Below are 57,671 nucleotides of genomic sequence, written 5' to 3' on the forward strand. Positions count from 1 at the left end.
ATCGTCTACGGGCAGCGAATGATGACGCGGGCAGCTTTGGAAAGACGCCTCGCTTTCAACATTCAGACGGTCCTAGCCATTGTAAGCCCTGATCGGAGCGCGCTGTAACCAACCCGGTGACGCAGTCGCTAACCGGCACCGCGTGTGCAGCCGGCAAACCGGCGGGCTGCGAGGCAAAATCGAGCCAGATCATTTCCGCGTGTCGTTGAATCGCCGAAATGCTCCAGGTCTTTGTTTTACGCATTTGCAAACGAAACCGCTTCACACTTTTCCTGGAAATGCTCTTGAGATGGAACAGGAACCTCCTCGTGGCGTTTGCCTGCCATCATCAAAGGAGGTTCAGGATGGCTTTTATCGAAGCGAAAGATGGTACAAAATTGCACGTAAAAGACATGGGGAAAGGCCGCCCGGTGGTGCTTATCCATGGATGGCCCTTGACCGGCGATATGTTCGAATATCAGACACTTGCTCTTCTGGAGGCGGGCTTTCGCGTCATCACTTACGACCGACGTGGATTTGGTCAGTCGGGACATCCAGCCGATGGCTACAATTACGACACGTTTGCCGATGACCTCGCCAGCGTGATCGATAGCCTGGATGTTCGGGATGTGTCGCTCGTCGGCTTTTCCATGGGTGGCGGCGAGATCGCCCGCTACCTGTCACGACACGGGGCTTCAAAGGTCTCCAAGGCGGTACTGGTGGCCTCCGTGGTGCCATATCTTCTCAAGGATGAAAGCAATCCTGAGGGTGTCGACGCCAGCGTATTTGAGGGTATGAAGAAGGATATTCGCGAAGACCGGTTTGCGTTTCTTCAGAGCTTTGCCAAGACCTTTTACGGCGTCGGCCTGGTCACCAGTCCGGTGAGCCAGGGCGTATTGGATTGGTCATTCATTCTCGGTATCATGGCCAGCCCCAAAGCGACAATTGATTGCGTCGATGCATTTGGTAAGACCGATTTCAGGCCAGATCTTGCCGCGTTCACCATTCCCACACTGGTCATCCATGGCACGGCAGACAAGACCGTGCCTATTGACCCTGCAGGTCGAGCAGCGGCCAATGGGATCGCAGGTGCCAAACTTATCGAATACGAAGGCGAGCCCCACGGCCTGTTTGCCGCAGCTCCAGACCGGCTCAATCGAGATCTGATCGAGTTCCTTGGATAATTCGTTTTCGGTGCGCCTTGTGAAACCATGAGGCGCACCAAACCGTCCTCCCCGCAGAGCCGTCTGTGCCGCTTATTCTGTTGTCAGCGTCTCGCCAATCTTCCGGCTTTCCCATTCTTGAGGCGTCAGCGTTTTGATATCGAACTGGTCACGGGTGCGGGCATAGGTGTGTCCTCCCATACGGCCGACGGCATCCATAAGCTGCTGGTCGATATGCAGGTTGGAAGGATTGACGGCATCGCTGCGGACGAACACGCCGATGACTTCGCCGAGAATGATCTCGCGGGCCGGGCCGACCTGAAGCGTTGTGTGGCGGCGGCATTCCAGAGCTGCAGGAGCGGCCAGAATACGGGGGCTGCGCACCATCTGACCGGGAACGGTCGCAAGACCCGCCTCTTCCATCTCGTCGACCTCGGGGCCGAACTTGATGGCGCAAACTTCCATCTGGTCAACCAGCGCATTATCGCAGATATGGACTGTGAATTCACCGGTCTCACGGATATTGCGGGCGGTGTCCTTGAAGCGCATGTCCGAATAGTTCTCGACACCTATTGCGACGATTGCCGGATCGTGGGTTAGTACGTTGAAGAAGCTGAACGGACCAGCATTCGGCTGGCCATCTTTGCTCACAGTCGTCACCAGCGCAATCGGGCGCGGGATCACGGTTCCGATCAGGAGTTTGTAACGCTCTCGCTCGTTGAGCTTGGCGAAATCGAAATGGGTATGGTCGGTCATATCAGGCCTCGGCAGCAATGCGGTGCGTTTCAAGCGGAGTGTGGCGGGAGAGGTTCTCGAACCCATCCTTGGTGACAACATACATGTCACCGATGTTACAGCCAGCAGACATTGGCTCAAGCCATTGCGTGTGCAGCACGAATACCATGCCCTCTTCCATCCGGTCATGATTGTGCGAGGATATGTTGAAGCTGTTCTGCCCGCCGGCCATGCCAACGGAATGACCGAGATTAGGGTTATGCGGGCCATGGGTTGCCGGGTAGACATGCATCAAGGTGCGGCCTTGCGCCTCCCAGTCGATATTCTTCACGTATTGGCGCGGGATCAGCCGCGCACTGCCATCCTCCATCGGCGCCCAGTTGTAAGGCATGGTGCGCGCTTCAGGCGAAGACAGCATGCCGCGCTCGATCATCGGCTCGAAGGCTGCATTGTTGACATCGCGCATCAGCGCGCCCGGGCGGATCAGCTTTTCCGCCCGCTTCACACCGTCTGTGCAGGCGGCCAGCACCTCTTCCTGCCGCTTGGTGATGTCGCCAACGGCAATCATACGGGCGGTTTGGGCCGTGTAGCCGCGATAGGTGATGTTGGAAACATAGAGATTGATGAGATCACCCTTTCGCACGACATGGCCATAGGGCTTGCCGCAATGGGTGCCGAACTCGTTGATGCCGATCTGGTAGCCGTCACCGCTCTCTCCGCCGAAGGAAAGCTGTGCTTGCGAGAAGGCGGCATAGATCTCATGGTCTGTCACGCCGGGTTTAGCCAAATGATAGGCCGCCTGCGTGGCGATGCTGACAAGCTGGGCAGCAGCTCGGAACATCTCGATTTCGCGCGGCGAGCGCACTTTCTGCATCCGGTCGAGAATGGCATTGTCAGCGACGAACTTGGCTTTGGGCATCAACTCGTCCAGAGCGGCCCAGAAGGTCAGCGAAGTGCGATCACCAATGCGGCCCACCTGCCCTCTCGCCAAGCCCATGCCTGCCAACAGTTCGGCGCATTTCTCAGCCGTCTTGATCACCGAATCTCCTGGACGATCGGCATATTCGCGGCCGATCGGACCAATCTGCCAGATATCTTCCACCAGCACCGGTTCGCCACCCGGCGGTAGAAGCACGGATTGGGTGAAGAAGGATAAAAGCACCATAGGCCTATCGACATCCGTAGGGATAATCAGCACGCCCTCACGCATCCAGTCGCAGATATAGCGAAGATAGTGATTGGAGGTATGGAACCAGCCAACGCCACCGGTATGGACGACAAGCGCATCATGGCCAGCTTCGACAGCCTGGCGGCGAATGCGCCGCAGACGATCCTCGAACTCTTCGACGGGCAAAGGCAAAGGGGCCGCAAAATCGAAATCCGGCTGGAAATCGGCAAGCAGTGATCCGATGCGATAGGTGCCTGACGTGTTAGCATGTATGGTCATTGGGTATTCCTTCCAGATATATTTTCGGTCAGGCTTGACGGGATGGCGCCAGCACCCGCCTTGCAACCAGCATCACCACGAGCGTCAGCCCGATCAGGATTCCTGACATTGCGGCCACCCGGACATCGAGCGACTCCTCGATCAATGCAAACATGCGAAGCGGCAGCACGGTCGTTTGCGCGTCGGCAAGGAAAAGCGAGACGGAGACGTTGTCGAGGGACTGGATGAAGACGAGGAAGGCGCCAGCCAGAATGCCTGGTGTCAGCAGCGGCAGGATCACGCGCCGGAGCGTCGTGTACCAGGTTGCACCCATCACGGTTGAGGCCTCGGCCAGCGACGGATTGATCCCTTGCGCGACAACGGAAGCGGCGCGGTACATCAGTGGCCCGAAGACGACGACATGGCCGACGACGGTGAGCCAGAGCGAAGGCTGGAAGCCGACGAAATTCGCCACGATCAGCGCCGCCAGACCATACACCAGGCTTGGCAGGACGAGCGGGGCCAACAGAAACGGCTCCAGCGCATTGACCGTGCTACGGCGCATCCGTGCCATGCCAATGGTGGCAGGCACGGCAAACAGCAGCGATCCGAGCACCGCGAGGCCTGCAATCTTCAGTGAATTGCCAGCTGCGATGTGTTCTGTTCCTGAGCGAACGGGATCAATCAGCGCCTCATACCAGCGCAGAGAAAAACCCTCCGGCGGATATTTGAGCGTCTGGCCCGAGGTGAACGACATGGTGATCGCAATGACAATGGGCGCCACCAGATAGATCAGGCTGAGACTGCCGAAGCCGAAAACAAATGCCTTGTAGAGAAGGGTCGGGATCGGGTTTTCGCGATGATTATGCATGGCCGACAAGCCTCCTGTGACGTGAAATCATGGTCATGGTGACAAGAAGGATGCCGGTCGACAGAAGGAGGACAACGGCGATGGCAGAGGCCATCGGCCAATCAAACAGCGTGCCCACTTCTCGATAGATCAACTGCGGCACATAGACGTTTCGCGCACCACCGATGACAGCCTGGGTGACGAAGGACGCACTGGTACTGGCAAACACAAGGATCCAACCCGCCAGCAGGCCGGGTAGCATCATTGGCAGGAGAACCGTCACGAAGATACGCCATGGACCCGCGCCTGACACCTGCGCCGCCTCGGTGAACTGCAACGGCGTGCGCGAGAGAATGGCAATCAAAGGCAAGATGATCAAAGGCAGGTCGATCTGACACATGGCCATGACGAGACCGAGTTCGGTGGACAGCAGCGTGAACGGGCGGTCCGCGAGCCCAAGCGCCATAAATGCCTCGCTAATCGGTCCCTGTCGCCCAAGAATGACGATCCAGGCAAAGGTCCGAACCACATTGCTGGTCAGCATCGGAATAAGTGTCAGAAAGATGATAACCTGTCGCGCGGTCTTGCCACTGTGCCAATAGAAAAGCGCGATCGGAACACCGAGCAGGGTCGTGCTGGCAATGGTCTGGAGACCGAGCGTGGCGGTGTTGACCAGAACACGGTAGTTAAATGCATCGCCAAAAAACCGTGCGTAATTGTGGAGAGAGAGGCCGTCGGGGCCGATGAAGCTGAATCCGACGAGAACGGCGAGCGGCGTCGCAAAGAACGCCACCGACAGCAGAAGCATCGGGACAATGTATGGGAAACCGCTCGCTTTCATTGTGAACCCTCAACCGGCGACGAGAGCATCGAACTGGCGGATCCATTCCGCACGGTTCTTGTTGATCGCCGCCCAGTCCGGATAGACCAGCGTTGCCAACTGTTCGCGCTTCACATAGGCCTCGATGCCCGGTGTAAGAGCGACCTCCTTATTGGTCGGGAACATCTCGGTCGGTGGCAGTTTCAGCTTGTCCTGAGCGGCCTTTGAGATGGCGGCGTCCATATAGGCATAGGCTGCATCAATGTTTTTCGCGCCCTTGGTCAGATGGATGTTGACGGGAGCCGCCGGAGAGCCGGTTTCCGGTTGCACGAACTCGGCTTTGAGGCCCATGGACTTGAGGCGCGCAACATTGCCGGTCGAGCACATGAAGACGGCGATTTCGCCCTGCTGGAACAATGTCATCTGGTGGTTTGTGCTGGCGACGACGCCCTTGATCTGCTCGGGATTGTCCTTGAACAGTTTGAACACGGCGTCCATGTCAGTCGGACCTTTGCCAAAAATCCTGGCGATTTCGGTATAGGCCATCACGCCGGTGTTGGAGGCGAAACCGGTCCAGGATACCAGGCCCTTATAAGCCGGGTTTTCGAACAGGTCGCGATAGCCTTTCGGAGCTGGCACCAGATCCGGGTTATAAGCGATACCATTGACTTCGACCGTCACGGTCGGACCGTACTCGCCCTGGAATGCCGGATCGAGCATGCTCCAGTTCTTGAGCCTTGACGGATCGATCTTCTGAATGAGGTCGTTGTCGATGGCGACGGCCATTTGGCCGGGCGACATCAGCAGGGTGTCGTAAGGCGGGTTGCCGGGGCTTGCCATCACCTTGGCAAGCTGGTCCTGCGCCAAGGCGGGAGCGACCGTCAGGTCGAAACCGGCGTCCTTGACGAGCGGCGTCAGCACGGAGCGGTAGCCGTCCTCCCAGTTTCCGGGGAAGGTCGCGGCGACAGCTGTGCCACCAGCAGCGCGGGCAGCAAAGGGCAGCGTGGCGGCCACAGCCGCACCGGCGGCGAGCAGTCCGAAATGGCGTCTTGTGATATTGAAGTTTTGCATCTGTTCACCTCTGTTGTTGTTCATTGACTGGATGCTTCCGGTTCGCTCGGAAAGGCGTGACACCTGGCGGTGTCGATCTCGGCAAAGAGGCGGGCTCCCGGCTCTGGAATGAAGGTGGAAGGGCTGCGGACCTGCGACGCGCGAAGGCCTGTCCCATCGTCAAGAAGAAGATCGTGAACCAGCGTCGGCCCAAGTGGCACGGATACGGTCACCCTGGCCGGCAAGGCAAAGTCACTCGGGCTGGCAGACAGGCGGACATCCTCGGGGCGGAAGGTCATTGTCACCTTGGAACCGATCGTAAAATTCAGCCGACGCGGCAGAACAATGGCCTTGCCGTTCACCAGAGCGATGCTGGTTGCCTCTGCATCCAGCCGCTCCACCGTCCCATGCAGCATATTGGCTTGGCCAATGAAGGTGTTGACGAACAATGTCTTCGGGCGGTCATAAACGGCCATTGGCGTGTCGATCTGCTCGACATTGCCCTTGTTCATCAGCACGAGCCGACCGGCGAGGCTCTGGGCTTCTTCCTGGTCATGCGTAACGATCAGCGTCGTGATCCCGAGCGTCTTTTGCAAATGCAGAAGCTCGACCTGCAGATCGAAACGAAGCGCCCGGTCGAGCGCCCCGAACGGTTCATCGAGCAGCAGAAGCGAGGGCCGTCCGGCAATGGCGCGGGCAACCGCGACACGCTGTTGCTGTCCGCCGGAAAGTTCGCGTGGCAGCCGGTTGCCATAGCTCTTCAACTGCACGAGTGAGAGCATTTCCTCCACCCTTTCCCTGCGCTTTGCGCGCGGAACCTGCTGGCAGGCCAGTGGGTAGGCGATGTTCTCGGCCACAGTCAGATGCGGAAACAGGGCGTAATTCTGGAACACCATGCCGATGCCGCGGGAGCGGGCCGAAACATTGGCAAGGTCATGGCCGCCTAGCTTGATAACCCCGCTCTTCGGCTGGATCAGCCCCGCGATGGCACGCAGGACGGTCGATTTGCCACAGCCGCTTGGCCCGAGAAGAGCGACGATCTCGCCAGCCTCTATCTCAAACGAGATGTCGCTGATCACGTTCTGCCCGCCATAGCTGTGGGTCAGACCGCGAATGCTGAGATGCTTGCCCTCTGCGGCCTTCGAGGTCTCTGCCATGAATGTCCCCTTCAGTTGCGCCGTGTCGTCAAAGCGCTCAAGGCTTTGAGGCACAAGGCAGAGATTTGGTCGGTCGACGATGTTGCCTACGGTGTCGGTCATGGCAACGACAGCAGCAATCCGCATGCCAATTGACGATCCTCAATCAACAAAACTTACTAAGCTACAGATTTTTAAAAGATATTTTTGCATTTTATAGATTCGTATATTTTCAATAATTTTCAGCCGAAAATATTTTCGGATTTAAAAAATGTGCAATTTTTGCCGACTTCGCTTATGCATTGAGCAAAATCTAGGCGTAGCTCTAGGAGCTTACTAAAGGATTTCTGGGTCAGTTCGCCATAGATCACCCTCCATTCATTCTGGATAACCGACAAAATACCCCGTTTAAACAGCAGTTTAGATGATCAGTCGCCAATCCACGCATCGATATCGACGTATGAGATGATTTTTTAGCCGATACGTTTACGAATCTTTGTGCGAATATTTTTTCGGAAAAATTTCAAATCGTGACGCGAGAAATAAGATTTTAAAAACAATGTCTTGAAAAGACATCGATCAAGCTGGCACGCTGATTGCTTGGAGGTTTGCGTCAATTCACGCCGATAAAAAGTTAAACGGGGATCACATGCGCAGCTTCACGAAAAGTCTCAAAGACAGCCTGGCCGGCATCGCATTCGCTTTGCTCGCAACCTCGACACTTGCTGCAGAAGGGACCGCCATTAAGATGGTGCCCGATGCGGAAGTCGCGAAACTGCCTGGTATCGCGTTCGACCAGACCCTGGCAGACCGCCTGCCGCCTGCCATCAAGGACAAGAAAGCCATCAAGGTGGCAACCGACCTGACGCCCCCGATCAGCTTCCAGGCGGAGGATGGAAAACTCATCGGGATCGATGCTGATATTGCCGCAGCCCTCGGCGTTATTCTCGGGATCGATGTTCAAATGACCAATGTCGGCGCTGGCGCCGCAATCGTACCGGCTGTCCTGTCCAAGCGTTTCGACATGACGATTTCCGGCATCAACGACGATGTAGAACTGGAAAAACAGGTCGATGTCATCGACTACATGTTTGATGCCACGACGATCATGACCATCAAGGGCAATCCACTCGGCATCAAGAGCATGGAAGATCTGTGCGGCAAAAAGGTTGCCGTCCCTGTCGGTACGTTCCAGGCGCGTCTGGTTGAGGTCGCATCGGCAAAATGCTCGACACCTATCAATATCATGTCGATTCCGAAAATGCCTGACGTCCTGCAAGCTGTTCGCACCGGCCGCGCCGACGCGACCGTTAACGGTTATGCGACAAGCGTTTATACGACGAAAAACCAGACCGGTAAGGGTGTTGGCCTTCAGGCGCTTCCGGATGTCCGCCTCGCAGTCGGTTATCTCGGCATGCTGACATCGAAGGACAATCCAGACCTGCGTGACGCGGTCATCGCCTCATTGCAACACATGGTCGACAGCGGTGCCTACAAGGCGATCATGGAGAAATGGGGCCTTGGCCCGCTCGCCGTGACGACCGTCAAATTCAATGACGCCGCCAGCATGCCGGTGAACTGAGCCATGTCGCTTTTGGCTCAACCTGTCAGCATGGCTATCGCACCTCCGATCGGCAAGCCGATACGGTGGGGGCAGATTACATCAGGCACCAGCGCGATTCTTGCGCTGGCGCTCCTCATCACCATTGTCGCGCGAAACCAGAGCGTTCAATGGGGCGAAATACCCCATTACATGGTCGATCCAGTCATCCTCAGCGGCGTTGTTCTGACCTTGCAACTGACAGCCGGCGCAATGGTGTTCGGTATCGCGTTCGGCTGCATCGTTGCCGTCATGGCAACAAGCCAGAATATCGTTTTGAAAGCCCTGGCCATCGCCTTCGTCTGGTGGTTCCGTGGCGTTCCGCTCATTGTTCAGATCTTCTTCTGGTTCAACATTGCGTTGTTCATTCCGGAAGTGGGCATCGGCAGCTACTCCATATCGATCAACGCGCTCGTCACTCCGGCACTTGCCGGGTTCCTGGCGCTGGGCCTGCATGAAGCCGCCAATATGAGCGAGATCATTCGCGGCGGATTGACCGCCGTCGACCGGGGCCAGCGGGAGGCAGCCTCATCACTCGGCTTGCGACCACTTCAGACCCTTCGCGCCGTGGTTCTGCCCCAGGCGATCCGTCTGATCGTACCGCCGACCGGCAACCAGGCGATTGGCATGTTGAAGGCCAGCGCCATTGTCTCCGTCATCGGCATGCAGGATTTGCTGACCCAGGCGCAGGCCATCTACGCGCGCAACTTCCTTGTCATCGAGCTCCTGTGTGTTGCGTCGCTCTGGTACCTCCTCATCACAACCATCGCTTCGATCGGCCAGTATTTTCTGGAAAAGCACCTCGCACCGAAAGGCCGGAACGCCGGTGCACAGAAAGATCAGCCGCGACGCGGCTGACCCACCGGTCGCTCAACCACCAATCAAACGGAAACGCCTTTGCAGCGCATCCGATCAGGAAACATCACGGAGAAGAGCATGAGATTAGGAATTGACGGACAAAAACTGCCCGAAGCCAAGAAGCGTGGGCCGCTCAAAAGCCTTGATCACGTCAGGGAGCTCGGTCTTGGCGGCATCTTCTTCAGCACGGTCCTTGATATGAGTGAGACGCTGGACCAGGGCGAACTGCGCGACATCAGGGCCAAAGCCGATGAGCTTGGCCTTTACCTCGAAGCCGGTATTGGCAAGATTAACCCCTATTGCAGTGCGGAAGCCCCGGAATTCCGGGCAATCGGCGATGGCGACGTCATCCTCGGCTTTATCAGGATGATCGAAGCGAGCGCAGCAATTGGCTGTCGCGAACTCTGGGTGTCGCCGGGAAATTTCAAATCAGAATATCGCGGGCGGTTGGCCAATGACCGCTTCCGGACCGATGTCACCTGGGACGAGCAATTGACCGCCATTGAAAAAGTGCTGCAGAAGCTGGCGCCCGTGGCGCGCGCCAATGGTGTTCACCTCAACATGGAAACCCATGACGAGATCACCTCCTTCGAAATCCTCCGGCTGATCGAAGAGGTCGGTGAAGATTGCATGGGTGTCGTCTTCGACACGGCGAACGGTTTGCAACGGGCAGAACATCCGGTCTTCGCCGCAAAACGTGTGGCTCCCTATGTTCGCCAGACCCACATCAAAGATGCTTATGTCGGCCATGCCACAGGGGGCCTCGATTTCCAGACCCGTCCGGTCGGCCGGGGCATTGTCGATTTCGCCACGATCATCCCCATCCTTGCCAAGGCCAATCCCGAACTGAACCTTTCCCTTGAAGTCGCCGCCTCCGTCGAGGACAAGCCGCGCAAGGCCAATCCTCGCCAGTGCATCGAGATCAACGACCCGATCTGGCGCGCTGGCCATCCGGACCTGACAGCCGAAGAACTGGAGGCCTATCTGGCACTAGTGGATGCGTTCGAGAAACGTGTCGCCGCCGGAGAGATCCCGGACTGGGAGACCTATGAGGCCAACCAATATGGCTATCCGAGCTATCAGCATCAGTCCTACGGCTTCCATGAGGCGATCACGTTTATCAAAACCTCGGCGCGCCATATCGAAGAGGTCTGCATGCAAAACAGCATTCCGCTTTCAACGCCATCGACAAAGCAGCACGCGGCTTGACATCGAATACCAAGGGTCATTGAAAATGGCGCTTGGCATAAGAGGCTGAGCGCCGGTCGCTTCTGATGCCGGCGCATCTTAAAATGCTGGGAAGATCTAGATTTTGGTATTACAGCGCCGTGCGTTTTATAAAACGCACAAAGGACGCTGTAATACTTTAAATCTAATGCATAATTTTCTCCTTAAATCGATTCCGATTTAAGGAATTATGCAGTAAGCGCATATACGCAGGAATATTATCATGGACATAATTACGTCGCTTGATTGGAGCTGGAGAGGGAAATGAAGAAGGTGACGCGCCGCCAAAGCGCCAAGGTCGCACCGAAAGCTGGTGGTGCGGCGGATACGGGCGAAAACGCCAATGATGACGTGACTGAGCGCATTCGGATCACGCTTGCCACGGCGATTGGTGAAGGTGCGCTCAAGCCAGGCGTCAAGATCCTTGAGGATGCGATTGCCGACCATTTCGGGGTCAGCCGGACAGTCGTGCGTGGCGCGCTCGGCGTCCTGGAGAGCGACCATCTCCTGGAGCGCAAGAAAAACCGTGGCACATTCGTCGCTGAGCCTGGCATCGAAGAAGCAAAGGCCTTGTTCGAGGCAAGACGCAAGCTAGAACATGTCATTCTCGAGCTCGTCATGGACCGCGCGACCGTTGACCAGTTGGATGCTCTTGAAAAGCTGACGGATGAGGAGGAGCATATCCATCACCATGGTGACGAGAAGTCGAAGACCGTGCTATCGGGCAAGTTCCATGTCGTTCTGGCTGAACTTGGCGGCAACGCAGTCATGACGGAGATGCTGTCGAAGATTGTTGCGCGCTTATCTCTTGTTATGTCTCTCTATGAGGAAGAGCGGAAGGACGATTGCGGCGCCGATCACCACCGCCTGATCGTCAGCGCCATAAAAGCGAAGGACCTGGCAAAGGCGCAGCAGCTAATGGATCACCACCTCGCAGATATCGAAGGCCGCGTTCGGCTCACGGAGGGACAGGGCGATCGGCATACGTTCCTGGCCGTACTGGAGAACTTTTCCTGATGAACCGGCTTGAAGGCAACAGAAGCTGAGGCATGCTAATCTCCACAGCGTTATGAGTGGTCCGTTAAAGTGAATGACTTGCCAGCTTTTCATGGCCACCTGCAGGTCGAAAACGGAATGAAAGGTCCAGCCGATGCCTTGCCAGGCGCGAACCTTCGGCTGCTTATGAGGCGCGTAGCTGTCGCGAATGACGTGAACAGCCCATCGAGAATATTGAGAGCGGCACACAAGGTTGCCGCGACGTGGCGTTTGTCGTCATGCCTCATTGTGCTGCCACGTGGTAGACTCGGCTGCGTCCGGTCAAAGGTAAGCGGCAAGTTGACCGCATCTGGCGTTGGTAGTGCGGGCTTACGTATTGCGGACAGACGAGTCACAAACTGTGCGCTTCTATGTCTACGTTAATGGACCTCGACGTCATCGCCGACATGAGCAGACTGAACGGGGATTACACTGGGCATTAAGAGCGCACTCTTTGCGAGGCACGATGCGGGAGCGGAGAACTGGACGACCATCGCCTCGGGACTTCTGGGCCTGAAAAACCTAATGTGACAACACCGGCTCGGCCATGTCCCCATTCGATGCTTATGCCGGGATAATTTTCAGCTCACCATAGGTGACAGAGCGTTCTGCCATCACATGATCGGCAAAATGGCGCACCTCTTCGGTTTTGCCGCGCAAAACGCTGATCTCAAGACAGCGGTGCTGATCCAGATGCACATGCATGCTGGCCACAGAGAGATCATGGTGATCATGAAAGGTCGTGGTCAGGCGGCTGGCCAAATCTCTGGCTTCATGGTCATACACATAGCTCAAAACACCAGCACATTGGGCAATATGCCCCTCCTCGATTGAGGCCTGTTTCAACCCGGCCCGCGCCAGATCGCGCAAGGCTTCAGAGCGATTCTGATAGCCTTTTGCCTGAATCATCCGGTCCAGCTCAGTCATGAGGTCGTCGTCAATGGTGATGGTAATGCGCTGCATGATTGTTCCCGACGTTGATGCTGATGTATGGTGTATCACCTTTTTTATCCGCTTCCAGCCTTTGTCCCGATAGACGGTTGACCTGACAAAGACAGTATGATGTATCAGAAAAAACATCTTACTTCGTGATTGCTCAGCAGGACCTTCCATGATCAAAACTTGCTTTCGCCATGCGGCACTGGCGCTGACGCTCGCCTTTTGCAGCCCTCTTACCAATGCGCAGGCGGGCGAGACGTTGAATTTTTCATGGCCCATGAATGTCGGCCCGCTCAATCCCCATCTCTATTCACCCAATCAGATGTTTGCGCAAAACATGGTGTATGAGCCACTGGTGCGTTATCAGGCCGATGGCACCGTTAAGCCATGGCTGGCGCAATCGTGGGAGATTTCGAACGAGGGGCGGACCTATACGTTTCAATTGCGCGACGGTGTGCGCTTTTCAAACGGTGAAGCCTTTGATGCAGCAGCGGTAAAAGCCAATATTGATGCGGTGCTGGCCAACCGCTCCCGTCATGCATGGCTGGAATTGGCCAATGAAATCGAAAGCGCTGATATTGTTGATCCGCTGCATGTGCGCATCACGCTGAAACACGCCTATTATCCTTTGCTTCAGGAATTGTCCCTGCCCCGGCCCTTTCGGTTTATTGCCCCTTCGCAGTTCAAGCAGGGCGGCACAAAGGATGGCATTGCCCAGCCAATTGGCACTGGCCCATGGGTTTTGCAAGAAACCCGCTTGGGCGAGAAAGACGTGTTTGTCCGCAATGACCGCTATTGGGGTGGCAAGCCTGCCTTCGACAGTGTGACCGTCAAGGTGATCCCAGACCCCAACAGCCGCGCCATTGCGTTTGAGACCGGCGATATTGATCTGATCTATGGGGCCGATGGGCCGATCTCTCCCGATACGTTTGAGCGTTTCCGCAAAATGGGAACCTATACAACACAGCTGTCGCAGCCTCTGGAAACCTTGGTGCTGGCCATCAACACCAATCTTGGTGCCACAAAAGATGTTGCAGTGCGCAAGGCCATCAACCATGCGGTGGACAAGGACAAGATGATTGCCACGGTGCTCTATGGCACCCAGCAACGCGCTGACACTCTTTTTGCCCCCAATGTGCCTTACGCCAATATTGGCCTCAAACCCTACCAGTTTGATCGATCCGTTGCGGAAAAGCTGCTGGAGGATGCTGGCTGGAAGCGCCTTGAGCCGAAAGGTGTTCGGCAGAAGGATGGCAAGCCGCTGTCCATCGAATTATGCTTTATCGGCACAGACGCCATCAGCAAATCCATGGCAGAGATTGTGCAGGCTGATCTTGGTAAGGTGGGAATTCAGGTTATCCTGACCGGAGAGGAAGAAAGCAGCATTTTGTCGCGTCAGCGCGATGGCCGCTTTGGCATGATTTTCAACCGCACCTGGGGGCCTCCTTACGATCCCCACGCCTTTGTCAGTTCCATGCGCATTCCCTCCCATGCCGATTATCAGGCGCAGCTTGGCCTGCCGGACAAGGCGAAGATTGATCAGGACATCGGCGACGTGCTGATCTCCACGGATGAACACATCCGGCAGGATCTGTATCGGGATATTCTGACCCGATTGCATGATGAAGCCGTCTATCTGCCGCTCACCTATGTCACCGCCATTGCCGTTGCCAAAAAAGAGCTTGGCCCCATTCCGTTTGGGGCGATGTCGAGCGAGATTCCGTTCGATCAGATCAAGCCAAAAGCGAACTGATCCATGGGCGCTTTTATTCTGCGGCGCATTTTGCTGCTGATCCCGATGCTGCTTGGCGCATCACTGGTGATATTTCTCATGCTGCGGCTTGGGCCAAGCGATCCGGCCATGGATTACTTACGCCTGTCCAAAGTGCCGCCAACGCCTTTGGCGCTGGCAGATGCCCGGCAGATGCTTGGCCTCGACCGCCCCATTGCCACTCAATATTTCGATTGGTTGGGCCATGCCTTCCGGTTGGATTTTGGCGTATCCTATGCCACGCAAAGGCCGGTTTTGCCGGACTTGCTCTACTACCTTCCGGCAACGCTGCAACTGGCTGGGCTGGCGCTGATCCTGACCTTTGCCATTTCCATCCCCATGGGTGTCTGGGCATCGCGCCACCGTAACAAGCTGCCCGATCATATCGTGCGGCTTGTGTCATTCCTTGGCGTGTCCATGCCCAATTTTTGGCTGGGTTTTCTGCTGGTGCTGGTGTTTTCCGTGCAGCTCGGCTGGCTTCCCGCCATGGGTCGCGGCGGCTTTGCCCATATGATCATGCCGGCCATTGCCATTGCCTTCATGTCCCTGTCCATCAATGCCCGGCTGTTGCGCGCCAGCATGCTGGAGGCTGCGGGACAGCGCCATGTGCTCTATGCCCGGCTGCGTGGTCTTTCCAGACAGCGGGTTGAACGGGGCCATATCCTCAGAAACGCGCTTTTGCCGATCATCACCGCCACGGGCATGCATATCGGTGAACTGCTTGGCGGCACGCTGGTGATTGAAAGCATTTTTGGCTGGCCCGGCGTTGGCCGCTATGCCGTTTCTGCCATCCTCAACCGGGATTATCCCGTCATTCAGTGTTTTACCTTGTTGATGGTGGGCATTTTTGTGACCTGTAATCTCCTTGTCGATATTGCCTATGCATGGGCAGACCCCCGGATCAGGCTGTCAGCGGGGCAAGTCGAATGACGAAAGCCTCAGCATTGCCCTCAGCCACGCGCCCGGCAGGCTTTTGGCGCTCCTCATCGCTGGGCGTCAAAGCCTGTGGTGTCATCGTTGTGCTACTGGTGTTGGCCACGATTGCTGGGCCATGGATTTCGCCGCATGATCCGAATTTTGTCGAATTATCGGAGCGGCTTCAGCCGCCAGACCTGAACCATTGGCTTGGAACTGATCACTTGGGCCGCGATATTTTCTCGCGTCTGGTTGCGGGTGCCCGCGTCTCGCTGGGGTCTGTCGCCATTGCGCTTGGCCTGATCATGATCACCGGCATTGTGCTTGGGGGGACCGCAGGTGTTATCGGCGGGCGCACCGATCAGCTGATCATGCGCATTGCCGATGTGTTTTTGACCTTTCCAACACTGGTGCTGGCGCTGTTTATGGTTGGAATGCTGGGCACGGGGCTTACCAATGTCATCCTCGCCATCGCTCTTTCCCACTGGGCCTGGTATGCCCGGATTGTGCGCGGAATTGTGCTGTCCCTGCGCCATCGGGAGTTTCTGCTGGCGGCGCGCATGAGCGGTGCGGGACCGATCAGAACCTTCATAGATCACCTGCTTCCCGCAACCCTGTCTCAGCTGGTGGTGCTGGCGACCTTGGACATCGGCCATATCATGCTGCATGTCTCTGGCCTGTCTTTTCTGGGATTGGGCGTGACCGCACCCACGGCGGAATGGGGCGTGATGATCAACGATGCCCGCCAATATGTCTGGACAGCGCCGTCGCTGATCCTGTGGCCGGGCTTAACGCTGTTTATCAGCGTCATGGCCTTCAACATTCTGGGCGATGCCCTGCGCGACAGGCTCGATCCCCATTTGCGTATGGAGCATGGGCACGAATGATCCAGACCCTTTCCATCCAGAAGCTGACGGTTTACCCATCACATTCCAATAGCCATCCCGCCCTTGTCGATCATCTCTCACTTGAGCTCAAACGTGGCCGCATTCTTGCGCTGGTTGGTGCCAGTGGTTCGGGAAAATCCCTGACCTGTTCGGCAAGCCTTGGCGTGGCACCTGCGGGTGTCACGGTTACCAGTGGCACTCTGGCGCTGGATGGGCAGCCCGCCTTGCCCACCGAGCTGCGTGGCAAGACGGTGGCCACCATTTTGCAAAACCCGCGCAGCGCTTTTAATCCGGTGCGAACCATGCGCCATCATGTGATTGAGACACTGAAAGCCACGGGTCGGTTGCCACCAGACAATGATCTGCAACAGGCTTTGGCCTTTATGCACGACGTCGGGCTTGAAGAGCCGCAGCGCATTCTGGAGATGCATGCTTTTGAGATGAGCGGCGGCATGCTGCAACGGATGATGATTGCCCTTGCCCTCATGTCCGGCGCACCCTTTCTGTTTGCCGATGAGCCAACCACGGACCTTGACCTGATTGTGCAGATGCAGGTGCTGGATTTGATTGAGCGCGTGGCCAGACAACAGGGCTTGGGCGTTTTGCTCGTCACCCATGATATGGGCGTGGTGGCGCGTTTGGCGGATGATGTGGCGGTGATTGATCATGGCAAGCTGGTTGAAACGGGCAGCGTCATGGACATTTTCCATGCGCCCAACCATCCGGTGACACGCATGTTGGTGCAGGCGCACCTCTCCCTCTACGGTCTGGAGCTGGCGCAATGACTCTGCTGCAAGCAAAACATCTGATCAAACATTATCAGCACTACTCGCTGCTTGGCGCAAGCCGCGCCCGAACGGTTGTGGATGATGTCTCGCTTTCCATTGCGAACGGCGAAACCGTCGCCCTTCTCGGTCGCAGCGGCTGCGGCAAAAGCACGCTGGCCAGATTACTGGCGGGTCTGGAACAGCCAGACAAGGGGGAGATCTGTTTTAACGGCACAGCCCTTGGCAAGCTCGCAAAAGCAGAGAAAGCCGCATTTCGACGCAGTGTTCAAATGGTGTTTCAAGATTCCCCCAGCGCCGTTAACCCCCGTTTTGACATTCGCGCCATTATTGATGAGCCGCTGCGCCACCTCACCAACCTCAATGACGCAGACCGCGAGCACCGCCTGCGCGAGGTGCTTGATATGGTGGAGCTTCCCCTTGCCATTGCCTCGAAATTACCGGGACAGGTCAGTGGCGGCCAGCTGCAACGCGTCTGCATTGCCCGCGCCCTCGCCTGCTTACCCAAACTGATCATTCTGGACGAGGCCGTGTCCAACCTCGATCTTCATCTCCAGACCTCGGCCTTGTCTCTGTTAAAAGACTTGCAGGACAAAACCGGGATTGCCTATCTGTTTGTCACCCATGATCTGCGCTTGGTCGAGCGGTTTGCATCACGGGTGCTGATCATGGATGCAGGCCGCATTGTCGAGGAAACCGCAACCGGGGCGCTGGCCCATGTCTGCCACCCGGCCTCCCTGCTGCTGAAGTCGGCCATTCTGCCAGCCTATCCGCGCCAACTGCATAATTGACAAGGACATCCGCTTGTCAAAACGTTCCGAACTGCGCAGACAAACCGGGTACGCTTTTTCCATCAAAAAATAACAACAGAACAACCTATAGAAATCCTGACGCGGCACAAAATGCCGCATTGCGAACGTTTGGAAGAACGCCTAATCGTAATCTGAAGGGGATCAATCTGTATGGCGGCAACCGTGTCAGACATGGCGAAAATGGTGCGCATCATTTGCGCCATTGCCCTGTTGTGCGTCGGATTTGCCCATAAGATACCCGTCATCGAATCGGCAATTCCGCTTTCAGAAGTTGCATCATATACCCTGCCCGACGGGACCCTCCCGGTTCTTTGCCTACCAAGCCAGCATGACGACGGAAAACATCCTAGCCATGATCTCGGCACAGGTTGCGAAGCCTGCCGGATAACGGCGTCCATTGTCTTGCCGACCCCTACCGATTCAATTGGCCAAGCAATCGTCGTTGCAACAGAAATTCATATTCCGATCCGTCGTGAAGCCTTTTACCGTCAGCTGTTTCCTCCCAACGCAAGCCCACGTGGCCCCCCGACCGGCACCATTGCCTGAAACCACTGCTGCATTTCACAGCAGCCCTTCAGTCAGCGCCGGTTGAACGTTCCAAACTCTGGGATGTGACGACCGGCGTAGCGCCGGACACACGTCATGTTCAACAGGACAGCACTGGGTGAAGTATCGCCCGTATTCCCAATCGATTTTCTGATATCCGCCGAAATCGGCAGCAAATCACGGATCTGCAAGCTCGTTGCGCCGCGCACCAGAATTTTCCTGCGTGATTTCCCAAGGCCGAGCCAATTTCTGCTCCAGGACGGGTGCATCGCACTCTATCAATCGCTGCGCGACGATCGCAGGCAAATACTTGATATCCTTGGGCCAGGCCCTTTTCTCGGACGATCGATTGGCAGCTCTGTCGACTGCTGTGGTGCTAACCGTGATCGCACTCGACCATCTCATCATCAGGCGCGTCAAGCCGCTTGAGCGCGCGCTGAGCCGCCAGCCTTTCAACATTGTGGTTGGCGCAGGATCGCCCGCCCTTCAAGATTTAACGCAAGGAAACACCATGAAAAAACTAGTCTTCTCCGCCTTTGTCGGCCTGATGGCCATGACAGCCAGTGCCTTTGCCGACATCACCGTTACCGATGTCAAGGGACGCACCGTCACGGTACCCAAGGTGCCGGAGCGTGTTGTCCTCAGCTTCTATTATGAGGATTATCTTGCCATCGCCGGACCCGGCGCGCTCGACAAAGTCGTGGCCCTCTCCCTCTCTCCCTGGAAGGATTGGCGGCCAAACCAGTTCGCGGCCTATGAAAAGGCGCTGCCAAGGCTCGCCTCCATTCCCGACATCGGTAGTACCGAGGACAATACATTTTCGATTGAGAAGGTGATTGCGGCCAAACCCGACCTGCTCATTCTGGCGGCCTGGTCCTATGACGCGCTCGGGGAAGGCACCAAGCAGTTAGAGGCGGCTGGCATTCCGATCGTGACGCTCGACTACAATGCTCAGACGGTCGAGAAACATGTCGCATCCACCTTGGCACTCGGCAAGCTGATGGGGACGCAAGACCGCGCCGAAAAGCTCGCCAAAAACTACAAGGATGCGATGGCAGACGTTCAGGCTCGCATCCAGAAAGCCGGCCCGACGGAGAAAAAGGTCTATGTCGAACTGGCTCAGAAAGGGCCGGACGAAGTCGGGAACTCCTACGGCGATACGATGTGGGGCGCGCTGGTCGACAGGCTTGGTGGCCATAACATTGCCAAGGGACAGATCGGCAATTGGGGACCGCTAAGCCCGGAATATGTCCTGGCACAAAAGCCCGACCTGATTTTTCTGGGCGGCTCTGAATGGCTGAACAAGCCGCAATCGGTGCAGGTCGGTTTTGGGGCTGATCCGGCCGTTACCCGCCAACGCATGAAGGCCTATCTCGGACGTCCGGGGTGGTCGGATCTGCCAGCCGTAAAAGACGGCGGCGTGCATGCGATCTACCATGGCGGCGCGCGCACGCTGTCCGACTATGTGTATGCGCAATATATTGCAAAGCAGCTCTATCCGGATGCCTTCAAGAACGTCGATCCGGCAAAGAACATTGCTGACTATTATAATAGCTGGCTGCCGATCAAGGCTGATGGCGTGTTTGTTCTCCCTTATGAAGTTGGCGGACAATGACCTCCTTCTCCACTGAGATTGAAGGGATGCGCGACGGCTATCGCCGCGCATCCGCTCGTCGGACCTTCGTGCTGATCGCGGCCCTCCTATGTCTCGTCCTGCTGATGGTCCTTGATCTCACCACCGGTCCATCCGGCATGCCGCTTGCCGAAGTATGGCACGGGCTTCTCGCCGGGCCTGCCGGCGACGACCGCATGGTTGCAACCATCCTGTGGCAATTGCGCATGCCGCAAACGGTCATGGGCGTCCTGGTCGGCACCTGCCTCGGCCTTGCCGGCCTGCAAATGCAGACGATCCTTGGCAATCCGCTTGCCAGCCCCTTCACACTCGGCTTTTCGGCGGCGGCAGGCTTTGGCGCGGCATTAGCGATCATGTTCGGCTCACTCATCCCACTGCCCGGTTTCATCGTCATCCCCGCCTGCGCCTTTGTGATGACGCTGGTGGCCTGTGCTCTGGTCTATCTGATCGCGCGGCTTCGTGGCGCGACACCCGAAATCCTCGTGCTTGGAGGCATTGCGGTGTTGTTCTTCTTCCAATCGCTCCAGTCCCTGCTTCAGTTTCTGGCATCACCGGAAGTCTTGCAGCAGATCGTCTTCTGGTTGTTCGGCAGCCTCTTGAAGTCAAGCTGGACGAGCGTCACAGTGAGTGCTGCGATTGCATGCGCCTGCCTTCCCTTCATTGCCCGCAGCACCTGGGCTTTGACCACGCTGCGTCTCGGAGATGCCAATGCCCGAAGCCTTGGGCTATCGGTTGAAAAAATCCGTCGGAATACCTTCCTGATCGTGGCGCTGTTGACAGCCGGAGCCGTCTCCTTCGTCGGAACCATCGGCTTTGTTGGGCTCATCGCACCGCATGTTGCCCGCGCACTCGTCGGAGAGGACCATCGTTTCTCCCTGCCGCTGGCAGCCCTAACGGGAGCCATCATTCTGATCGGCGCGTGCGTATTCGGAAAATTCATCTCTCCGGCAGCCGTCATTCCGGTCGGCATCATCACGGCCATCGCAGGTGTACCGATGCTGTTTGTTGTCATCGCCAAACGCGGTCAGCGAGGCCTGACATGACGGCGCGGCTGGTATTGAGAGACGTAAGCGTCCAACAGGGCCGCACCACGATTGTCTCAGGTGTATCGACCTCTATTGCTGCTGGGCAGATCGTTGGCCTGATCGGCCCGAATGGTGCCGGCAAGTCCACCCTGCTGAACGCGATCGCCGGGCAGGTGCCTGCGAAAGGCAAGGTTCTGTGGAACGGCAAGCCGGTCGGCGCCCGCGATATCGGTTTCATGCCGCAGCAATGCCAGGTGAGGGCTGACTTGTCCGTGCTCGAAGTCATCCTGCTCGGCCGTCATGAGCAGCTTGGCTGGCAGATTGCCAGTGACATGCTTGCGGCGGCTTCTCGGATATTGGCCTTCTTCGGGATCAGCGATCTCGCAACCCGCAGCATGCTGACCCTTTCCGGCGGTCAGCAACAACTGGTGCTGCTTGCACAACGCCTGCTGCGCGAACCGCAACTGTTGCTGCTCGATGAGGCGACCAGCGCTCTGGACGTCCGGCACCAGATGCATGTTCTCAAACGACTGAGGGAATACGTCGAGCGGACTGGCGCGCTGGTCTTGATCGCCGTTCATGATCTCAACCTGGCGGCCCGCCATAGCGACACGGTCATGCTTCTGAACGGCGGTAGGCTCATAGGACACGGGGCTTTCGACACGGTGATTACGCCGGACATCCTGCGATCCATCTATGGGATCGAAGCTGAGTTTATCCCGAGCCAGTCAGGAATCCCGGTCATTCTACCCCTTTCACCCACTTCAATTGAAACATGTCCTATGGAGGAAACACCATGAAATCCCGAATCAGCAGATTTGCGACCATTGTGATTGCGACGCTCGCATTTGTCTCACCTGCCCTGGCCCACGAATTCAAGGTCGGCGACATCGACATTGGTCATCCCTACGCCCGCGCCATGCTGCCGGGTGCCAAGGTCGGCGGCGGATATCTGAAGCTGACCAATGAAGGCGGCACAGACGACAGGCTGGTGAGCGCAACCTCGGACCGGGCCGGATCGATCCAGCTCCACGAGATGAAAATCGATGCTGGCGTCATGATCATGCGCGAGCTTCAGGGCGGCATTGTCATTCCCAAAGGCCAAACCATAGAGCTGAAGCCCGGCGGCTACCACGTGATGTTCATGAACGTGCAACAGGCGTTCAAGGAGGGTGAAACCGTCAAGGCAACTCTCACTTTCGAAAAGGCGGGATCGGTCGAGGTCGAATTCTCCGTTGGTTCACCGGCTGGTGGTGCGCCTGAAATGAAGCACGACGGCCATGCAAAGCACGGCGACCACGCCGCAATGCAGATGCCGCCGCAATCTGCCGATCCTCAAGAAGCCATTCCGGCCAAGTTGAAAGCCGCGTTCGCGACGGCCGACAAGCCTCTCTCCGTCGCCCCTGTCGTTGTGCAGGAGGACTGGGCCATCGCCGGCTGGACCCAAGAGGGTCGTGGTGGCCGTGCGCTGCTGAAGAAGAAGGGCGATGTGTGGAGCATTCATCTGTGCAGCGGCGATGGCTTGAAGCAAGCCACTGCCCTTAAGGAAATGGGCCTCTCAGACAATGACGCAAGCGCCCTCTCCGCCAAGCTCGCGGAGGCTGAAGCCCATGTCGACGCAAAGACACTGGCGCTGTTTGCAAGCTTTGAAGGTACCGTCATGGTCGAGGGCGCCGAGGATCACGGCGGGCACGACGTGCACAAGGATCATGGAAAATGACGCGCAGCCCACTGATAATTCTGGCACTCGCCGTAGCCGGGCTGTTCGTGACATCCTTGATCGGCGTCATGATCTGGGTTGCTTATGACAGCCCACGGCCGGGTCCGTTTCGCACACAGTTCGAGCTCACCGACGACCGGGGAAATCCGGTCGGCCCGTCAATTTTTCATGGTTCGCCAGCACTGGTTTATTTTGGCTATACCCATTGCCCGGAAGTCTGCCCGACAACGCTCTATGAAGTGGCCGATTGGCTGAAGACGCTGGGACCTGAGGGCAAAGACCTGAAGGCCTATTTCTTCTCGATCGACCCGGAGCGCGACACGCCGGAGGTCATGCACGGCTATGTCACGGCCTTTACGGACCGCATTACTGGTATCACCGGGAAACCGGAGGAAATGAAGAAGGTCGTCGATGGCTGGATGATCCATGCGAGCAAGCTGCCGAGTGAAGATGGCGATTACCACATGAGCCACACGGTGTCCTTGCTTCTCGTCGGCGCAGACGGTCGGCTGAAGGACATGATTCCCTACGGTCTCGACAAGCAACAGGCCATCACGAAAATCCGGGAGCTACTTTCGAGCGGTCCTGGCGCAAAGACCGCCGGACAGCAGCTGAGCGACAGCCTCATTCTCCCTTCACCAGGACAACGATCATGAACCGTCGGGACTTCAATGTGCTTTTCACAGCAGCAGGCGCAGGCCTGCTGCTGAACAACGGCATTGCATCGGCTCAAACGCCACCCCTCTCGCCGGATGGACCGGTTTTTGCCATGCTTGTCCACCCTAAGATGATCCTGCTGGATCTGCTCGGTCCGATGACCGTTTTCAACATCACCAGGGGAAAGATTCACCTGGTCTGGAAAGACCAGACGCCGGTATCGACGGATGTCGGTATTCCCGTCACAGCAACGACCACGTTCAAGGAGTGCCCTCGAAACGTCGATGTCTTCTTCATTCCTGGTGGACTTGTCGGCTCGACTGAACTGATGGAAGACGCGGAGACGCTTGCCTTTGTCAGGGAGATGGCAGCTGGCGCAAAATATGTGACCGCCGTCTGCACGGGATCACTGGTCCTCGGCGCGGCAGGTTTACTCAAGGGCAAGAGAGCAACAACGCTCTGGAACGTCCGCGACCTCCTGCCAACATTCGGTGCAATTCCCGTCAATGAGCGCGTGGTAGAGGACGGCAATCTCATCACAGGCGGCGGGACCACCGCAGGGATCGATTTTGGCCTCTCCGTGGTTGCCAGATTGCGCGGGGAAGACCTTGCAAAGCGCATCCAGCTCATCATTGAATATGATCCCAAACCGCCTTTTGACTCTGGCAGTCCCGACAAGGCCGGTCCTGACATCACCAATGCTTTCCTGAAAATTCGCAAGCCCACCATGGATGACGCAAAGGCTACAGCGCAGCGGGCTGCTCAAAAGCTGTCGTTGTGATCGAGCGCCTCCTCCTGTCGGCCCCTGCATACACTGTAAATCAGCACCGGAGATTTACCCCAATGACCCGTCCCGTAGGTCTCTGATGTATTGAGATGAAATGAAGATCGGATGGGCCCATGATCGGCGCCGATGATGCCCCCGCTCTCGCTGCCGGGTGAAGGGCGCGCCTTGAATTTATCCCACGTTTCAAATCACGACTGAACGTAGACCGGATCGGGACCGAATTGAAATACGACTCATTTCAGAGTGAAAATCAACAGCGCCAGCTTTCTTAGGGCCAGGCGTATCCTCTTTCCTTTCAGGAGAGGCATTCGATATAGCGGACATGCATCAGCCACCGGTGGCGGACATATGCCGGCTGATCGTTATCGGGGCGTTGGTTCGGTCGATCGCAAAGTCGTGCCCACGCGATTTGTCCAGGATCGCCTGGTTGATTGCGGCAAACAGATCCTGATCATATGGCGACCGGCGCATCACCGCTTTGAGATCAACGGCGTCTTCCTGCCCCAGGCAAGTGTGAAGCACACCGGCAGCGGTTACGCGAACACGGTTGCAGCCTTCGCAGAAATTATGTGTCAGCGGCGTGATGAAGCCGATTGTTCCGCCGGTTTCGGCAATGCGGGCATAGCGCGCCGGACCACCCGTCCGCAGGGGAATATCTGTCAGTGACCAGCGGGTTTCAATCGTCTTGCGCAATTCGTTGAGTGGAAGATACTGATCGACGCGGTCGACACCGATATCTCCAAGCGGCATCGTCTCGATCAGAGAAAGCATCATGCCGCGGCCATGGGCAAACGCGATAAGATCATGAATTTCCTGTTCGGTGCTGTCCCGGAGTGCTACCGAATTGATCTTGACCGCAAGCCCCGCTGCACGGGCCGCGTCGATGCCCTCAAGCACCGTGTTAAGCGAGCCACCCCGCGTCAAAGTGCGAAACCGCTCTGGCGCGAGTGTATCAAGCGAAACATTGAGGCGTCGAATACCCGCCTGCACCAAGTCTTCAGCATAACGGGCAAGTTGAGTGCCGTTCGTCGTCAATGTCAGTTCTTGTAGCGGACCGCCTTGCAAATTGCGTCCCAGCGAGCGGATTAAGTCGATGATACCCTTGCGAACGAGAGGTTCACCACCTGTGAGGCGGATCCGCGTGACGCCGGATCGGATGAAGGCAACCGCAAGACGTTCCAGCTCATCAATCGACAGCACATCACGCTTCGGCATGAATGTCATGTTTTCCGGCATGCAATACATGCAGCGTAGATCGCAACGATCGGTCACTGAAAGACGTAGATAAGTTACGCGGCGACCGAACCGGTCGATCAGACCACACGAAGGCAAGGCAGTCCCGCGGGTCAGCATGCTGTGCGCCTCTTCGTGACGACAGCAATCATCTGGTCGACAGACAAAAATTTTTCTCGGGGCTTTCCAGCAAGGCGGCCTTGCTCCAATTCCGCAGCATCGATAGCCTGCCACGACGCGAAATCGATGTGGACACCATGCTTGCTGGCCAGCCCGGCGATTAAGGCATCGGCATCCGCGAGCACGCGATGACCATTGCTGGAAAGATCGGCAAGAATATGCTGCACGGTTTCGACTGCGCATGCCCTGTTGGTACCAATCGTGCCTTGTGGGCCGCGCTTGCTCCACCCACAAACATAGGTCGCTTGATGAGGGCCTCGTCCTGCTACATTGGCATGAACGCCCCTCGCCTCGTCATAGGCAACGCCCGGAACGGGCGCAGACCGTCTGCCGATGCTGGAAAATACCAGACCGCAGTCGATGGAAACCGGCATAGACCTATCGCCGGATAGGCTGGAGCCTCGGCTGAATACCATCCGCTCAACCCGATCTCTTCCCTCGATAGCGTGCGGCTGCAGATGGAACCGGAACACGCAACGCCGCTTCCGATCCGAGATCTGCGTCGAAAACGATGCCAGCATGCTGACAGCCGCCCTTTTCTCGGCGTCAGTGCCATCAGGCAAAGCGGCGACACCCGGCACCGGATCGCCCGGATCAAGGGCGGGGTCGCAGTCCGAGAGCGTGCTGAACTCCTGCAATTCCTTGGCCGAAAAGCGCGTTTCGAGCAGGCCACGACGCCCGACGACCTGCACCTCGCGGATCTTGCTTTCGCCCAAGGCCTCCAGCGCATGGGCCGCGATGTCGCTATGACGTAACTCGTCGGTCGTCTTCAGCAGGATGCGGGCAATATCGAGAGCGACATTTCCATGTCCGACAATCACCGCACGCTCACCGGAGAGGTCGAAGCAGCAATCGCGATAGTCAGGGTGGCCGTTATACCAGCCGACGAAATCGCTAGCCTGGTGGCTTCCCGGCAGGCTCTCGCCAGGAATACCCATCTTTCTACCTAACGCAGCGCCCGTCGCAAGAATGACGGCATGATAGCAGTCACACAGCGTGTCTATCGTCACGTCGATCCCCACGTCGATCCCGCCAACAAAGCGGAAGCCGGGCATGCTGGCAATACGATCGAATACGGCGGTCACCTGTTTCAACTTCGGATGATCCGGCGCCACGCCGAACCGCACCAGGCCATAGGGCACCGGCAGCCGCTCGAACATGTCGACTTGAATGTTGATCGGCGCTCTTAACAGAGCTTCGGCGGCATAGAAGCCGCTCGGGCCTGCACCGACAATGGCGATGCGGAAAGGCGAAGCAGCCTTCGCTTCGGCGGCAATTGTGATGGTCATGATGTCAGAGCCTGCCGTCGCTCCTCAGCCCCTGGCAAGGGCGGCAGCCGACTGGCGACCACCGGCGTTTCTGCAGCGCGGCGACGATTGATTTCAATCCACTCCTGCTTGTCGGCTGGCAGGAGATAGGACGCATGAATGGCGCCGACGGGGCAAACAGGCGCACAACCACCGCAATCGATGCAGTTATCGGGATCGATATAGGTCATTTCCTCATCGATATGAAAACACTCGACGGGACATACGGTCACGCATTCCGTATAGCGGCATCCGGAGCATTGGTCGGTTACAACATAGGTCATGGTAAGCTTTCATCATATGCGGCAGACGATTTGGTGAACACGCCATCATCCGCCCGTAGAATCTTGAAGGAGTCAGGCCATTGCAACCTGGACCAGCGCATCGGAAAATGTCGGCGCCCGTCCGAGATCGGCATAGGCGGGCGGCGTCACGGCATGCACGGTCGCACCCTTGCGGTTGGAGCGCTGCCAGTAGCCGGACGGAGCAACCACCACGCCACGCATCACATCGGGCGACAATGTCGCGAATGCCTCGAACATTCCGCGATCATTGAACACGCGGATCGGCGCTCCGGCGATGATACCGCGTTCGCTGGCGTCGTCAGGGTGCAGCAGCACCGCCTGCTCCTCGCCGGCCTGCGCAATCTGCGCCGGCAGATTCCCGTAATTCGAGTTGAGAAAGGCGTGGCTTTTCGGAGAAATCAGGCTGAGCGGATACTGCTGCGCCAGAACCGGATGGGTTGCGGGGCTCTCGTTGGGACGGATGTAATGCGGGAGCGGATCGACCGCTTCGCCCGATTGGTCGCCACCGTAACCCTGCCTGAACAGCGGCGCGACGAAATTGCCGCCTTCGGCCAGGGTTGATTTGAATTCGCATTTGCCCGTGGGTGTCGGAAAATTTCCGTCACGATGCGGCGCCCATCGGTCGGCAGCCGGCATGTTCAATCGCATATATCCCGACTGTTTCAATTGATCGAGCGTGATCCCTTCAAGAACCGGGCTTGCCCAATCCATCGATGCTTCGATCATCTCGTCGTCCGAGCGGAAGAAAAAGGGATCGTCGATGCCCAGTGCGGCGGCAAGGCGACGGAACAATTCCGTGTTTGAAACCGCCTCGCCGAGCGGTTCGATCGCTGGATTGTTGTAGGACAGATAGAGATGGCCCCAGGAGAACATGATGTCCTTCTGTTCCAGCTGCGTGGTCGCTGGCAAAAGGATATCAGCATATCTGGCGGTATCGGTGATGAAATGCTCGCTGACGACGGTGAATAGATCTTCCCGCCCCAGCCCCTGTTCCAGCTTTTCCTGCTCGGTAACCATGGCCATGGGATTGGCATTGTATACGAACAAGGCACGGATCGGAGGGTCCAGTTCAAGAGCGCCAGTCAGCGCCTGGCCAAGGCGCCAGGAATTGATCACCCGCATCTTCTCAGGCTGGAGATCGGGACGCATCAGCCCGCCCCAGTTTACCGGGAAGGCCCAGATCGGCAATTGCAAAAGCCCTCCGCCGACATGTTTCCATGCGCCGATCAATGCTGGCAGGCAGGCAATGGCACGAACCGTCTGGCCACCGCCGGCATGACGTTCCACCGCCACCCCGATCCGTACGACCGCCGCAGGTGTGGTCGCGTATTCGCGAGCCAGTTTCAGGATGTCATCAACGGGAATGCCGGTTTCCAAAGAGGCGAATTCCGGTGTGTATTCCGCCACCCGCTCAACCAGTTCGTCATATCCCAGCGTGTGCTTGTCGACATAGTCCCGATCCACCAGATTTTCCGTGATGATGACGTGCATCATGGCCATGGCCAGTGCCCCATCCGTGCCGGGCCGGATCGGAATGTGCCAGTCGGCAAGCCGCGCAGTGCGGGTACGCACCGGATCGATCACCACGAGTTTAGCACCGCTCTTTCGGGCTTCCTCGATGAAGGGCCAATGATGCGAATTGGTACTGAGCGTGTTGCAGGCCCAGAGAATGATATATTTGGAATGAACGAAGCTCTCGGGATCGACACCCGGTGTATGCCCAATCGTCATCATATAGGCCGTGCATGAGCCTGAATCACAGAAGGTGCGCTCGCTCACCGAGGCGCCCAGCTTGTTGAACAGAGGATCGCCGACATTGAGGCCATTGAGAATACCCTGCGTGCCAAGATAGCTGTAAGGCAATATCGCCTGTGCGCCATCGGATGCGATGATATCCGTCCAGCGGGTGGCGATCTCTTCGAGCGCGTCATCCCAAGAGATTCGAACGAACTGGCCGCTGCCTTTAGGGCCGACGCGCCGCATCGGGTAAAGCAGCCGCTTATCGCTATAGACCCGATCCTGGTAATTGTTGACCTTCACGCAGAGCCGGCCGCGGGTGAAGGGATGGTCTGGATTGCCCCGCACAGCAAGCGCCTTGCCGTCCTCGACGGTCGTCAGGATCGAGCAGGTATCAGGACAGTCATGCGGACATGCACCTACAACAACAGAACGGGCCATCGCCTTTACCTCGCTTACACGCTTCGAATGGCGGCATTCTGCTGTAAAATTCAGCCCTCGGCGTTATCCAAAACTGCTTTTTACTGTTCCATTCCTGCGAAAACCCCCTCCTTGGATGCTGGCGCAAATCTTGCTTGTCTTTTTGAGCCATATGTCGCGGCGCCAATCTGAAGGAGAGGCCAAGCCATGCTCGGACATTCCGTCGATAAATATGTGACCGGATCCATGCTGGAGACATCCAATGCCCATGGATGGACCAATTTGCTCGCCGAGCGCTGGAGCCATGCGCCGGGTGAACTGCCTTCGCTCGTGCCACGCGAAACCGAAATTGCCATCCTGCTACGCGGTCGATCCGTAGTGGATCGTATCGGCGGCGGCATGCGCCAATACACCCAGGCGAGACCCGGCACGATCTGGCTCTGTCCTGCAGGGATCGAGGAAGAGTTCATAAACGTCACCGAATCGATCGATGACTGTCTGCACATCTTTTTATCCGGGCAGCCTTTCGACGAGACAATCCTGCGCGAACACGATCTTGATCCGGCCCGCGTGGAACTGCGCTACGAGAGCATCGCCAGCGACCCGTTCATTGAATTCATAGCGACCGAGATCCTCAAGGAAATGGCGGAGGAGAGCCCTGCCGGGCGGTTGCTGATGGAAACCCTGGCCATTTCCCTGTCTGCCCATCTCATCAAGCGGTATTCCGCAACCGACCTTCATCCAAAACCGTCTTCCGCACAGGATCGGCCGCTAGACCAGAAACGCCTTTCGCGGGTCAAGGACTACATAGACGCGCATCTGGAAAATGATTTCAAGGTTGTCGATCTTGCCACTATTGCCTGCATGAGCGTGGCTCACTTTGCGCGAAGTTTTAGGGCTGCAACCGGTAAGACTCCCCATAATTATGTGAGGTATTTGCGCCTCGAACTCGCAAAACAGCGCCTGACACGCGATGACAGTCATATCGCAGAGATCGCTTTTGCGGCAGGCTTTTCATCACAGGCCAATTTCACAAAGGCCTTTCGGAGTGCTACCGGCCTTACTCCGGCGAAGTTCCGCGTTCTGACAGCTCTTCGAACGCCGCAACGCAACAAAAATTAGCCGCTCGTTCGTGAACGGGACAGATTCACTTGCAGGCTTTGGAATTGTTGACACCGCCGGCGAAATCAAAGTTCATCGTTGAGCGACAATTCAGATTTTGGGGTAGATGTCCGACACGTCTCTTCTCGTCGCCCCGAAGAGACGCACGAATAGAGGTATCGTTGGTCAGGGTTGATTGGACCGGAACCACCAACTGCAATCATGGTGTCAGGCAGTCTGGCGCTCGCCCGGACAGTATGAGCGACCCGATCCAATCGTTGAAAATTCCGAGTAATATACCGTCAGGGAATGCACTCTCCGCAGCTTCACACAAAAGCCGGTCCTGCCCGTCTCGACAGCGCTATTGTTGAGAACCCGTAAGGGCACGGCAAGCAGCCAATGTCGCCCCTCGCGATTGATGGAGCATGGCTTTTCCGTTTCAGTTGTCGTGACCTGTTTTTGCCGCCACAAAATATGTTTTGCTATTGCAAACATCCGCTTCCAGATAAGCGAATTTGGCGCATTTTTTGCTTCTCTGTTGTCAGTTTGTGACGTCCCAACAAAGGCAGCACGATATGCATATGAGGTCTTTCGATCTGGGTGAGATCAGGACGGCAGAGCGCTTTAGCTACTGGAGGGACGTTCTGTGCAACGTCTATGTCGCGCTCGACCCAGAAACACCGTCCAAAATGGACTTCCGAGGCGCTGTAACCGATCACCCGTTCGACGAAATCGGCATTTCGAATATCGCGTCGCTAAAACAGACCATTGCACGCACATCAAGAGGCATACGCCGCGACACGAATGCCTATTGTTTCCTCAATCTGCAAGTGGCCGGCACATGCCGCATCCGTCAGGGAAACCGCGATGCCATCACGATGCCCGGGGAATTCACCATCGTCGATTCGTCCGAACCGTTTCTTCTCGACTATACGAGCGACACTTGGGAACAATATGCGTTCAAGATCCCGAAACATATGTTTGATTCCCATGTCGGCCACGAACTCGTGGCGCGCACAGTCACGGACCGCACACCCATCGGCAAGGTCGTTGTCGATTTTCTGGCATCCATCGCCCGAAACCCCGAGAACCTGCGCCACAGCTCGATTAACATGACGAAGACAATCATCGACCTTGTCGCCATGTCGCTTCGAGCCTCGACGCCCGCGCGTGACGACGATCGCCGCCGGACCTTCAGGTCACCGCTTCGTCAATCTGTTCTACGCTATGTCGAGCTTAACTTCGCCGACCCGGAGATCTCACCCGCCAAGGTCGCGGCGCATTTCGGAATATCCACCCGCTACCTGCACAAGCTGCTGGAAGAACACGGCGAGACCTTGGGGCAGATCATCCTGGCAAAGCGCCTCGATCGTTGCGCCTCCGAACTGCGCAAAGGGACATGCCTGACCATTTCGGAAGCAGCCTTCCGCTGGGGTTTCAACGATATGTCCAATTTCAGCAGGGCCTTCCGGCGACGTTTCGGTGTTGCCCCCCGCGATTACAGGCAATGACCGCAACAGAACCGCAGCTCTGCCGCTGTGCGGCAAAGCTGCGCTAGGCTAGATTATCGTTCAGGCAAATGTCGCGTAAGGCGCCGTCAGAGAACTGTAGGACGAACTCTTGATGATGCTGTGCAGATTGCGCCGGCGGGCACCCATGTTGCCGCCGTCATAAAGCGGGAAGCACATCGCATCGTTCATCAGTTCTGCGAGCGGATGCATATCAGTATAACTGTCTACGCCAACAACCCGCATGGCATCGTAGACGACGTCGACGCATGTTTCCGAGCAAAAGACCTTGGTCATGACTGCCAGTTCATGCTCCGCACCTTTGGACTGGTCGTATTGATGGCACGCCTTCCACGTCATGTAACGGCAGGCCTCGATCTTCATCTTCATGTCGGCAAGCATATAGCCGACCGTCGGATATTCGATGATTGGATGCGGCCCGGAGCGTGCGTCGGCACGCGCATATTGCAGGGCATAGTCGTAGGCGGCACGCATGACACCGACGCAGGCCGCACCGATCAGCGCGGCGGTCCAGGCGAAATTCGTGGAAACGATTTTGATCCCGTCACCCGGCTCACCCAGGATGTTGTTTGCCGGCACACGTACATTCTCAAAAGTCATCCGCGGAGAAATCGTTGCCCGGTGGCCCACCGTATCGAGGAGCCCCGCAACCCGAACGCCGGGCGTGTTGCCCGGAACCATGATGACCGCAAGTGATTCCTCGGCGTTCCTGGTCAGATCGGTTCTGCAAACGACGGCATAAAGGTGGCAATTATTGCCGTCCCAGCCGGTACCATTGGTGGTGTAATGCTTTTCGCCGTTGATCACCCACTCGTCACCTTCCAGGGTAGCGGATGTCTTAACACCGAAACGGGGATCGGGAGAATCGAAATTGGCGCCACCCGTAACTTCCGTGAACGCCAACGCTCCCAGGCGAGTTCCATCCTCGGCAAAATCCGACAGCAATCGCTTTTTCTGCTCCTTGGTCCCGAACATCGCAACCGGTTTGATGCAAAGGCCGCTACCCAAGAGTGCAGATGGAATGTTAACATCGACCGACGTTAGCTCTTCCGCCGCAAGTGCAAAATCAAGGGTGGGAATATCTGAGCCGCCCGCTTCCTTGGGAAGGAGAGCGTTGACAAAGCCAGCATGAACGCCCTGTTCAAAGAATGGCTTGATTGCATAGAAGCGTTCATCCGGTCGAGAATATTGGGCGATTGTCTTGCGAACGTCCTTCAGGACTGTATTGGCAAAGGCACGCGCGCCATCGCGAAGGGCAATCTGGTCCGCATTCAGGTTGAAATCTATACTCATCGAATTTCCCCTTTTGATTTATTTTTTGATGGACGCTGGCAGCGAGAACCTTCGCCTCCGCACACGTGCATCGAAACCATATTTCCTCCTCAGCCCGGAATCTTGTCTGTCAGCGCCCTAAGGCTTGCACCTGAAGGAACAGTACCCAGGGTGCGAGTTCAGTCATTTCAAAACCGGCTGAAGCAATTGCAGGGATGATTGGCGCAAAGCGTTCGAGGATACCCATAACGAAACCATTTTCCCGCCTTCCAAGACGGCAGTTCAAAGCAAGGAACGTCGACAGTCAGACCTGACGCAAATGTCGGCGTCCGCGCACTCAACCGGATGACTGAGTTTGGCCATCAAGAGTTCACCCGCGGCGCATGGAAAATCCAAAGGGTTGGGCTTGTCGTTGTTGCGCGTTGCCGCGGAACTTCCCGGCTCGCGGATGGCACTACGTCTGTTGAGCTGGAAGCGGCTGGCTAGTTTGCTCAGTGTAGCGGCCCCACTGGAAAGCGCTTCGCTGATGGCATTCATACCGCCGACCATTCCCGCGTTCTGTTGTGTCATCTGGTCTAAGGCGTTGACCGCAGTGCTGATTTCCGTGAGGCTAGTGGATTGCTCGAACGCTGCCGTGGCAATGGCTTCAATATTAACATCGATAGATTGCACGAAGGATTCGATCCGGTTCAGCGCACTGCCGGTTTCCCCGACCAGACGTACACCGTCCTTCACTTCATTGGTCGATTTAGCGATCAATTCTGAAATTTCCTTGGCGGCCTTGGCGGAGCGCTGAGCCAACTCACGTACCTCCTGGGCCACGACCGCAAAGCCCTTGCCACGTTCACCAGCGTGGGCTGCTTCGACGCCTGCATTCAAGGCTAGAAGGTTGGTCTGGAAGGCAATTTCATCGATAACACTGATGATATTACTGATTTCCTTGGAAGCGCCCTCGATGCGGCTCATGGCGGCGACGGTGAAGTTAACGACCTTTACAGACTCGGTTGCGGCCTGACGAGCGTCGCGCACCAAGTTTCGAGTATCTTTGGAACGCGCACTGGATTCTCTCACCGTAGCGGTAATTTCTTCCAATGCCGCAGAAGTCTGCTCCAGTGCGGCAGCCTGTTGCTCCGAGCGTTTTGCCAGGCTGGTCGATCCCTTGAGCATATCATGACTATTGGCGGAAACCGCCGCCGTTTCCGCCAGCACCTGCGCCAGGGTTTCCTGGAATTTGCCAATGGACATGTTGAAATCTTTACGCAAGCGCTCAAAGGTTGGAATGAACGGCTCATCGATCGTCATGCGGATATTGCAGTCCGATAAGCGCTCAAGACCGGCACCAATCGCAGCAATGGCGTTGACAAGGCCGGTGACATCGATCGCGAATTTCACAACCTTGACGACCTTTCCCTTTTCATCTGTGATCGGGTTATAGGTGGCCTGAATATAGAATTTCTTGCTACCTTTCCCGATCCGCAAGAACTCGTCGCTCTGGAACTCATTTTCTCCAATCTTGCGCCAGGACTCTTTATAATCGAGGGACGCGACGTAAGCTTGTTCACAAAACATCGGATGGTGTTTGGCAATGATATCCGATTTTGCATATCCAAGCGTCTTGCAGAAATTGTTATTCGCATCAAGAATATGATATTGAATTTCGAATTTAATTATAAATTAAAATATATTTATTTAATATAAAATATATTTTGTGTCGAGTCGGAAAAAATAAAATTATTAAATAGATTTTTTTATTAATATCGACATCCTAATAAATATATATTTATTATCTTCTCTTTAATATTTATATTAACAATACAAATCTGCACTTCATTCTGCACCATTCCGGTGAAATCTGCTCATGCCAGGGCGGTATGACATTGAAGGGGCGCGACGGGATTGCTGCCTGATCCCGCCAGACCATGCCGGATACACGCGCCAAGATTAACTGGGCATCACCGTCCATAGGCCTCAAAGCCTTTAGTGGGGACGATAAAGAAATTTTCGTGGTGCTACTCTATATCTGCGGCGAAAGGCAGGTAACAATCTTCGATCGAACCCCATCCGTTAATACACCTAGACACGTTACAAAATACACGTAAAACACGTGTCAGGTTGCATATTTACAATCCAAGACTCTTGGCTTTACATCGGTCTGACATCACCGAGCTGGGGAGCCACAATGAAAACTGTTCTTTTCTGTTTAGCCCTTTTTCTTTTGCCTATTTCATCTGCTTTTGCCGACTGTCCCGCCCCAATTGACAACAGCTTTGCAGCGGCGGCCAATGCCAAGTTCGACTGCTCCAGTAGCCTGCCCCTGAAAGGTCACGAAACAGACCCCAAGTTCCAGGTTCATTATGATTTTCCAAAGACCTTGCCCGATACCAGCAAGCTGCCATGGCTGACGATCGATCCCTTCAAGAATCCCGCTGACTACATGCAGGCCGTCTTGAATTACGTCACCAAGGTGAACGCCCGCCCTGAGATTGATTGGCGCATCCAGGATAATAAGGTCGAGGAATGGTGCGATGCGCCATGGTTCTTCATGCTGAGGGAGCCATTGCACGGTATGACCACCGAACGGTGGTCTCGTCCGAAGGAGCTTCACGCGCTCCAAACAGATTGGGAGCGTACTTTCGCTGTCGGGATCTACAACGATGTGGCCTGCTACGGTTTTGGGCAGATCTGGGCCGATCCGGCCTTTCCCAAAACCCTTGACTTTGCATTCGCGGATGGTGCCGTTGCGGCCAAAATGCTGTTCACGTCAGCAAAGCCTTCCAGCGTTCCTTATCTTGCAGGGTCAAAGGAGTGGGACGTTGCCGGAGAAAAGGACGGCAGCACCATGACGATGCGGCTTCTGCAATTTGATCTGTCGATCAAGGACAAGCGTTCGCCCAACGGCTGGTTCTTCGGGACATTCGTCTATAATGCCATGCAGCCCGGTGACACGCCGTATCAGCGCCTGGTTCCGGTCGGCCTGATCTGGGGAAGCGACCCCGCGTTGAATGCAAAAGCATATCTCGAACAAGCCATGTCGCCGACCGAAAGCTGGGTCAATCCTGCCGTCGCCACTATGTTTTATCCCCTCCCGAGACAGCATCTCGGCCTTTTCGGGCGCGCCAATGGCCCAGTCGACAACCCAATGTCCGCCTGCATTACATGTCATCAGCGCGCGCTTGACTGGGGGACAGCAGTCTTGCCTGACAGTCCTGAAGCGGCGCAAGCGGCGGAACTGTTACCAGATGTTCCCACTGATCCATACAACGACTCAGCCGTCGCCGCCTATTTCAGAAACATTGGGTCCAATTCACCCGTGCCGGACACGCAGTCGCTTGATTATGTTTTGCAGGTTTCAAAAGGAATTGCTGCCTTCCGCAATTGGGTGAAGACCGATTTTCCTGATCATGCCGCATCCACCTCGGATGTCCCGCCCTACCCCTTCAAACCCGGCAACACAATCACTATGAAGCCTGTTGACATTACTGCTCCTGGTGCTGAAAAACTTGAACTCGATCCAACCGGCAAGCTTTTCCTTCGCTGATATGGTATGATACTTTAAATATATTCCGTCTCCAGGGGGCTGCACATGTTGTCATTAAACATCTTTGGCCGCTTTCTGATTGTCGACTCTCATGGGTGCGACCGCAGCCCGAGAGGATCGAAGGCGCGCGGGATAGTAGCGTTACTTGCCATGTCACAAGGCTATTCCCGCAACCGGACTTGGTTGCAGGATAAGTTGTGGAGCGATCGAGATTCCAAGAGAGGGTCGGACAGCCTTCGCCAAACGCTCGTCGACATACGACGGGCGTTTGGCCCCTATCAAACGATATTGAAAGCGGATCGGGAAAAGGTAGCACTTGATCCAACCCGCTTTTCGATAAAATACCGGCTCATGCCCGCCTCTAATGACTGGAATAATGAGCAGGACGCATTTGCCGACCTCGACATTCGTGACCCTGAGTTTGAAGACTGGATCCGGAACTTACGAGCCTCTCTTGCGGACAAGGCGCGGATCAGTCCGCCCCATGCCCTACGCAGTCATACCGCCCCCAAACCCGCAATTTTTTTCCAATTCCTATCCGACAACCAGCCTTCGAGTGAATTGACATCAAGTCGACTGATGACACTGACAGCGACGTCGCTTCGCGATTTAGACGATTTTGAAATCTTCCCCCGTCACGCTGCCATCGGCGGCACGCTCCCTCCCTTGCCTGTCAAAGGCATCACTGTCGCAGTGCGGACCGTAACTTTAGGTCGAGACAGCCATGTGGCTTTTGCCATCAGCCATGCAGGGACTGGACAGCTCTATTGGTCGCGAACCACTCAAATATCGGCATCATCCACAGAGTTGCTACATCACGAATCCGGGCTTCTTGTCCAAGCCATTCTTTCGACGTTGCGGGAGCGGAAGGATCAGCTTGGCATCTCACATTCGGGAGCCATGCTCGCCAATCATGCGCGGGCCTTGATCTTCCGATTTGATCGGCAAAGTTTAAGAGATGCAGACGCCAATCTGCGCTATGCCTATGATCGCGACCCACGTCCGCAATATCTGGCATGGCGTGCATTCCTGCGCAATATGGCACAGTTCCAGCACTGCAGCAGCGCATTCCTTGATGACAAGATCACGTCAGCGGAACTGGTGCAGGAAGCGCTGCGCGAGGACGCTGGTAGCGCCAGCATCCTCGGCATCGGGGCCCATCTCGAATATCTCGGAGGCGGCTCCAGTCGTGGTTCGTTGCGACTTGCTGAACGTGCTGTCAGCCTCGACCCGCTGAACGCAGTCAACTTGGCGATTTTATCCAATACGGAACTGGTCCTCGACAAGCTTAGGGATAGTCGAGGATCGGCTTTAAGCGCGCTTGCATTAACAGGCGGAGGCGAGCACAGGGCCTTTGTCGAATTCTTTTGCTGCATGTCGGCCGCCGCGTTGGGCGAATATGCAACCGCCATAGGCCACGCAGAGGCAGCGCTTATTCTGCGTCCCGCATTTCGGGCGCCTCTCAGGTATTTGATTGCACTTTACAAGCAGGCGGGCATGATCGAGCAAATGGATCGAGCCGTCTCCCGATTGCAACAATTCGAGCCTGACTTCCTGCCTGCACGCTTTCTTGACAGCGATTATCCGGTCACGACCATGCGGCGGATTCGGTTGATTGACGCCATCGCCAGTTAGTTATCCAAGCGCTTCAAACTCACGGACGATTCACGCTGGACTCACGATAGCAGACTAGCGTCGCGTTATGGAAACACGTAGGAAAGACTATGAGCAATAACCGTATGGTTGTAGACCATCTGAAGGCTGCATTGCTTGCGACAAACGCAGACAAGACGTTTCTTGCCTACCTCATTCAGATGGCACTGATTGAGTGCGCGACCGCTCCGCAGGTTTTTGGCTCAACACCTACTGTGAATGAGCGTCGCGAGTCGACCCCTATGATCAGCCCCGTAAGACCTTAATTTACTGAATAAAAATGCAGCCTGGATGGGGCAAGATCGGCGCCGGTCATGCCCCTCCTTCAACAATTTATCATTTAAAACAGGTATTTACTGCCTTTTCTAGCCGCCTCAATCTTCAGCGCTGTTGCACAGGCCTTCAAAAACGGCTCCACATGGAGCCACCGAAGCCCAGCTTAAAGACAGTTGCCAGCCTGCCATTGTTAGCCATTTGTTTGCCGCGAAAGCAGCCTGCCCGGCAATCGCTACGCGTGAAGAACAAGATGTCTCGAAGCATTAGGCGCTTCTGGCAATTGGGGCTATGATCTCCTTAAAGATCACGGGAGGCGGCTTTTCAAGAGCCGGTGATTTCATGGGTTTTGCCGATCACGTCAAGGAAATCGAGCGCGTCGGGCAGGGAAGCAATACGGGCCGCGACGCTATTGTGGTGGAATCCTGGAGGCGGTGCCTGGAGACCTACCAGCTCGATCCGGCGCATGCGCGCGAGGCGGTCATCGTCTCTCAAACACGCCTGCGCGAACATCGTCAGCAGGCAGAGGACCTCGTGCATATCGCACGCTCTGGGCTTGAGCGGCTCTACCGGCAGGTTGCCGAGCAGAATTATGTTCTGCTTCTATCCGACCGGCAGGGTGTAACCGTCGAATTTCTCGGTGATCCCTCCTTCAACAACAACCTGCGAAAGGCCGGGCTCTACCTCGGCTCGGAATGGTCCGAGCCTCTCGCTGGCACGTGCGCCGTTGGTGCCTGCCTGGCCACTGGCGAGGCTCTGACGATCCATCAGACCGACCATTTCGACATCACGCATACACCACTCTCCTGCACCGCCGCACCGATCTATGACACGCAAGGCACGTTGGCAGCGGTCCTCGATATTTCGCTCCTGAGTTCACCCATCTTGAAGACGAGCCAGAATATGGCGCGTCATCTTGTCTCGTCGACCGTGCGGCGCATCGAGCTCGCCAATCTCATGGCGAACAGTCGACACGACCTGGTGCTGCGCTTTGCTGGTGCGCCGGAATTTCTCGATGTTGATCCAGAAGCGGCGATTTCCGTCGATGGCTCCGGCCGCATCACCGGCATGACGCATGGTGGCGCGCGGCTTCTTGCTACCTCGCGTGGGATCGACTGGCGACGGCCCGAGCTTGTGCTTGGCCAGCCGGTCGCAGATTTTTTCGAGGCTGACTTGGACGAGCTTGCTTCGCTGACACGCGCCAGCCTGCCGCAAGACCGGCGGATTGCCGTGCGGGATGGGTCGGTTCTGTTTGCCCATGCGATCGAGCCGCAACAGCGCGTGACAGGGGCGCCGCTCGTTCGAGCTCTTCGGTCACCGCCAGCCATGAACCTGCTCGGCGGCAGTGTCGAAATCATGGACAACCTTCGCCGCAAGATCGCCAAGCTCGCACCGAGCGCACTGCCGATCCTGCTTCAAGGTGAGACCGGAACCGGCAAGGAATATCTGGGGCGCATTATCCACGAGGTGAGCGGATTGTCAGGCCGCTTCGTTGCGGTCAATTGCGCAGCGATCCCTGAACAACTGATCGAAAGCGAATTGTTCGGCTATTTGCCAGGCGCCTTCACCGGCGCCCTTGCCAAGGGACGAAAGGGGTTGGTCGAGGAAGCGGTGGGCGGAACCCTGTTCCTCGACGAAATCGGCGATATGCCATACGCTGCGCAAAGCAGGTTGCTCAGGGTTCTGGCCGAGGGTGAGGTCCTGCCGGTTGGTGGCTCGGTGGCGCGCAAGGTGGAGTTTCGTGTCGTGTCTGCGTCGCATCGGTCTTTGGCCGACATGGTCGCAACCGGCGCATTCCGGCAAGACCTCTATTACAGGCTGAATGCAGCCGTACTATCCCTTCCACGGCTTTGTGAGCGCGGCGACCTGCCATGGCTGCTCGACAAGTTGCTCGAAAAACATGCTCCGGCGGACCGATCGCTCAGGCTTTCAGACACTGCCCGCCATTTGATCCTCAATCATCGCTGGCCAGGCAATATCCGCGAGCTGGACAATACGATCGCCTTTGCCGCAGCGCTGTGCGACGATGGACTGATTGAGGTAACGGACCTTCCAGAACAGCTTGCTGCCAGTGTGCAACTGCCTGGCGACGACAGCCCTGAAGCCGAACTTCGCGCTGTGCTCGCTGCCTGCCATGGCAATATTTCCGAGGCGGCGCGGCGCCTCGGCATTGATCGCACCACCATGCATCGCCGTATGCGCAGGTTCGGCATAGACAGGCCGCATTGAGCACCCGGACTGTGGTCTGCGCCACACCTGTCGCGCCACAGCTGTGGCGTCGCCAAACCTGCCCCGCCTCGAAAACTGAATAATTCCAGTCCTTCGCCCTGCCAGGAGCCACTGGCACGAGCATTGCTCTTCTCTTGGCATCGACAGCAGCCAAGGGAGGAAACATGCGCGCGCTCCGATTCCATGCAGCCAAGGATTTGCGACTGGACGACATTGCCGAGCCGAAGCGGCCGGGACCGGGCCAGGTTCTGGTCCGTAATCGCTTCGTCGGGATTTGTGGTACGGATCTTCACGAATACAGCTACGGCCCGATCTTCATCCCGACCGAGCCGCACTCCTTCACCGGCGCACATGGCCCGCAAGTGCTCGGCCATGAATTCGGCGGCGTGGTCGAGGCGATTGGCGAGGACGTGACGACGGTCACTGTTGGCGACCGCGTATCCATCCAGCCCCTCGTCATGCCAAGGTCCGGCGACTATTTCGCCGATCGCGGCCTTTTCCACTTAAGCACGCAGTTAGCGCTGGTGGGCTTGAGCTGGGATGGCGGCGGCATGGCTGAAGCAGCGCTCGTCAACGACTACAATGTTCAGAAAATCCCGGACGAGATGTCTGATGAAGAGGCAGCCCTGGTCGAGCCAACGGCGGTTGCTGTCTATGCCTGCGATCGCGCCGGCGTAACGGCTGGCACAAGCGTGCTCGTAACGGGCGCTGGTCCCATCGGCATGCTGACGCTGCTCGCCGCCCGCGCGGCGGGCGCCACCCAGCTTTTTGTGTCCGACCTCAATGACTCCAGGCTCGCGCTTGCGAAAGGGGTGTTGCCCGATGTCATCGCGATTAACCCTCAGCGCGACAATGTCGGCGATGCCGTCCGCTTGCAAACGGAAGGCAAGGTCGGCTGCGATGTCGCCATCGAATGCGTGGGCAACGAACATGCGCTGAAGGCCTGCGTCGACGCCGTGCGCAAACAAGGCGTCGTGGTCCAGACCGGGCTGCATCCGCATGAAAATCCGATCGACTGGTTCCAAGTGACATTCAAAGATCTGGAAATCAAAGGCTCCTGGGCATACCCGACACACTATTGGCCACGCGTCATCAGGCTGATTGCTTCCGGTCTGCTTCCGGCAACGAAGATCGTTACCAAGCGCGTCACCCTCGACACAGCTGTCAAAGAAGGCTTCGACGTCCTGCTCGACCCGGCGGGAGCCCAACTCAAGATCCTGATCGATCTTTCGAAATAGCGTCGTGGCCAACGCCTGTTGCGGGAGAGGAGCCCGGGCAGGCGATGGCCGCTTCGAAAGGCGCCTGGAGGGGCGCTTCATCACCGATGACACAAGCACTACGGAGGAGAAGACCATGCTTGATATCAGCCCGGCCACGAAAATAGACACGGCTCTGTCGAAGCTCGGCAAAGCGCTTGAAAGCGGCGACATTGATGCCGCCGTCAATTTGTTCCAGACCGATTGCTATTGGCGCGATCTGGTGACATTCACCTGGAACCTTAAGACACTCGAGGGTCAAGAGCAGATCCGAGAGATGCTGAAGAGCCAGCTTACCGCCATCACACCCTCGAATTTCGTGCAGGATCCGAAAGAGCCCGCCGCTGATGCTGGTGGGATCACTGACGGCTGGTTTGAGTTCGAGACGGACGTCGCGCGCGGCTACGGACATATTCGCCTGAAAGACGGACTGATCTGGACCTTCTTGACCACCATGACCGAATTGAAGGGCCATGAAGAGCCGAAAGGCATCCGGCGCCAGATGGGCGCCGAGCATGGCCATGACCGCAACCGCATGACCTGGAAAGAAAAGCGCGAGACCGAGGCCGCGGAGCTGGGCTATTCGGCGCAACCCTATGTCGTTATCATCGGTGGCGGGCAGGGAGGCATTGCACTTGGCGCACGGCTTCGTCAGCTGGGTGTGCCGACAATCATCATCGAGAAGAACGAGCGCCCGGGCGACAGCTGGCGCAAGCGCTACAAGTCGCTCTGCCTGCATGACCCGGTGTGGTACGATCACCTGCCTTACATTCCCTTCCCGGAAAACTGGCCTGTCTTCACCCCGAAGGACAAAGTCGGCGACTGGCTGGAAATGTACACCAAGGTCATGGAGTTGAACTACTGGAGCTCCACGACCTGCAAGTCGGCGCAATTCAATGAAGTCACAAACGAATGGACAGTCATTGTCGACCGCGCCGGCAAGGAGGTCGTGCTCAAGCCAAAGCAGCTGGTGCTGGCGACGGGCATGTCGGGTAAGGCCAATGTGCCAAAATTCCCCGGTCAGGATGTGTTCAAGGGTGAACAGCAGCATTCCTCGCAGCATCCGGGGCCGGACGCCTATGCTGGCAGAAAAGTTGTGGTGATCGGTTCCAACAATTCCGCCCACGATATCTGCGCAGCGCTCTGGGAAGCCGGCGCCGATGTCACCATGCTGCAACGATCATCCACCCATATTGTCAAATCCGGTTCACTGATGGAGATCGGTCTTGGCGATCTCTATTCGGAGAGGGCGGTTCAGGGCGGCATGACCACGCGTAAGGCCGACCTGATTTTTGCGTCCCTACCCTACCGGATCATGCATGAGTTCCAGATCCCGATTTACAACAGGATTCGTGAACAGGATGCGGATTTTTATAAGGCGCTGGAAGAGGCTGGTTTCATGCTGGATTTCGGCGACGACGAGTCTGGCCTGTTCATGAAATATCTGCGGCGTGGATCAGGCTATTACATCGATGTCGGCGCCTGTGATCTGGTGATTGACGGCTCGATCAAGCTCAAATCCGGCGTGGAAGTCTCGCATTTGACCGAAAACGCCGTCGTGCTGAAGGATGGTACCCAGTTGCCAGCGGATCTCGTGGTCTATGCCACCGGCTATGGCTCGATGAACGGCTGGGCGGCCGATCTCATTTCGCGCGACGTCGCTGACAAAATCGGCAAATGTTGGGGGCTCGGCTCCGATACGACTAAGGACCCCGGTCCCTGGGAGGGCGAACAACGCAACATGTGGAAGCCGACGCAACAGGACGCACTGTGGTTCCACGGCGGCAACCTGCACCAGTCACGGCACTATTCGCAATATCTATCACTGCAGCTGAAAGCTCGTCAGGTCGGTATCGATACGCCCGTCTATGGCATGACCAGACCGCATCATCTGTCGTAAAGCCCATAGGGGGCGCCAGCCTGGCTGGTGCCCCCTATGATTGGTCCTGTAAGGTTGTGATTTGCGGAAATGAAATAGAGATCGGGTAGGGTGGCGATCGGAGCCGATGACGCAGCGCTTTCGTTGCAATTTTGCAAGTAAAATCAGTTGCCTATCACCTTTTCAAACGAGGCCAACCATCTGTGCTGGTTCACATCTTTATGCCATGACCATCGTCAGACGGATCGCACGCCAATGATGATTTCTCGGGCAGACTCTTAGATTTTAAGGGGAATTTCAAATCCATGTCCGGAGCACCCGCTCACGCTTCGACCGAAAATCCTTTAGCCCTCAGCACGGGCTCAAGATTACTGACTTCAATGACCGACTTCCCCGCCTTATAAGCGGCAATATAGCCAGCTTCAGCATCTTCCCGGGCTTGGGCAAGTGCGGCAACATCCATCGCCTCCTGTCGGCGGACCACCACCAGACCGTCGGCATCACCGACGATAATGTCGCCCGGAAAAACAAGCTCACCGCCAATGACAATCGGGTCGTTCACTGCGGTCAAGGTTTCCTTCACTGTTCCCTTGATGCAAACACTGAGCGAGAATACTGGGAAACCAAGATCTCGAAGCTGCAAGGTATCGCGCACGCCCGTGTCGGTCACCAGGCCACCAATGCCTTTGGCGAGGCAGGCATTGGCCAGAACATCCCCGAATGACCCCGCCTCCTCGTATTCGCCCCCGGATACCACGATGATGTCGCCCGGTTGCGCATAATTGATCGCCAGTTGCAGCATGATGTTGTCGCGTGGAGCAGACTTGACCGTGAAAGCAGGCCCGCAAAGCTTCATGCGGTAATCAACTGGCTTGATGCGGGAGGAAAGCGCACCGCGACGGCCTTGCGCCTCATGGAGGGTCGCAGGCGAAAATTTCGCAATCGCATCAATCTCTTCCTGGCTTGGACGCTCGGGAATTTTCTTAATGTGGATCATGGCAACCTCAAAACACCTTTGTTCGACAGGGCGAAACGGCGCAGGTTAACCCCAGCCCTTTCGCGATCTCCTCCGTTTTAAGAGGCTTGCGCTATGCCAACAAATATATATTGACGATATTTGATATATGAATTCTGTATATCAGGAGGCCGGCTTGGCATTGGATGTGACAAAAATGCGCTATTTTACGCGCATTGCGGAGTTGGGTTCCTTTACCCGTGCCGCCAGTGAACTGGGCGTAGCCCAACCAGCGCTGAGCCTGCATGTGCGCGCGTTGGAAGAGCAACTGGGGCTGCAATTGCTCAACCGCACCTCGCGTGGCGTTGTGGTAACGGAGGCAGGCCAAACGCTGCTGGTCCATGCTCAGGCAATCCTTCGGGCGATAGAGCAGGCCGAAGCCGCAACGCGGGAGCAGGCGAAATATCCAAGTGGTGATGTCTCGCTTGGTATTCTGAGCTCGCTGTCTCCCATTCTCTCCATTCCGGTTCTGGAAGCATGTGACCGCCGTTTTCCAAAAATCCGCCTGACGATCAGCGAGGGCGATAGCCAGACCCTGCGCACAGCGACCGATACCCATGCGCATGATCTGGCCGTGAACCTTCTGGATGTGGCCAAACCGACCGCAGTGCCTTTGTTTGATGAGCGGCTCTATGCCGTCGGGCCTCTGAATGCCTTTACCCAAAGGCAGAATGATTTGCCGCTCCGCGACGCTTTGAGCCTTCCGCTGATCATGCCCTCGCAGCGTCATGGGATTCGCATTCTTTTGGAAAAGCAGGCCCTTATTCTTGGTCAGAAAATCAATATTGTTCGGGTGATCGAGGGAGTGGCCAGCACCAAAGCGGCGATCCGTGCCGGGTTGGGATTGACCATTCTGGGTCGGGGAGCCGTCTACGCCGATCATCAGGCAAGACAACTCTCGGTCATTCCACTGAGGGCACCGGAGCTGTTTCGACGCCTTGTGCTGGATATGCCGGTCAATCACCCCCCGACCAAGGCGGTTCTTGAGGTGAGACATATCCTGATGGAGGTCATCAAGCGTCTTGGTGGAGAGGGCCATTGGAGCTGTCTCGCCTGAGAACTGCGCCCCGCTTTTCCATGGTGGGCGCGCACCATTCAAACTTTGTTTGCCCCCATCACAGGAAGGGTCGTGCTAGCTGTTTTTGAACGTCTTTAAGGATCAACCCTGCTGAAACGCAATTGCTCTGGCCTCTGAAGACGGCATGATGACACTATCACAGCCGGTGGTTTGAATGGATCTCGATAAGATCAAGACGCTCATAGACTTTGTTGGACAATCGCGCATTTCGCAGTTGAGCGTCACCGAAAACGGCACGACAGTTCGGATTTCCCATTACGCACAGGCCCAGGATGCCGCCGCAATCGGCCAAAAAGACAGCGTGGGGGAGACACCAAATCCATCAGCCAGTGGCAGTGCCGATACCGTGTCTTCGCCCGTGTTTGGCATCTTTCACCGCGCTCCCAATCCCGGAGCGAACCCCTTTGTTTCGGTTGGCGATCAGGTGGAGGTGGGCCAGAGCCTGTTCATCATTGAAGCGATGAAAGTGTTTAACACCATCACAGCAGAGCGTGCAGGCAAGGTTGTTCGCATCCTTGCTGGGGACGGCCAAGAGGTGGATGCCGGGCAGCCCGTGCTGGAGATTGCCGGATGACATCGGACACGAAGCGCCCCTTCGATACGGTTCTGATTGCCAATCGCGGCGAGATTGCCTTGCGCATCCAGCGGGCCTGCCGGGAGCTTGGCCTGCGCACCGTGATGATCTGCTCTGAGGCCGACCGGGATGCGCCCTATGGTGCAACGGGGGATGAATTCATCTGTATTGGGCCTTCTGCGCCGGGGCGCAGCTATCTCAATCAATCCGCAATTCTTCTGGCCATGCGGGCATCTGGTGCGGGTGCGGTGCATCCGGGCTACGGTTTTTTGTCAGAAAACGCTGATTTTGCCGAGGCTGTTGAGCAAGCTGGCCTGACCTTCATTGGCCCATCAGCCTCTGCCATTCGCATTATGGGCGATAAGATTGCTGCCAAACGGGCAATGATCGAAGCAGGCGTGCCTTGCGTGCCGGGACCCGACACGGCCCTTGGCGAAGACATGGCTGACATTGCCGAGATCGCCGCCAAGATTGGCTATCCAGTGATTATCAAGGCCGCAGGCGGCGGCGGTGGACGCGGCATGCGCATTGTGCGCGATGCGGCAGCCCTCGCGGATGCCGTTTCCGTCACCCGTGAGGAAGCGCGGCGGGCTTTTGGCAATCCTGAGCTTTACATGGAAAAGTTTCTTGAAAAGCCACGCCATGTGGAAATTCAGGTGTTGTGCGACAACTTCGGCAATGCCGTCTGGCTTGGCCACCGCGATTGCTCCATGCAACGCCGCCACCAGAAAGTGTTGGAAGAAGCGCCTTCACCGGGCATTCCCGCCGATGTTGCTGCCGCTGTGGGTGCGCGTTGCGTGGCGGCCTGCCAGCGGATTGGCTATCGCGGCGTCGGCACGTTTGAGTTTCTCTATGAGAATGGCGAATTCTATTTCATTGAAATGAACACCCGCCTTCAGGTGGAGCATCCCGTGACCGAGATGACCAGCGGGCTGGATATTGTTTGTGAGCAATTGCGCGTGGCATTGGGCCTGCCGCTGCTGCTGACCCAAGCGGATATTCAAACCAACGGCCATTCGTTTGAATGCCGGATTAATGCCGAAGACCCTTACACCTTTGCGGGATCACCGGGCAAGATCACCGCTTTGCAGCTTCCCTCTGGCGACGGTGTACGGGTCGATACCCATGTGGTGGAAGGCTATAGCGTGCCTGCCCATTATGACTCGCTGATCGCCAAGCTGATTGTGCATGCGCCAACCCGCGAAGAGGCGATTGAGCGCATGCGCACGGCACTGGACACGCTGAAGATTGATGGAATCACCACCAATATCGCCCTGCATAAGGCGATTTTTGAAGATGCGGGCTTTTGCGCCGGTGGTGCCGATATCCACCATCTTGAGACATGGTTGAGCAAGCGGAGCGCAGCATGACACCACGCACTCGTTCCAAATCCCGTTCCTCCGTGGATTTCACCAGCCCGGATGTGATCGCAACGCTCACAACATGGCTGGAGCAAGCTGGTGTCAGCGCCATCGCCATTGAGCGCGATGATCAGCAGATCAAAATTGTGATGGCGGGCGGTTCCGCCCAAGTCTCAAGCCAAAAGCGGGACAATCCGACAGCGGCGGCGGTTGCGGTTAAGTCCCCCAGTGTTGGGCATTTTCTGACCCGCCATCCGGCCCGCGCCGATGAAGCGTCAAACGAAGGGTCTGTGGTCAAAGCAGGCGATACGGTCGGCTTTGTCAAAATTGGCCCCGTACTACTGAATGTTACCGCACCGCAGGACGGCATTCTCGGCCAAGCCTTGGTCAAAAGCGGTACCCTCGTTGGCTATGGCGACCCTCTGTTTTTGGTCGAGCAACACTGATGGCGACAATGTATATGAAAACCCTGAAACATTCCGCCGTGATTGCTTCCTCCACAGCGAATATGCCGAAAGTCTCTAGCATCGGCACCAAAGCCTTTGTGGTGGATGCGCCCGGCGCGTTTGATCTGGCGTCTCAGCGGCGTATCTGGGCCTTATCCGCCATGGTTCAGGATTGGCCAGACGTTCAGGAAACCGTGCCGGGTATGACCAATCTGCTGCTGGTGCTGCATCACACGCCTGAAGATCACGAGGCCATCAAACATCGTCTGCTTGAAGCATGGAATACGGCACAAGGCATGGATTTAACCGGAAAAACCGTTGAAATCCCCGTGACCTATGGGGGCGAACATGCCACTGATCTTCCCGCTCTGTGTGATCTTTCCGGCCTGTCGGATCGCGATATTGTAAAGATCCATGCGGCCGGCACCTACACCGTGTTTGCGCTGGGGTCTGCACCGGGCTTTGGCTACCTGCATGGACTTGACCCCCGTATTCACATGCCGCGCAAAACCGTGCCATCGCTGAACATGGCGCGTGGATGCCTGACCATCGGTGGCATGCAGACCGGGGTTGCCGTGTTGACCGGGCCGAATGGCTGGAACTCCATCGGCTTTGCCGAAATGCCGATGTTTGATCCCATGGCGGCATCTCCCGCCTTGCTGGCCCCCGGCGATACGGTGCGCTTTATTGCCGAGAGGATCGAGCTATGATCGAGGTTCTCGCCACCGGCCCCCTCAACACGGTGCAGGATCTTGGCCGTTTTGGGTTTCGCAACATTGGCGTCACCACCTGCGGCGCGATGGACCCGGTTGCGCTGAAAGTTGGCAATCTGATGCTGGGCAATGATGAGAGTGCCGCAGGCCTTGAAATCCAGACATTTCCCTTTCGGCTGCGGTTTGAGAGAGACGGTTTTGTCGCCATCACCGGGGCCGATTGCGCAGCCACACTGGATGGCAAAGCCATGCCGCCATGGTGGGCGCTTCCAGTTTTGGCAGGTCAAGAGCTTGAGCTGAAAACACCCACCAAAGCAGCACGCGCCTATCTATGCTTTTCCGGCGGCATTGATGTGCCGCTGGTGATGGGGTCTCGCAGCACCTCGCTGCGTGGTGCTTTTGGCGGTTATCAGGGGCGTTTTTTGGCGGTTGGTGATCGTCTCGCTTTAGTTGAGGCACAGGCTTCGTTTATTCCATCATCCGGTTTTGGGGTGATGCCGCCAGAGGTGGCGTTGCAAGATCATTTTCCAGCGGTTGAGAATGGCATTTTGCCCATCCGTGCCCTGCCAGCAGGTGAGCATGATTGGTTTGGCGAAGAATCGATGCAGTTCTGGGCGCAGGATTGGAAAATCTCCTCCCAGAGCGACCGCACCGGCTATCGTCTGTCTGGCACTCCGGTGAAGCTCAAGGAACATGTTGAAATGCGCTCCCATGGCGTGGTCACAGGCGTGGTGCAGGTGCCGCCCGCTGGCGAGCCGATCATTCAGATGAGTGATGCCAATACCGCAGGCGGTTATCCCAAGATGGCGGGCGTGATTGACATTGATCTCTGGCGTTTGGGCCAAGCCCGCATTGGCAGCCGTATCCGCTTTGTTCAATCTACTTTGTCGGAAGCGAAAGCCGCAGAACAGGCAATGGCAGCCTATCTGGCCGATATCCGACACACCGTGCCGCTGTTGACCGACGCCCTCGCCACCATGACCAAGCGCTAGATTTGGGGACAGATATGAAAATTGATCTCAATTCCGATATGGGCGAAGGCTTTGGTCCTTACCGCCTGTGTGACGATGAAGCGTTGATGGATGTTGTGTCCTCGGCCAATATCGCTTGTGGTTTTCATGCAGGAGACCCCGAGATGATGCTGCGCATGGTGCGGCTGGCCAAGGCTCGTGGCGTTGGCATTGGCGCACATCCCGGCTTTCCTGACCGGGTTGGTTTTGGCCGCCGCGACATGCCGGTGTCAGCAGAAGAACTTCGGGCACAGGTGCTTTATCAATTGGGTGCCTTGAGCGCGATTGCCGCCAGCGAAGGGCTTACCGTTGATCACATCAGCTTCCATGCTGCCATGGGCAATCGGGTTAATCACGACCCGGCCCTGTGCGATCTGGTGCTGACAGCGGTGAAAACCGTGGCCCCTGAGATGATTGTGTTTTGCATGTCCGGCTCGGAGATTGAGCGCTCGGCGCTGCGTTGCGGATTGAAGACGCTGACGCTGTTTCTGTCCGACCGCGCCTATGATGCCAAGGGTGCGCTTGTGCCGCGCGGAGTGGCCAACTCGGTCATCAAGGAAGAAATGGCGGTGCGTGCCCGCGTCAAACAATTCCTTGAAACAGCAACCGTCACCACCATCGACGGCCAAGCCATTGCCATGCCCGCCCGCTCCATTCTTGTTCACAGCGATACGCCGGGTTCTCTGGAACTCGCCAAGATTGTGCGCAGCGAAATTGAAGCCATGGGTGCCACCCTCGCGCCTGCCCGCGACGTGATTGCCTGACATCCAACGATTTTGAAACCTTCATCACAACCCTCGAAAGTCTAGACCATGCCCATGATTGCCGACCGTCTCAAGAATGTCGCGGTTTCCGCTTCCGCAGCCATGACGCAGCGTGCCCGCGAACTTGCAGCAAAAGGCATTGACGTTGTGTCCCTGTCATCCGGCGAGCCGGATTTTGCCACTCCCGCTCACGCCATTGAAGCTGCGCATGCGGCAGCGCTGGCTGGTGACACCAAATATCCGCCGCTGGATGGCACTGCTGCCTTGCGGGCTGCGATTTCCCGCAAATTCAAGCGCGAAAACGGCTTGGACTATGACCCAAGCCAGATTGTTGTCGCAGGCGGTGGCAAGCAGGTGATTTTCAATGCGGTGATGGCCACCTGCAATCCCGGCGATGAGGTGGTGATCCCCACCCCATCGTGGATCAGCTATGCCGATATCGTCCGCTTTGCAGGCGGCGTGCCTGTTCCGGTGGAATGCCCGCAGCAGAATGGTTTCAAGCTGCGCGCCGAAGACCTTGAGGCGGCGATTACGCCGAAAACCAAATGGCTGTTTTTGAACTTCCCCAACAATCCCACAGGTGCCGCCTGCTCGCGCAAGGATATGGCTGAGATTGCCGAAGTCATGCTGCGTCATCCCGATGTCTGGATCATGACCGACGATATTTACGAACACCTGATCTACGACGGCTTTGAATTCTGCACCATCGCCGAAGTTGAACCCCGCCTATATGACCGCGTGCTGACGGTGAACGGTGCCTCAAAGGCCTATGCCATGACCGGCTGGCGTCTTGGCTATTGCGGTGGCCCGAAGGATCTGATCAAGGCGATCAGCAACGTCAACGGCCAGAACGCGGGCGGCACATCCACCATCACCCAGGCTGCGGCGATGGCTGTTCTGGATGGTCCGCAGGATTTGCTGAAAGAACGCGCCAATATCTACAAGGGCCGTCGTGACTATGTTCTGTCGCGCCTCGCCGAGATTGATGGCTTGCGGGCCCATACGCCTGAAGGTGCGTTTTACATCTTCCCCAGCATTGCGGGCCTGATTGGTAAAACCACCAAGGGTGGTCGAAAGATTGAAAACGACACAGATTTCGTCTCGGCCCTGATAGATGAGCAGCACGTTGCCACGGTTCAAGGTGCTGCCTATGGCATGAGCCCCTTCTTCCGCATTTCCTATGCCACCAGCATGGAACGCCTCACAGCGGGTTGTGACCGGATTGCGCAATTCTGCAAGGATATGAAGTAATCGGGATAGCGGCACATAAAAGGATATCAAGAAATCTCCTCTACAGCATCGGACCGAAAAGTGAGAACCGGTTTTCGGATAAATCCGATGCACAAACAAAAACTTAGAGCATTGTTCTGATTCCGTTTTTCTGTACGATGCTCTAACAGCGCCATCATCAAGAGAGATGAAGAGAGCCTTTTCGTGGAAGCCGGAAACGCTCTCTTGTTCTTCGTATCAATCGATTGATGGCCGTCACCGTGTGAACAAACGACGTTACCCGAGGCGTCGTTGCTTTACCCCCAATTACACCCAGTATTTTTCCCGTTTAAAGTGTGCAATCTTATCTTAAATCAACCTAAACGGAAATACGCCAATGGCACTGAATCATCATCTGGACCTGCTAAAACCTCATCTTGATGGCTCCATCGCTAATGTTCAATCCGTTGAGGCAACCAATCGGCCCGCCGATCAGCCATGGCACGAGGATTACGCCTATGGCCTTGGCATTCAGGCCTATATCTGGGGCTTTCCCTGGATTTATCTGACGCAACTGTGCTGGCTATGGACCAGTGAGGGTGGCCAGAAACTGATGGAAGCCTCCGGCAAAAAGGCTCCCTGGGCTCCAATCAACCAGATTTTCAACGCTCCGAATTTGACCACGCCCGCGACATCTGATGGCGGCAGCCCGAATTGCGACACGCTTTATTCCACGGCATGGCTTGATTTCTCGCACGGCCCTTTGGTGCTCACCGTGCCAACTGTGACAGATCGATTTTATTCCATCGAATTGGCCAGTATCAGTTCTGACAATTTCGCCTATGTCGGGTTGGTGGCAACGGGCAAATATGGCGGCAACTATCTTATCGCGCCGAGTGACTGGTCCGGCACTGTGCCGGATGACGTATTGGACGTATTGGCACGTTGCCAAACGCCTATCGCCTTCATGCTCGGCAGAACAGGCGTTAACAACAGCACAACGGAAGATCTCGACGCCGCTCACGCCGTGCAAGGTCAATACCGCCTCACGCCTCTCTCTCATTGGCAAAATCCGGATGCCCCGGCTGTCACGCCGCATGCGCAGGTTCCCATCGGGTTCGACTTCAACAATCCTGACGGCGCCTGGGAAACCATGAATCGGGCGATGACGGCCAATCCACCCGGAATTTATCCCGCGCCAGAACAACAGGCCCTGATCAATCTGTTTGCCACCATCGGCATAGGACCAAACCAGCATTTAGGTGCGCAATCAAACGCCACCCTGAAAGGGTTACGGCGCGCCGCCGAAGACGGTCTCAGCCTGCTCAAGCAAATGTCTCAAGGACGTGGCAAAGAGATAAACCAGTGGAATTATCCGCCACTTGATCTTGGTCGTGCCGGAGACAAGGCCGATTACATCACCCGCTCAGCGCTTCAAGCGCTGTCGGGCATTGTAGCGAATGACGCCACCCAAGCCGTCTACATTAACACATGGAATGACGAGACGGGAGAGCAACTCTCAGCGCAGTCCCAATACAAGTTGACGTTCGACACCCATGGTGATGGCTTTCCACCCATTGTGTCAGGCTTTAACGGTTTCTGGTCGGTCACCCTCTACGATAACACGTATAATCTTGTGCCTGGTTCGATAGCCTATACGGTCAACAGCACCGATCCAAAATATCAATCTCGCGATGCAAATGGAAATCTCACCATCCTGTTGCAAAACGAGCAACCGGAAAATCTTGGCGACGGTGTTTACTGGCTACAAACACCGAGCGACACTGGTTCTGGAGAAACAGCAACATTCTTCCTCATCCTGCGTGTCTACGTTCCCGCCCCAGAGGTCAGTGGCTCACAGCTTTGGGCACCGCCGAAGATCTATAAGATTGGGTGACGCATAAAGACAAAACACCACAGCAGCAATGGTATCGTTGCTGCTGTGGACGTCTCTTAAACCTTCAACTGCCGCGTCAATCGCAGCAAAATATCCCGCACGGCCAAGGCTGAATCTGACAATTGCGCGTGTTCCGACACGCAGAGAGACAGCGTTTCTTCAATCTGCGGCGAGAGGGTGCGGCAGATGATTTGGCTGCTGGCCTCTGCGGTGATGCGATCGGCAACCGCCTTGGGCATGATGGTTGCGCCAACCCCGCCACTCACGGCGCGTGTCAGGGTGCGAATAACCTCCACTTCACCAATCACGTTCAGCTTGGTACGGCTACGGGCAAAGGCCATGTCCACCGCTCGACGTACGAAATTATAGGGCGGCGGCAGCAGGAACGGCACCTCTTCCAGATTGGCAACCGAGAGCGGTTTGTCATCCACCTCTATGCCAAAATCCTCATGGGCCACCAGAAAGAAATCTTCGCGCAACAGCGGATCGAAGTGAACGCCCTTCATTGGCCCGGTGCCATGGATAAGGGCAATTTCCAGCTTGTTGTTCATCAACATCTGGCTATAGGCCTGCCCCACACTTTCCGTCAAATGCAGCACAACGCCCGGATAGAGCCTGCGTGTTTCCGCCAGCAGTTCAAACGACAGCGTTGCCGCACTGCTGAACGGTGCCAGCCCCACCGAGACGCGCCCGGCCAGATGCTTGCCTGCCGCCAGCACATCGGCATGGGCCTGATCCATCTGCCGCAGAATCATCTGCGCGTGGCGATAAACTTGCGCCCCCGCATCGGTCATCACCACGCCTTGCTGGCTGCGCAGCAAAAGCTTTGTGCCAAAATGCTCTTCCAGCGAGGCAAGCTGCTGGCTCAAGGCGGGCTGGGCGATATGCAAAATATCGGCAGCGCGGGTGATGCTGCCTGTATCAACAATCACGATGAATGACTTGAAGCGCCTGATATCCATGGGGGTAGTAAACTCGAATTCTATGGGGTCAAGCCTTCACACTATGCAGCAGCCGTCACGCCGTAAATGGATAAAACAAGGTTCTGAGCTGACATAGGCGGGTTGTCCGATCATGACGACCAGTTTTTGGGCAATTGCCACCAAGCTCATAAGATAGGCTTATCACTCCACATATAATCGGCATTATCGCTCAGACTAAAGCTTCGCTAGTCTTTCCCAAGAACAAAAGAGGACGTCAGATGCCATTTTCGGATTACAAAACTGCGCTTGTCACTGGCGCATCCTCCGGGATCGGAGCCGCTATTGTGGAGCGGCTGTGCGCTGAGAATGTTGAAGTGCATGCTGTTGCCAGAAGTGGTGATCTTCTCAAGCAGCTTTCCGAGAAAACCGGCTGCATTGCCCATGTGATTGACGTCACGGACCGCGCCGCCCTGGCGGACCTCACATCCAAAATTCCATTTGATATTCTCGTCAACAATGCCGGTGTTGACCGTCCAAAGAAATTTCTCGAAGCCGAAGACGGCGATATTGACCTGCTGGTGGATGTGAACCTGCGGGCTGTTTTGCATCTGTGCCGCATGGTTGTGCCGGGCATGGTGGCGCGCGATCGTGGTCACGTTATCAACATCTCATCCATTGCCGCACAGTATAATTTCGGTGGAAACTCCTCCTATCACGCAACTAAAGCAGGTGTCAGCATGCTGTCCAACCAGTTGCGCATTGATGTCTTTGGCAAGCGGGTGCGTGTCACGGAAATCTGCCCCGGCCGCGTTGCAACCGATATTTTCACCCATGTCCACGGTGATGATCCTTCAGTGCGCGAGCGCTTTATTGATGGCTTTGAATTGCCGCAAGCGTCCGACATTGCCGATGCCATTGCCTTTGCCATTGCCGCACCCATTGCCGTTAACATCGGCCATATGGAAATCACCCCCACCCTTCAGGTGATGGGCGGATTGCAGACGGCAAAGCCGGAGGAGCGGAAGCCTTGAAGGGGTTCGATCTCTCAGCAATTCTCGGCAATCCAGACTATGTCTCCATGCTGTTGCACGGCATTGAGATGACCTTCATTATCGCCATTGGCTCATGGATGCTGGCGATGACACTTGCGGTTTTGCTGCTGGCTCTGCGGTTTTCGCCGGGTGGTATCGGCAATGGCATTGTAACGGCTTACGTCTCCTACCATCGCAATGTGCCAACACTGGTGCAGCTAGTACTGTGGTATTTCGGCATTTTCACCCTGATGCCAAGTGGCCTCAGCGCTTGGCTTGTCAATCATAACGCCGAAGCCATCTTTGCGGTTATCGGTCTTGGCCTGTGCCAGGCGGCGTACTTCAGCGAAGACCTGCGCTCCGGCCTGCGCTCGATCAGCCCCGGCCAGATGGAAGCTGCTCGTGCCTTGGGCCACGGCTACATCTCGGCCATGCGCTATGTGATGATCCCTCAAGGCGTCCGCAATGCGTTGCCGCCCCTGATCAACCATACGGTTTCGCTGTTCAAAAACAGCAGTCTTGCGATTGTTGTTGGTGCGTCAGAACTTACCCATGCGGTGAAAGAAATTGAAAACATCACCTTCAGAACCTTTGAGAGCTACCTGATTGGCACGGTGCTGTATCTGTTCTTTTCTCTGCTGATCATGGCAGGCGGTGCCTATCTGTCATGGCGCGTTGATCATGCAAGGGGTGTCCGCTCATGATCCATGACATCATCAAGATTGTGCAGGATTATTGGTTGTTGCTGTTGATCGGCCAATATCCCAATGGTCCGCTCGGTGGTCTTGCCAATACGCTTATCCTGTCAGTTTTCAGCATTGCGCTGGCCTTTCCACTCAGCATTCTTCTGGCCCTTGCGCGCATGTCCAAATGGCGCACGCTGCGCTGGCCGGTCACCTTCCTCGTGTATGTCACACGCGGTGTGCCGTTGCTGATGCTGATTTTGTGGTGCTATTTTCTGGTGCCGCTGCTCACGGGTGCCGATGTGCCAAGCTTTGTCACCATGCTCACCACGCTGGTCGTGTACCAAAGCTGCTTTCTCAGTGAAGTTGTGCGAAGCGGCATTGTTGCGCTGGGCCATGGACAGATGGAAGCCGCGAAGGCCCTTGGCCACAGCTATCCCAGCGCCATGCGCTACGTGGTTTTGCCGCAGGCGCTGTACAATGTCATCCCCAGCATCCTGTCCACCTTCGTCTCAACCATTAAGGACACGACACTCGGTTCTGTCATCAATGTGCCGGATCTGACCTTTGCCGCCAATCAGGTCAACAATGACCTGCTGACCCAGCCGTTTCAGGTCTACCTGATCCTTGCCCTGATCTATTACGTGATTTGCTGGAGCCTGACCCATGCCGCCAAACGGTTAGAGGGCAGCATATCGC

The 57,671-nt window shown here is 56.5% G+C and carries 53 protein-coding genes (2 of these 53 cut by a window edge); 38 read left to right on the forward strand and 15 right to left on the reverse strand.

The features are described 5' to 3' along the window. A protein-coding gene (locus tag FS819_RS24485; RefSeq protein WP_234624812.1) for a TetR/AcrR family transcriptional regulator crosses the window boundary here: on the forward strand, positions 1 to 108 show its end. It extends 558 nt beyond the left edge of the window; only the last 108 of its 666 coding nucleotides appear in the window; its start codon lies off the left edge, out of view; the stop codon is at positions 106 to 108. A 236-nt stretch (positions 109 to 344) separates the two neighbouring features. Continuing rightward, positions 345 to 1,163 (forward strand): alpha/beta fold hydrolase, encoded by an 819-nt coding sequence (locus FS819_RS24490; RefSeq protein ID WP_156550105.1) that lies wholly within the window; start codon positions 345 to 347, stop codon positions 1,161 to 1,163. A 72-nt stretch (positions 1,164 to 1,235) separates the two neighbouring features. On the opposite strand, the gene FS819_RS24495 is transcribed toward FS819_RS24490, so the two are convergent. From FS819_RS24495 to FS819_RS24520, 6 genes are read right to left on the reverse strand one after another with little or no spacing between them, the layout of a single operon-like run. Then, a complete protein-coding gene (locus FS819_RS24495; protein ID WP_197434156.1) occupies positions 1,236 to 1,898 on the reverse strand; it encodes a flavin reductase family protein in 663 nt (220 codons plus the stop codon). 1 nt (position 1,899) lies between these two features. Continuing rightward, on the reverse strand, positions 1,900 to 3,324 hold the full coding sequence (locus FS819_RS24500; RefSeq protein ID WP_156550107.1) for a Xaa-Pro peptidase family protein: 1,425 nt from the start codon (positions 3,322 to 3,324) through the stop codon (positions 1,900 to 1,902). 28 nt (positions 3,325 to 3,352) lie between these two features. After that, positions 3,353 to 4,174, reverse strand: a complete 822-nt coding sequence (locus tag FS819_RS24505) for an ABC transporter permease (protein WP_156550108.1) — start codon at positions 4,172 to 4,174, stop codon at positions 3,353 to 3,355. Continuing rightward, entirely contained in the window at positions 4,167 to 4,994 is an 828-nt protein-coding gene (locus FS819_RS24510) for an ABC transporter permease (RefSeq protein ID WP_156550110.1), read from the reverse strand. The genes FS819_RS24505 and FS819_RS24510 overlap by 8 nt, the downstream gene beginning before the upstream one ends. A gap of 9 nt (positions 4,995 to 5,003) precedes the next feature. Beyond that, positions 5,004 to 6,044 (reverse strand): extracellular solute-binding protein, encoded by a 1,041-nt coding sequence (locus FS819_RS24515; protein ID WP_156550230.1) that lies wholly within the window; start codon positions 6,042 to 6,044, stop codon positions 5,004 to 5,006. A gap of 20 nt (positions 6,045 to 6,064) precedes the next feature. Continuing rightward, positions 6,065 to 7,180: an ABC transporter ATP-binding protein gene (locus FS819_RS24520; RefSeq protein WP_156550231.1), complete on the reverse strand. Its 1,116-nt coding sequence runs from the start codon at positions 7,178 to 7,180 to the stop codon at positions 6,065 to 6,067. 628 nt (positions 7,181 to 7,808) lie between these two features. On the opposite strand from FS819_RS24520, the gene FS819_RS24525 reads away from it, so the two are divergent. The 4 genes from FS819_RS24525 (at position 7,809) to FS819_RS24540 (ending at position 11,861) form a co-directional block, all read left to right on the forward strand. Next, entirely contained in the window at positions 7,809 to 8,741 is a 933-nt protein-coding gene (locus tag FS819_RS24525; RefSeq protein ID WP_156550112.1) for an ABC transporter substrate-binding protein, read from the forward strand. Positions 8,742 to 8,744: 3 nt separating this feature from the next. Then, the gene (locus FS819_RS24530; RefSeq protein WP_156550114.1) at positions 8,745 to 9,617 is read left to right on the forward strand and encodes an amino acid ABC transporter permease; all 873 of its coding nucleotides are present in this window, start codon (positions 8,745 to 8,747) and stop codon (positions 9,615 to 9,617) included. 78 nt (positions 9,618 to 9,695) lie between these two features. Then, positions 9,696 to 10,826, forward strand: a complete 1,131-nt coding sequence (locus tag FS819_RS24535; RefSeq protein ID WP_156550116.1) for a sugar phosphate isomerase/epimerase family protein — start codon at positions 9,696 to 9,698, stop codon at positions 10,824 to 10,826. Positions 10,827 to 11,108: 282 nt separating this feature from the next. Beyond that, the gene (locus FS819_RS24540; RefSeq protein WP_156550118.1) at positions 11,109 to 11,861 is read left to right on the forward strand and encodes a GntR family transcriptional regulator; all 753 of its coding nucleotides are present in this window, start codon (positions 11,109 to 11,111) and stop codon (positions 11,859 to 11,861) included. 582 nt (positions 11,862 to 12,443) lie between these two features. On the opposite strand, the gene nikR is transcribed toward FS819_RS24540, so the two are convergent. After that, positions 12,444 to 12,842, reverse strand: coding sequence for a nickel-responsive transcriptional regulator NikR (gene nikR, locus FS819_RS24545; RefSeq protein WP_156534359.1), 399 nt, complete (start codon positions 12,840 to 12,842; stop codon positions 12,444 to 12,446). Positions 12,843 to 12,990: 148 nt separating this feature from the next. On the opposite strand from nikR, the gene nikA reads away from it, so the two are divergent. The 13 genes from nikA to FS819_RS24610 all read left to right on the forward strand — a co-directional run bounded on the left by nikA (position 12,991) and on the right by FS819_RS24610 (position 24,350). Beyond that, complete coding sequence (gene nikA / locus FS819_RS24550; protein ID WP_156550120.1) at positions 12,991 to 14,571, forward strand: nickel ABC transporter substrate-binding protein; 1,581 nt, start codon at positions 12,991 to 12,993, stop codon at positions 14,569 to 14,571. 3 nt (positions 14,572 to 14,574) lie between these two features. After that, complete coding sequence (nikB, locus tag FS819_RS24555) at positions 14,575 to 15,519, forward strand: nickel ABC transporter permease subunit NikB (protein WP_156534363.1); 945 nt, start codon at positions 14,575 to 14,577, stop codon at positions 15,517 to 15,519. A 59-nt stretch (positions 15,520 to 15,578) separates the two neighbouring features. Next, complete coding sequence (nikC, locus tag FS819_RS24560) at positions 15,579 to 16,391, forward strand: nickel ABC transporter permease subunit NikC (RefSeq protein ID WP_498724743.1); 813 nt, start codon at positions 15,579 to 15,581, stop codon at positions 16,389 to 16,391. Continuing rightward, positions 16,388 to 17,176 carry a nickel import ATP-binding protein NikD gene (locus tag FS819_RS24565; RefSeq protein WP_156550125.1) on the forward strand — a complete coding sequence of 263 codons (789 nt, stop codon included), beginning with the start codon at positions 16,388 to 16,390 and terminating at the stop codon, positions 17,174 to 17,176. The genes nikC and FS819_RS24565 overlap by 4 nt, the downstream gene beginning before the upstream one ends. Beyond that, positions 17,173 to 17,967 (forward strand): nickel import ATP-binding protein NikE, encoded by a 795-nt coding sequence (gene nikE, locus FS819_RS24570; protein WP_156550126.1) that lies wholly within the window; start codon positions 17,173 to 17,175, stop codon positions 17,965 to 17,967. Before FS819_RS24565 ends, nikE begins: the two co-directional genes overlap by 4 nt. 171 nt (positions 17,968 to 18,138) lie before the next feature. After that, positions 18,139 to 18,534: a hypothetical protein gene (locus FS819_RS24575; RefSeq protein ID WP_156550129.1), complete on the forward strand. Its 396-nt coding sequence runs from the start codon at positions 18,139 to 18,141 to the stop codon at positions 18,532 to 18,534. Between the two features lie 96 nt (positions 18,535 to 18,630). Continuing rightward, positions 18,631 to 18,963, forward strand: a complete 333-nt coding sequence (locus FS819_RS24580) for a hypothetical protein (RefSeq protein WP_197434163.1) — start codon at positions 18,631 to 18,633, stop codon at positions 18,961 to 18,963. Between the two features lie 82 nt (positions 18,964 to 19,045). Beyond that, positions 19,046 to 20,149: an ABC transporter substrate-binding protein gene (locus tag FS819_RS24585; protein ID WP_156550130.1), complete on the forward strand. Its 1,104-nt coding sequence runs from the start codon at positions 19,046 to 19,048 to the stop codon at positions 20,147 to 20,149. After that, on the forward strand, positions 20,146 to 21,210 hold the full coding sequence (locus tag FS819_RS24590) for a FecCD family ABC transporter permease (protein WP_156550133.1): 1,065 nt from the start codon (positions 20,146 to 20,148) through the stop codon (positions 21,208 to 21,210). The genes FS819_RS24585 and FS819_RS24590 overlap by 4 nt, the downstream gene beginning before the upstream one ends. After that, on the forward strand, positions 21,207 to 21,992 hold the full coding sequence (locus tag FS819_RS24595) for an ABC transporter ATP-binding protein (RefSeq protein WP_156550135.1): 786 nt from the start codon (positions 21,207 to 21,209) through the stop codon (positions 21,990 to 21,992). The genes FS819_RS24590 and FS819_RS24595 overlap by 4 nt, the downstream gene beginning before the upstream one ends. Continuing rightward, positions 21,989 to 22,912, forward strand: a complete 924-nt coding sequence (locus tag FS819_RS24600) for a copper uptake system-associated protein (protein WP_156550137.1) — start codon at positions 21,989 to 21,991, stop codon at positions 22,910 to 22,912. Before FS819_RS24595 ends, FS819_RS24600 begins: the two co-directional genes overlap by 4 nt. Then, positions 22,909 to 23,568, forward strand: a complete 660-nt coding sequence (locus FS819_RS24605) for an SCO family protein (RefSeq protein WP_156534381.1) — start codon at positions 22,909 to 22,911, stop codon at positions 23,566 to 23,568. The genes FS819_RS24600 and FS819_RS24605 overlap by 4 nt, the downstream gene beginning before the upstream one ends. Beyond that, the gene (locus FS819_RS24610; protein ID WP_156550139.1) at positions 23,565 to 24,350 is read left to right on the forward strand and encodes a DJ-1/PfpI family protein; all 786 of its coding nucleotides are present in this window, start codon (positions 23,565 to 23,567) and stop codon (positions 24,348 to 24,350) included. Before FS819_RS24605 ends, FS819_RS24610 begins: the two co-directional genes overlap by 4 nt. A gap of 333 nt (positions 24,351 to 24,683) precedes the next feature. Here FS819_RS24610 and moaA read toward each other — a convergent pair whose 3' ends face one another. The 4 genes from moaA to FS819_RS24630 all read right to left on the reverse strand — a co-directional run bounded on the left by moaA (position 24,684) and on the right by FS819_RS24630 (position 29,559). After that, the gene (gene moaA, locus FS819_RS24615) at positions 24,684 to 25,709 is read right to left on the reverse strand and encodes a GTP 3',8-cyclase MoaA (protein ID WP_156550140.1); all 1,026 of its coding nucleotides are present in this window, start codon (positions 25,707 to 25,709) and stop codon (positions 24,684 to 24,686) included. Beyond that, the gene (locus FS819_RS24620) at positions 25,703 to 27,058 is read right to left on the reverse strand and encodes an FAD-dependent oxidoreductase (protein ID WP_156550141.1); all 1,356 of its coding nucleotides are present in this window, start codon (positions 27,056 to 27,058) and stop codon (positions 25,703 to 25,705) included. The genes moaA and FS819_RS24620 overlap by 7 nt, the downstream gene beginning before the upstream one ends. Beyond that, positions 27,055 to 27,360, reverse strand: a complete 306-nt coding sequence (locus FS819_RS24625; RefSeq protein WP_015918666.1) for a ferredoxin family protein — start codon at positions 27,358 to 27,360, stop codon at positions 27,055 to 27,057. The genes FS819_RS24620 and FS819_RS24625 overlap by 4 nt, the downstream gene beginning before the upstream one ends. A gap of 72 nt (positions 27,361 to 27,432) precedes the next feature. Beyond that, positions 27,433 to 29,559: a molybdopterin-containing oxidoreductase family protein gene (locus FS819_RS24630; RefSeq protein WP_156550142.1), complete on the reverse strand. Its 2,127-nt coding sequence runs from the start codon at positions 29,557 to 29,559 to the stop codon at positions 27,433 to 27,435. A gap of 186 nt (positions 29,560 to 29,745) precedes the next feature. Here FS819_RS24630 and FS819_RS24635 point away from each other — a divergent pair, with 186 nt between their 5' ends. Further along, the gene (locus FS819_RS24635) at positions 29,746 to 30,660 is read left to right on the forward strand and encodes a helix-turn-helix domain-containing protein (protein ID WP_234624810.1); all 915 of its coding nucleotides are present in this window, start codon (positions 29,746 to 29,748) and stop codon (positions 30,658 to 30,660) included. A 560-nt stretch (positions 30,661 to 31,220) separates the two neighbouring features. Beyond that, positions 31,221 to 32,150: a helix-turn-helix domain-containing protein gene (locus tag FS819_RS24640; RefSeq protein ID WP_234624809.1), complete on the forward strand. Its 930-nt coding sequence runs from the start codon at positions 31,221 to 31,223 to the stop codon at positions 32,148 to 32,150. Between the two features lie 60 nt (positions 32,151 to 32,210). On the opposite strand, the gene FS819_RS24645 is transcribed toward FS819_RS24640, so the two are convergent. Both FS819_RS24645 and FS819_RS24650 read right to left on the reverse strand, forming a co-directional pair. After that, on the reverse strand, positions 32,211 to 33,461 hold the full coding sequence (locus FS819_RS24645; protein ID WP_156550144.1) for an acyl-CoA dehydrogenase family protein: 1,251 nt from the start codon (positions 33,459 to 33,461) through the stop codon (positions 32,211 to 32,213). Positions 33,462 to 33,722: 261 nt separating this feature from the next. After that, positions 33,723 to 35,111: a methyl-accepting chemotaxis protein gene (locus FS819_RS24650; protein WP_322192769.1), complete on the reverse strand. Its 1,389-nt coding sequence runs from the start codon at positions 35,109 to 35,111 to the stop codon at positions 33,723 to 33,725. A 508-nt stretch (positions 35,112 to 35,619) separates the two neighbouring features. Between FS819_RS24650 and FS819_RS24655 the strand changes: the two genes are divergently transcribed. The 5 genes from FS819_RS24655 to FS819_RS24675 all read left to right on the forward strand — a co-directional run bounded on the left by FS819_RS24655 (position 35,620) and on the right by FS819_RS24675 (position 44,289). Beyond that, on the forward strand, positions 35,620 to 36,978 hold the full coding sequence (locus FS819_RS24655) for a hypothetical protein (RefSeq protein ID WP_156550145.1): 1,359 nt from the start codon (positions 35,620 to 35,622) through the stop codon (positions 36,976 to 36,978). A gap of 45 nt (positions 36,979 to 37,023) precedes the next feature. Continuing rightward, positions 37,024 to 38,613, forward strand: coding sequence for a hypothetical protein (locus FS819_RS24660; protein WP_156550146.1), 1,590 nt, complete (start codon positions 37,024 to 37,026; stop codon positions 38,611 to 38,613). A 633-nt stretch (positions 38,614 to 39,246) separates the two neighbouring features. Further along, positions 39,247 to 41,133: a sigma-54-dependent Fis family transcriptional regulator gene (locus tag FS819_RS24665; protein WP_156550233.1), complete on the forward strand. Its 1,887-nt coding sequence runs from the start codon at positions 39,247 to 39,249 to the stop codon at positions 41,131 to 41,133. Positions 41,134 to 41,297: 164 nt separating this feature from the next. Further along, positions 41,298 to 42,371 (forward strand): 2,3-butanediol dehydrogenase, encoded by a 1,074-nt coding sequence (locus tag FS819_RS24670; RefSeq protein ID WP_156550147.1) that lies wholly within the window; start codon positions 41,298 to 41,300, stop codon positions 42,369 to 42,371. A 115-nt stretch (positions 42,372 to 42,486) separates the two neighbouring features. Continuing rightward, positions 42,487 to 44,289, forward strand: coding sequence for an NAD(P)/FAD-dependent oxidoreductase (locus FS819_RS24675; RefSeq protein ID WP_156550148.1), 1,803 nt, complete (start codon positions 42,487 to 42,489; stop codon positions 44,287 to 44,289). A gap of 301 nt (positions 44,290 to 44,590) precedes the next feature. Here FS819_RS24675 and FS819_RS24680 read toward each other — a convergent pair whose 3' ends face one another. Continuing rightward, entirely contained in the window at positions 44,591 to 45,265 is a 675-nt protein-coding gene (locus FS819_RS24680) for a 4-carboxy-4-hydroxy-2-oxoadipate aldolase/oxaloacetate decarboxylase (protein ID WP_156550149.1), read from the reverse strand. A 154-nt stretch (positions 45,266 to 45,419) separates the two neighbouring features. On the opposite strand from FS819_RS24680, the gene FS819_RS24685 reads away from it, so the two are divergent. The 9 genes from FS819_RS24685 to FS819_RS24725 all read left to right on the forward strand — a co-directional run bounded on the left by FS819_RS24685 (position 45,420) and on the right by FS819_RS24725 (position 54,335). After that, positions 45,420 to 46,340 carry a LysR substrate-binding domain-containing protein gene (locus FS819_RS24685; RefSeq protein ID WP_272492753.1) on the forward strand — a complete coding sequence of 307 codons (921 nt, stop codon included), beginning with the start codon at positions 45,420 to 45,422 and terminating at the stop codon, positions 46,338 to 46,340. 175 nt (positions 46,341 to 46,515) lie between these two features. Next, the gene (locus FS819_RS24690; protein WP_156550150.1) at positions 46,516 to 46,935 is read left to right on the forward strand and encodes an acetyl-CoA carboxylase biotin carboxyl carrier protein; all 420 of its coding nucleotides are present in this window, start codon (positions 46,516 to 46,518) and stop codon (positions 46,933 to 46,935) included. Beyond that, positions 46,932 to 48,305 (forward strand): acetyl-CoA carboxylase biotin carboxylase subunit, encoded by a 1,374-nt coding sequence (gene accC / locus FS819_RS24695; RefSeq protein ID WP_156550151.1) that lies wholly within the window; start codon positions 46,932 to 46,934, stop codon positions 48,303 to 48,305. The genes FS819_RS24690 and accC overlap by 4 nt, the downstream gene beginning before the upstream one ends. Then, positions 48,302 to 48,742, forward strand: a complete 441-nt coding sequence (locus FS819_RS24700; protein ID WP_156550152.1) for an acetyl-CoA carboxylase biotin carboxyl carrier protein — start codon at positions 48,302 to 48,304, stop codon at positions 48,740 to 48,742. Before accC ends, FS819_RS24700 begins: the two co-directional genes overlap by 4 nt. Before the next feature lie 8 nt (positions 48,743 to 48,750). Next, the gene (gene pxpB, locus FS819_RS24705) at positions 48,751 to 49,452 is read left to right on the forward strand and encodes a 5-oxoprolinase subunit PxpB (RefSeq protein WP_197434162.1); all 702 of its coding nucleotides are present in this window, start codon (positions 48,751 to 48,753) and stop codon (positions 49,450 to 49,452) included. Further along, positions 49,449 to 50,447, forward strand: coding sequence for a 5-oxoprolinase subunit C family protein (locus tag FS819_RS24710; RefSeq protein ID WP_156550154.1), 999 nt, complete (start codon positions 49,449 to 49,451; stop codon positions 50,445 to 50,447). Before pxpB ends, FS819_RS24710 begins: the two co-directional genes overlap by 4 nt. A 14-nt stretch (positions 50,448 to 50,461) precedes the next feature. Further along, positions 50,462 to 51,229, forward strand: a complete 768-nt coding sequence (locus FS819_RS24715; protein WP_156550155.1) for a 5-oxoprolinase subunit PxpA — start codon at positions 50,462 to 50,464, stop codon at positions 51,227 to 51,229. Positions 51,230 to 51,277: 48 nt separating this feature from the next. After that, positions 51,278 to 52,480, forward strand: a complete 1,203-nt coding sequence (locus FS819_RS24720) for a pyridoxal phosphate-dependent aminotransferase (RefSeq protein WP_156550156.1) — start codon at positions 51,278 to 51,280, stop codon at positions 52,478 to 52,480. 571 nt (positions 52,481 to 53,051) lie between these two features. Continuing rightward, positions 53,052 to 54,335, forward strand: a complete 1,284-nt coding sequence (locus FS819_RS24725; protein ID WP_197434158.1) for a DUF1254 domain-containing protein — start codon at positions 53,052 to 53,054, stop codon at positions 54,333 to 54,335. Positions 54,336 to 54,391: 56 nt separating this feature from the next. Here the strand turns inward: FS819_RS24725 and nac are convergent, their stop codons facing one another. After that, on the reverse strand, positions 54,392 to 55,297 hold the full coding sequence (nac, locus tag FS819_RS24730; protein WP_156550158.1) for a nitrogen assimilation transcriptional regulator NAC: 906 nt from the start codon (positions 55,295 to 55,297) through the stop codon (positions 54,392 to 54,394). Positions 55,298 to 55,536: 239 nt separating this feature from the next. On the opposite strand from nac, the gene FS819_RS24735 reads away from it, so the two are divergent. The 3 genes in view from FS819_RS24735 to FS819_RS24745 are tightly spaced (each overlapping or abutting the next) and all read left to right on the forward strand, a layout consistent with a single transcriptional unit that may run on beyond the window. After that, entirely contained in the window at positions 55,537 to 56,289 is a 753-nt protein-coding gene (locus tag FS819_RS24735) for an SDR family oxidoreductase (RefSeq protein ID WP_156550159.1), read from the forward strand. Beyond that, entirely contained in the window at positions 56,286 to 56,993 is a 708-nt protein-coding gene (locus tag FS819_RS24740) for an amino acid ABC transporter permease (RefSeq protein ID WP_156550160.1), read from the forward strand. The genes FS819_RS24735 and FS819_RS24740 overlap by 4 nt, the downstream gene beginning before the upstream one ends. Beyond that, positions 56,990 to 57,671, forward strand: partial view of an amino acid ABC transporter permease gene (locus FS819_RS24745; RefSeq protein ID WP_156550161.1) — the 5' portion only. 71 nt of this gene lie beyond the right edge of the window; 682 of the gene's 753 nt are visible here — the first part of the coding sequence; the start codon lies at positions 56,990 to 56,992; its stop codon lies beyond the right edge, outside the window. Before FS819_RS24740 ends, FS819_RS24745 begins: the two co-directional genes overlap by 4 nt.

This window comes from Allorhizobium sp. Av2 (genome assembly GCF_021462805.2).
GTDB classification, from domain to species: Bacteria; Pseudomonadota; Alphaproteobacteria; order Rhizobiales; family Rhizobiaceae; genus Allorhizobium; species Allorhizobium vitis_G.

Coding starts and splice junctions, on each gene's coding strand:
- FS819_RS24490 (WP_156550105.1), top strand. CDS start 345: ATGGCTTTTATCGAAGCGAAAGATGGTACAAAATTGCACGTAAAAGAC.
- FS819_RS24495 (WP_197434156.1), bottom strand. CDS start 1,898: ATGACCGACCATACCCATTTCGATTTCGCCAAGCTCAACGAGCGAGAG.
- FS819_RS24500 (WP_156550107.1), bottom strand. CDS start 3,324: ATGACCATACATGCTAACACGTCAGGCACCTATCGCATCGGATCACTG.
- FS819_RS24505 (WP_156550108.1), bottom strand. CDS start 4,174: ATGCATAATCATCGCGAAAACCCGATCCCGACCCTTCTCTACAAGGCA.
- FS819_RS24510 (WP_156550110.1), bottom strand. CDS start 4,994: ATGAAAGCGAGCGGTTTCCCATACATTGTCCCGATGCTTCTGCTGTCG.
- FS819_RS24515 (WP_156550230.1), bottom strand. CDS start 6,044: ATGCAAAACTTCAATATCACAAGACGCCATTTCGGACTGCTCGCCGCC.
- FS819_RS24520 (WP_156550231.1), bottom strand. CDS start 7,180: ATGGCAGAGACCTCGAAGGCCGCAGAGGGCAAGCATCTCAGCATTCGC.
- FS819_RS24525 (WP_156550112.1), top strand. CDS start 7,809: ATGCGCAGCTTCACGAAAAGTCTCAAAGACAGCCTGGCCGGCATCGCA.
- FS819_RS24530 (WP_156550114.1), top strand. CDS start 8,745: ATGTCGCTTTTGGCTCAACCTGTCAGCATGGCTATCGCACCTCCGATC.
- FS819_RS24535 (WP_156550116.1), top strand. CDS start 9,696: ATGAGATTAGGAATTGACGGACAAAAACTGCCCGAAGCCAAGAAGCGT.
- FS819_RS24540 (WP_156550118.1), top strand. CDS start 11,109: ATGAAGAAGGTGACGCGCCGCCAAAGCGCCAAGGTCGCACCGAAAGCT.
- nikR (WP_156534359.1), bottom strand. CDS start 12,842: ATGCAGCGCATTACCATCACCATTGACGACGACCTCATGACTGAGCTG.
- nikA (WP_156550120.1), top strand. CDS start 12,991: ATGATCAAAACTTGCTTTCGCCATGCGGCACTGGCGCTGACGCTCGCC.
- nikB (WP_156534363.1), top strand. CDS start 14,575: ATGGGCGCTTTTATTCTGCGGCGCATTTTGCTGCTGATCCCGATGCTG.
- FS819_RS24565 (WP_156550125.1), top strand. CDS start 16,388: ATGATCCAGACCCTTTCCATCCAGAAGCTGACGGTTTACCCATCACAT.
- nikE (WP_156550126.1), top strand. CDS start 17,173: ATGACTCTGCTGCAAGCAAAACATCTGATCAAACATTATCAGCACTAC.
- FS819_RS24575 (WP_156550129.1), top strand. CDS start 18,139: ATGGCGGCAACCGTGTCAGACATGGCGAAAATGGTGCGCATCATTTGC.
- FS819_RS24580 (WP_197434163.1), top strand. CDS start 18,631: ATGTTCAACAGGACAGCACTGGGTGAAGTATCGCCCGTATTCCCAATC.
- FS819_RS24585 (WP_156550130.1), top strand. CDS start 19,046: ATGAAAAAACTAGTCTTCTCCGCCTTTGTCGGCCTGATGGCCATGACA.
- FS819_RS24590 (WP_156550133.1), top strand. CDS start 20,146: ATGACCTCCTTCTCCACTGAGATTGAAGGGATGCGCGACGGCTATCGC.
- FS819_RS24595 (WP_156550135.1), top strand. CDS start 21,207: ATGACGGCGCGGCTGGTATTGAGAGACGTAAGCGTCCAACAGGGCCGC.
- FS819_RS24600 (WP_156550137.1), top strand. CDS start 21,989: ATGAAATCCCGAATCAGCAGATTTGCGACCATTGTGATTGCGACGCTC.
- FS819_RS24605 (WP_156534381.1), top strand. CDS start 22,909: ATGACGCGCAGCCCACTGATAATTCTGGCACTCGCCGTAGCCGGGCTG.
- FS819_RS24610 (WP_156550139.1), top strand. CDS start 23,565: ATGAACCGTCGGGACTTCAATGTGCTTTTCACAGCAGCAGGCGCAGGC.
- moaA (WP_156550140.1), bottom strand. CDS start 25,709: ATGCTGACCCGCGGGACTGCCTTGCCTTCGTGTGGTCTGATCGACCGG.
- FS819_RS24620 (WP_156550141.1), bottom strand. CDS start 27,058: ATGACCATCACAATTGCCGCCGAAGCGAAGGCTGCTTCGCCTTTCCGC.
- FS819_RS24625 (WP_015918666.1), bottom strand. CDS start 27,360: ATGACCTATGTTGTAACCGACCAATGCTCCGGATGCCGCTATACGGAA.
- FS819_RS24630 (WP_156550142.1), bottom strand. CDS start 29,559: ATGGCCCGTTCTGTTGTTGTAGGTGCATGTCCGCATGACTGTCCTGAT.
- FS819_RS24635 (WP_234624810.1), top strand. CDS start 29,746: ATGCTCGGACATTCCGTCGATAAATATGTGACCGGATCCATGCTGGAG.
- FS819_RS24640 (WP_234624809.1), top strand. CDS start 31,221: ATGAGGTCTTTCGATCTGGGTGAGATCAGGACGGCAGAGCGCTTTAGC.
- FS819_RS24645 (WP_156550144.1), bottom strand. CDS start 33,461: ATGAGTATAGATTTCAACCTGAATGCGGACCAGATTGCCCTTCGCGAT.
- FS819_RS24655 (WP_156550145.1), top strand. CDS start 35,620: ATGAAAACTGTTCTTTTCTGTTTAGCCCTTTTTCTTTTGCCTATTTCA.
- FS819_RS24660 (WP_156550146.1), top strand. CDS start 37,024: ATGTTGTCATTAAACATCTTTGGCCGCTTTCTGATTGTCGACTCTCAT.
- FS819_RS24665 (WP_156550233.1), top strand. CDS start 39,247: ATGGGTTTTGCCGATCACGTCAAGGAAATCGAGCGCGTCGGGCAGGGA.
- FS819_RS24670 (WP_156550147.1), top strand. CDS start 41,298: ATGCGCGCGCTCCGATTCCATGCAGCCAAGGATTTGCGACTGGACGAC.
- FS819_RS24675 (WP_156550148.1), top strand. CDS start 42,487: ATGCTTGATATCAGCCCGGCCACGAAAATAGACACGGCTCTGTCGAAG.
- FS819_RS24680 (WP_156550149.1), bottom strand. CDS start 45,265: ATGATCCACATTAAGAAAATTCCCGAGCGTCCAAGCCAGGAAGAGATT.
- FS819_RS24690 (WP_156550150.1), top strand. CDS start 46,516: ATGGATCTCGATAAGATCAAGACGCTCATAGACTTTGTTGGACAATCG.
- accC (WP_156550151.1), top strand. CDS start 46,932: ATGACATCGGACACGAAGCGCCCCTTCGATACGGTTCTGATTGCCAAT.
- FS819_RS24700 (WP_156550152.1), top strand. CDS start 48,302: ATGACACCACGCACTCGTTCCAAATCCCGTTCCTCCGTGGATTTCACC.
- pxpB (WP_197434162.1), top strand. CDS start 48,751: ATGTATATGAAAACCCTGAAACATTCCGCCGTGATTGCTTCCTCCACA.
- FS819_RS24710 (WP_156550154.1), top strand. CDS start 49,449: ATGATCGAGGTTCTCGCCACCGGCCCCCTCAACACGGTGCAGGATCTT.
- FS819_RS24715 (WP_156550155.1), top strand. CDS start 50,462: ATGAAAATTGATCTCAATTCCGATATGGGCGAAGGCTTTGGTCCTTAC.
- FS819_RS24720 (WP_156550156.1), top strand. CDS start 51,278: ATGCCCATGATTGCCGACCGTCTCAAGAATGTCGCGGTTTCCGCTTCC.
- FS819_RS24725 (WP_197434158.1), top strand. CDS start 53,052: ATGGAAGCCTCCGGCAAAAAGGCTCCCTGGGCTCCAATCAACCAGATT.
- nac (WP_156550158.1), bottom strand. CDS start 55,297: ATGGATATCAGGCGCTTCAAGTCATTCATCGTGATTGTTGATACAGGC.
- FS819_RS24735 (WP_156550159.1), top strand. CDS start 55,537: ATGCCATTTTCGGATTACAAAACTGCGCTTGTCACTGGCGCATCCTCC.